The organism is Acinetobacter sp. Brlt_5, from assembly GCF_051949055.1.
GTDB classification, from domain to species: domain Bacteria; phylum Pseudomonadota; class Gammaproteobacteria; order Pseudomonadales; family Moraxellaceae; genus Acinetobacter; species Acinetobacter indicus.
On the sequence record NZ_JAYJLP010000019.1, the window covers coordinates 1 to 48,017 of the forward strand.

At 46.9% G+C, this 48,017-nt stretch carries 47 protein-coding genes; 26 read left to right on the forward strand and 21 right to left on the reverse strand.

Annotated elements, in window-relative coordinates; genetic code table 11:
- Window positions 1–322: 322 nt before the first annotated feature.
- On the reverse strand, window positions 323–895 hold the full coding sequence (locus VF685_RS12015; RefSeq protein WP_005181044.1) for a peptidylprolyl isomerase: 573 nt from the start codon (window positions 893–895) through the stop codon (window positions 323–325).
- 97 nt (window positions 896–992) lie between these two features.
- Between VF685_RS12015 and VF685_RS12020 the strand changes: the two genes are divergently transcribed.
- Complete coding sequence (locus VF685_RS12020; RefSeq protein WP_440203656.1) at window positions 993–1,703, forward strand: acetoacetate decarboxylase family protein; 711 nt, start codon at window positions 993–995, stop codon at window positions 1,701–1,703.
- A 10-nt stretch (window positions 1,704–1,713) separates the two neighbouring features.
- Here VF685_RS12020 and VF685_RS12025 read toward each other — a convergent pair whose 3' ends face one another.
- Complete coding sequence (locus VF685_RS12025) at window positions 1,714–2,790, reverse strand: di-butyl phthalate-hydrolyzing esterase (protein ID WP_168396846.1); 1,077 nt, start codon at window positions 2,788–2,790, stop codon at window positions 1,714–1,716.
- A gap of 201 nt (window positions 2,791–2,991) precedes the next feature.
- On the opposite strand from VF685_RS12025, the gene VF685_RS12030 reads away from it, so the two are divergent.
- The gene (locus tag VF685_RS12030) at window positions 2,992–3,417 is read left to right on the forward strand and encodes a hypothetical protein (protein WP_127801898.1); all 426 of its coding nucleotides are present in this window, start codon (window positions 2,992–2,994) and stop codon (window positions 3,415–3,417) included.
- A gap of 243 nt (window positions 3,418–3,660) precedes the next feature.
- On the opposite strand, the gene VF685_RS12035 is transcribed toward VF685_RS12030, so the two are convergent.
- A complete protein-coding gene (locus VF685_RS12035) occupies window positions 3,661–3,912 on the reverse strand; it encodes a hypothetical protein (RefSeq protein ID WP_168396845.1) in 252 nt (83 codons plus the stop codon).
- Between the two features lie 830 nt (window positions 3,913–4,742).
- On the opposite strand from VF685_RS12035, the gene grpE reads away from it, so the two are divergent.
- The 4 genes from grpE (at window position 4,743) to VF685_RS12055 (ending at window position 9,005) form a co-directional block, all read left to right on the forward strand.
- Window positions 4,743–5,291 (forward strand): nucleotide exchange factor GrpE, encoded by a 549-nt coding sequence (gene grpE, locus VF685_RS12040; RefSeq protein ID WP_168383835.1) that lies wholly within the window; start codon window positions 4,743–4,745, stop codon window positions 5,289–5,291.
- Window positions 5,292–5,410: 119 nt separating this feature from the next.
- Window positions 5,411–7,351, forward strand: a complete 1,941-nt coding sequence (gene dnaK / locus VF685_RS12045; RefSeq protein ID WP_005181052.1) for a molecular chaperone DnaK — start codon at window positions 5,411–5,413, stop codon at window positions 7,349–7,351.
- Between the two features lie 232 nt (window positions 7,352–7,583).
- Window positions 7,584–8,495 carry a matrixin family metalloprotease gene (locus tag VF685_RS12050; protein WP_440203660.1) on the forward strand — a complete coding sequence of 304 codons (912 nt, stop codon included), beginning with the start codon at window positions 7,584–7,586 and terminating at the stop codon, window positions 8,493–8,495.
- A 120-nt stretch (window positions 8,496–8,615) separates the two neighbouring features.
- On the forward strand, window positions 8,616–9,005 hold the full coding sequence (locus VF685_RS12055; protein WP_162182855.1) for a hypothetical protein: 390 nt from the start codon (window positions 8,616–8,618) through the stop codon (window positions 9,003–9,005).
- A 42-nt stretch (window positions 9,006–9,047) separates the two neighbouring features.
- On the opposite strand, the gene VF685_RS12060 is transcribed toward VF685_RS12055, so the two are convergent.
- The 4 genes from VF685_RS12060 to purE all read right to left on the reverse strand — a co-directional run bounded on the left by VF685_RS12060 (window position 9,048) and on the right by purE (window position 12,721).
- Complete coding sequence (locus VF685_RS12060; RefSeq protein ID WP_075168300.1) at window positions 9,048–10,331, reverse strand: lytic murein transglycosylase; 1,284 nt, start codon at window positions 10,329–10,331, stop codon at window positions 9,048–9,050.
- Window positions 10,332–10,790: 459 nt separating this feature from the next.
- Window positions 10,791–11,057: a hypothetical protein gene (locus VF685_RS12065; protein ID WP_168384701.1), complete on the reverse strand. Its 267-nt coding sequence runs from the start codon at window positions 11,055–11,057 to the stop codon at window positions 10,791–10,793.
- A 14-nt stretch (window positions 11,058–11,071) separates the two neighbouring features.
- Entirely contained in the window at window positions 11,072–12,193 is a 1,122-nt protein-coding gene (locus VF685_RS12070; RefSeq protein WP_104488335.1) for a 5-(carboxyamino)imidazole ribonucleotide synthase, read from the reverse strand.
- Window positions 12,194–12,208: 15 nt separating this feature from the next.
- The gene (gene purE / locus VF685_RS12075; protein WP_005181065.1) at window positions 12,209–12,721 is read right to left on the reverse strand and encodes a 5-(carboxyamino)imidazole ribonucleotide mutase; all 513 of its coding nucleotides are present in this window, start codon (window positions 12,719–12,721) and stop codon (window positions 12,209–12,211) included.
- 288 nt (window positions 12,722–13,009) lie between these two features.
- Here purE and VF685_RS12080 point away from each other — a divergent pair, with 288 nt between their 5' ends.
- Window positions 13,010–14,290: a DUF2254 domain-containing protein gene (locus VF685_RS12080; RefSeq protein ID WP_440203657.1), complete on the forward strand. Its 1,281-nt coding sequence runs from the start codon at window positions 13,010–13,012 to the stop codon at window positions 14,288–14,290.
- 2 nt (window positions 14,291–14,292) lie between these two features.
- On the opposite strand, the gene VF685_RS12085 is transcribed toward VF685_RS12080, so the two are convergent.
- Complete coding sequence (locus tag VF685_RS12085) at window positions 14,293–14,631, reverse strand: DMT family protein (RefSeq protein ID WP_005181069.1); 339 nt, start codon at window positions 14,629–14,631, stop codon at window positions 14,293–14,295.
- A 254-nt stretch (window positions 14,632–14,885) separates the two neighbouring features.
- Between VF685_RS12085 and mpl the strand changes: the two genes are divergently transcribed.
- The 3 genes from mpl (at window position 14,886) to VF685_RS12100 (ending at window position 17,589) form a co-directional block, all read left to right on the forward strand.
- Window positions 14,886–16,253 carry a UDP-N-acetylmuramate:L-alanyl-gamma-D-glutamyl-meso-diaminopimelate ligase gene (gene mpl, locus VF685_RS12090; protein ID WP_005181071.1) on the forward strand — a complete coding sequence of 456 codons (1,368 nt, stop codon included), beginning with the start codon at window positions 14,886–14,888 and terminating at the stop codon, window positions 16,251–16,253.
- A gap of 249 nt (window positions 16,254–16,502) precedes the next feature.
- A complete protein-coding gene (locus VF685_RS12095) occupies window positions 16,503–17,357 on the forward strand; it encodes an alcohol dehydrogenase catalytic domain-containing protein (RefSeq protein WP_286385369.1) in 855 nt (284 codons plus the stop codon).
- Window positions 17,266–17,589 carry a hypothetical protein gene (locus VF685_RS12100; RefSeq protein ID WP_286385368.1) on the forward strand — a complete coding sequence of 108 codons (324 nt, stop codon included), beginning with the start codon at window positions 17,266–17,268 and terminating at the stop codon, window positions 17,587–17,589. The genes VF685_RS12095 and VF685_RS12100 overlap by 92 nt, the downstream gene beginning before the upstream one ends.
- 95 nt (window positions 17,590–17,684) lie before the next feature.
- On the opposite strand, the gene VF685_RS12105 is transcribed toward VF685_RS12100, so the two are convergent.
- Entirely contained in the window at window positions 17,685–17,966 is a 282-nt protein-coding gene (locus VF685_RS12105; protein WP_016659776.1) for a GNAT family N-acetyltransferase, read from the reverse strand.
- 38 nt (window positions 17,967–18,004) lie between these two features.
- Entirely contained in the window at window positions 18,005–18,289 is a 285-nt protein-coding gene (locus VF685_RS12110; protein ID WP_005181078.1) for a GNAT family N-acetyltransferase, read from the reverse strand.
- 575 nt (window positions 18,290–18,864) lie between these two features.
- Here VF685_RS12110 and VF685_RS12115 point away from each other — a divergent pair.
- From VF685_RS12115 to VF685_RS12135, 5 genes are all read left to right on the forward strand, one after another.
- Window positions 18,865–19,821 carry a TerC family protein gene (locus VF685_RS12115; RefSeq protein WP_286385367.1) on the forward strand — a complete coding sequence of 319 codons (957 nt, stop codon included), beginning with the start codon at window positions 18,865–18,867 and terminating at the stop codon, window positions 19,819–19,821.
- 199 nt (window positions 19,822–20,020) lie between these two features.
- Window positions 20,021–21,337 carry a guanine deaminase gene (guaD, locus tag VF685_RS12120; RefSeq protein WP_286385366.1) on the forward strand — a complete coding sequence of 439 codons (1,317 nt, stop codon included), beginning with the start codon at window positions 20,021–20,023 and terminating at the stop codon, window positions 21,335–21,337.
- Entirely contained in the window at window positions 21,324–21,479 is a 156-nt protein-coding gene (locus VF685_RS12125; RefSeq protein ID WP_168369888.1) for a hypothetical protein, read from the forward strand. Before guaD ends, VF685_RS12125 begins: the two co-directional genes overlap by 14 nt.
- Window positions 21,480–21,549: 70 nt before the next feature.
- Complete coding sequence (gene hpt / locus VF685_RS12130) at window positions 21,550–22,077, forward strand: hypoxanthine phosphoribosyltransferase (RefSeq protein WP_286385365.1); 528 nt, start codon at window positions 21,550–21,552, stop codon at window positions 22,075–22,077.
- A 166-nt stretch (window positions 22,078–22,243) separates the two neighbouring features.
- A complete protein-coding gene (locus VF685_RS12135) occupies window positions 22,244–22,504 on the forward strand; it encodes a GlsB/YeaQ/YmgE family stress response membrane protein (RefSeq protein WP_005181091.1) in 261 nt (86 codons plus the stop codon).
- A 72-nt stretch (window positions 22,505–22,576) separates the two neighbouring features.
- Here VF685_RS12135 and VF685_RS12140 read toward each other — a convergent pair whose 3' ends face one another.
- Together VF685_RS12140 and dmeF are read right to left on the reverse strand one after the other, a co-directional pair.
- Window positions 22,577–23,278 carry a DsbC family protein gene (locus VF685_RS12140; RefSeq protein WP_286385364.1) on the reverse strand — a complete coding sequence of 234 codons (702 nt, stop codon included), beginning with the start codon at window positions 23,276–23,278 and terminating at the stop codon, window positions 22,577–22,579.
- Between the two features lie 90 nt (window positions 23,279–23,368).
- Window positions 23,369–24,376, reverse strand: coding sequence for a CDF family Co(II)/Ni(II) efflux transporter DmeF (dmeF, locus tag VF685_RS12145; protein WP_440203658.1), 1,008 nt, complete (start codon window positions 24,374–24,376; stop codon window positions 23,369–23,371).
- Window positions 24,377–24,430: 54 nt separating this feature from the next.
- Here dmeF and VF685_RS12150 point away from each other — a divergent pair, with 54 nt between their 5' ends.
- Together VF685_RS12150 and VF685_RS12155 are read left to right on the forward strand one after the other, a co-directional pair.
- Window positions 24,431–24,697 (forward strand): metal/formaldehyde-sensitive transcriptional repressor, encoded by a 267-nt coding sequence (locus tag VF685_RS12150; RefSeq protein WP_286385362.1) that lies wholly within the window; start codon window positions 24,431–24,433, stop codon window positions 24,695–24,697.
- Between the two features lie 106 nt (window positions 24,698–24,803).
- Entirely contained in the window at window positions 24,804–25,979 is a 1,176-nt protein-coding gene (locus VF685_RS12155; protein ID WP_440203659.1) for an MFS transporter, read from the forward strand.
- 117 nt (window positions 25,980–26,096) lie between these two features.
- On the opposite strand, the gene VF685_RS12160 is transcribed toward VF685_RS12155, so the two are convergent.
- From VF685_RS12160 to rpmH, 6 genes are all read right to left on the reverse strand, one after another.
- On the reverse strand, window positions 26,097–26,432 hold the full coding sequence (locus VF685_RS12160) for a DUF1622 domain-containing protein (RefSeq protein WP_005181102.1): 336 nt from the start codon (window positions 26,430–26,432) through the stop codon (window positions 26,097–26,099).
- A 275-nt stretch (window positions 26,433–26,707) separates the two neighbouring features.
- Window positions 26,708–28,063: a tRNA uridine-5-carboxymethylaminomethyl(34) synthesis GTPase MnmE gene (mnmE, locus tag VF685_RS12165; RefSeq protein WP_286385387.1), complete on the reverse strand. Its 1,356-nt coding sequence runs from the start codon at window positions 28,061–28,063 to the stop codon at window positions 26,708–26,710.
- 95 nt (window positions 28,064–28,158) lie between these two features.
- Window positions 28,159–29,928, reverse strand: coding sequence for a membrane protein insertase YidC (yidC, locus tag VF685_RS12170; RefSeq protein ID WP_075168111.1), 1,770 nt, complete (start codon window positions 29,926–29,928; stop codon window positions 28,159–28,161).
- 5 nt (window positions 29,929–29,933) lie between these two features.
- Window positions 29,934–30,254, reverse strand: a complete 321-nt coding sequence (gene yidD / locus VF685_RS12175) for a membrane protein insertion efficiency factor YidD (RefSeq protein WP_045795963.1) — start codon at window positions 30,252–30,254, stop codon at window positions 29,934–29,936.
- Window positions 30,255–30,263: 9 nt separating this feature from the next.
- Window positions 30,264–30,656 (reverse strand): ribonuclease P protein component, encoded by a 393-nt coding sequence (gene rnpA, locus VF685_RS12180; RefSeq protein ID WP_005181120.1) that lies wholly within the window; start codon window positions 30,654–30,656, stop codon window positions 30,264–30,266.
- A gap of 28 nt (window positions 30,657–30,684) precedes the next feature.
- Window positions 30,685–30,819 carry a 50S ribosomal protein L34 gene (gene rpmH, locus VF685_RS12185; protein WP_000831329.1) on the reverse strand — a complete coding sequence of 45 codons (135 nt, stop codon included), beginning with the start codon at window positions 30,817–30,819 and terminating at the stop codon, window positions 30,685–30,687.
- A 660-nt stretch (window positions 30,820–31,479) separates the two neighbouring features.
- Here rpmH and dnaA point away from each other — a divergent pair.
- The 4 genes from dnaA (at window position 31,480) to gyrB (ending at window position 37,736) form a co-directional block, all read left to right on the forward strand.
- The gene (gene dnaA, locus VF685_RS12190) at window positions 31,480–32,859 is read left to right on the forward strand and encodes a chromosomal replication initiator protein DnaA (RefSeq protein ID WP_005181121.1); all 1,380 of its coding nucleotides are present in this window, start codon (window positions 31,480–31,482) and stop codon (window positions 32,857–32,859) included.
- Window positions 32,860–32,969: 110 nt separating this feature from the next.
- The gene (dnaN, locus tag VF685_RS12195) at window positions 32,970–34,118 is read left to right on the forward strand and encodes a DNA polymerase III subunit beta (protein ID WP_016659767.1); all 1,149 of its coding nucleotides are present in this window, start codon (window positions 32,970–32,972) and stop codon (window positions 34,116–34,118) included.
- Between the two features lie 24 nt (window positions 34,119–34,142).
- Window positions 34,143–35,225 carry a DNA replication/repair protein RecF gene (gene recF / locus VF685_RS12200; protein ID WP_005181126.1) on the forward strand — a complete coding sequence of 361 codons (1,083 nt, stop codon included), beginning with the start codon at window positions 34,143–34,145 and terminating at the stop codon, window positions 35,223–35,225.
- A 42-nt stretch (window positions 35,226–35,267) separates the two neighbouring features.
- On the forward strand, window positions 35,268–37,736 hold the full coding sequence (gene gyrB, locus VF685_RS12205) for a DNA topoisomerase (ATP-hydrolyzing) subunit B (RefSeq protein WP_168405797.1): 2,469 nt from the start codon (window positions 35,268–35,270) through the stop codon (window positions 37,734–37,736).
- A 52-nt stretch (window positions 37,737–37,788) separates the two neighbouring features.
- Here gyrB and VF685_RS12210 read toward each other — a convergent pair whose 3' ends face one another.
- Together VF685_RS12210 and VF685_RS12215 are read right to left on the reverse strand one after the other, a co-directional pair.
- Window positions 37,789–38,952, reverse strand: coding sequence for a zinc-dependent alcohol dehydrogenase (locus VF685_RS12210; protein ID WP_104470784.1), 1,164 nt, complete (start codon window positions 38,950–38,952; stop codon window positions 37,789–37,791).
- A 310-nt stretch (window positions 38,953–39,262) separates the two neighbouring features.
- Window positions 39,263–41,200: an ATP-binding cassette domain-containing protein gene (locus VF685_RS12215; RefSeq protein ID WP_127800781.1), complete on the reverse strand. Its 1,938-nt coding sequence runs from the start codon at window positions 41,198–41,200 to the stop codon at window positions 39,263–39,265.
- Between the two features lie 232 nt (window positions 41,201–41,432).
- On the opposite strand from VF685_RS12215, the gene VF685_RS12220 reads away from it, so the two are divergent.
- The 4 genes from VF685_RS12220 to erpA all read left to right on the forward strand — a co-directional run bounded on the left by VF685_RS12220 (window position 41,433) and on the right by erpA (window position 45,479).
- Window positions 41,433–42,440, forward strand: coding sequence for a putative solute-binding protein (locus VF685_RS12220; protein WP_034598267.1), 1,008 nt, complete (start codon window positions 41,433–41,435; stop codon window positions 42,438–42,440).
- Between the two features lie 257 nt (window positions 42,441–42,697).
- Entirely contained in the window at window positions 42,698–43,708 is a 1,011-nt protein-coding gene (locus tag VF685_RS12225) for a putative solute-binding protein (protein WP_075175275.1), read from the forward strand.
- A gap of 344 nt (window positions 43,709–44,052) precedes the next feature.
- The gene (locus VF685_RS12230; RefSeq protein WP_346799658.1) at window positions 44,053–45,021 is read left to right on the forward strand and encodes a putative solute-binding protein; all 969 of its coding nucleotides are present in this window, start codon (window positions 44,053–44,055) and stop codon (window positions 45,019–45,021) included.
- A gap of 122 nt (window positions 45,022–45,143) precedes the next feature.
- Window positions 45,144–45,479 carry an iron-sulfur cluster insertion protein ErpA gene (erpA, locus tag VF685_RS12235; protein WP_005181144.1) on the forward strand — a complete coding sequence of 112 codons (336 nt, stop codon included), beginning with the start codon at window positions 45,144–45,146 and terminating at the stop codon, window positions 45,477–45,479.
- Window positions 45,480–45,552: 73 nt separating this feature from the next.
- Here erpA and VF685_RS12240 read toward each other — a convergent pair whose 3' ends face one another.
- The gene (locus VF685_RS12240) at window positions 45,553–46,680 is read right to left on the reverse strand and encodes an anhydro-N-acetylmuramic acid kinase (RefSeq protein ID WP_005181147.1); all 1,128 of its coding nucleotides are present in this window, start codon (window positions 46,678–46,680) and stop codon (window positions 45,553–45,555) included.
- 63 nt (window positions 46,681–46,743) lie between these two features.
- Between VF685_RS12240 and tyrS the strand changes: the two genes are divergently transcribed.
- Complete coding sequence (gene tyrS, locus VF685_RS12245; RefSeq protein ID WP_005181149.1) at window positions 46,744–47,976, forward strand: tyrosine--tRNA ligase; 1,233 nt, start codon at window positions 46,744–46,746, stop codon at window positions 47,974–47,976.
- The last annotated feature ends 41 nt before the right edge of the window (window positions 47,977–48,017 follow it).

The window sequence follows — 48,017 nt, forward strand, 5'->3', positions numbered from 1 at the left end:
TATTCGATTAATCAACCAGTAAAAATCCACACAAGTTGTTCTTCATAATCTCTTAATGATCTTTCTAACACCTCGTCAGTGCCAGAAGCTGGACTCAAAACACTCAACAACTCAGCGATCCGCCTCGTTCATCACCGTGTATCTCGTCGGTATGGGGTGCATTATAGGACAATTTCTTACACACGCAAGTGCTTTTAGCATCTTGTTTTATCGAGTGTTTCTTTTTTATGCACCAATATGGAGCATTTTTACCCGATCTTTGAAATAAACTTCTAATTTTAAAGCAGAAATATTTAATTTATATTTCTGCTTTTTATTTTCGTTAATTTTTTGCCGTTGCCGGTTTTATCTTCACACTCAGGATTTTCACCGGTTGAGCCGGAACATTCTGGTGCACACCAACATTGCGGGTCGGTACTTTGGCAATTTTATCGACCACATCCATCCCCTTGGTAACACGGCCAAACACGGCATAACCGGCATTGCGTGGACTTTTATTCAGGAAGTCGTTATCGACCAGATTAATAAAAAACTGGCTTTTGGCTGAATCAGGATGATTGGTCCGTGCCATCGCCAAAGTACCACGCTGATTGCTCAGGCCATTATAGGATTCATTTCTGACCGGTGGACGGGTATTCGGACGTTCCACCATGGCTGCATCCATACCGCCGCCCTGAATCATAAAGCCCGGAATGACGCGATGGAAAATGGTACCGGTATAAAAACTGCTGCTGACATATTTTTCAAAATTGGCTGCTGACAATGGCGCTTTGTCGTTAAAAAGTTCAATTTCAATATTGCCCATGGAAGTTTTCATTTCAATCATTGAATTGGCAGCCCATGCAGAGGCACTAAAGGCAAGGCTGGCGGCCATAAGAACGCTACGTTTTAACATTTCTTTACGAATCCGTGGTTTGATGTTTTGCTTCACTTATATTAATTGTTCAGTATGAAGAAAACATTAGCTGTTCCTTTCAAATCCTGAGAATAAGATGAATAACAATATCCAGAAGCAGATTTTTGCGCATCCGCCTTGGCGCTTACACGGCGATGCTTTTATTTTGAATTATTGGCTGAACCCTTTTTTCCTGAAAACAGCCAAGCGTTTTCGGCTGGCCCCGTCTCCTTTAGGACGCATGGTCAATGTGATGCTGATCCGTTATCAGGATTCGCCAGTGGGTCCGTATGATGAACTGTTAATTATGGATCATCCTTTATTGTATAAACATCGCTTGTCGACCATCCCCAAGATTTATGTCTCGACTCAGGCCTCTTTAGTGCATGGCCAGCAGTTATGGGGCATTCCGAAAGAGCTGGCCGAATTTGAATGGCTGGAAAAAGAAGGTCGCACCTATTGTATTGTGCGTCATCAGCAGCAAGAGATGTCAATTTGTCTGGAGCGGCCGAAAAACAGCACCTCGTTTTATATCAATAGCCACCATATTCCGGCTTCATTTTTATCCATTCAGCAGGCCTGGCAAGGCCAGCGCTACCAGTTTAGTCCGAAGTTTCGCGGCCGTTTATCTAAACTCAAAACGGTGGAATGGCAAAATACCCAGGATATTTTTCCTGATTTTTCCCAGGCCCGACTATTACAAAGTTTTTATGTACCGGAGTTTGATCTGTTATTCCCCGAAGCGCAGATTAAAACCAAAACCGCTGTTCCACGTGAAACCAGAAAAAATCTGATTCGGCCTTTTTAAGTTACCCCTTTTAAAAGAAGCGTGGTCGATCCCAAAATTTTCTGAAATTCTTGCCCAGCTCGAGCGTGAGTTTTTTAGCACGGCGCGAAACCGGGGTTAAATTAATAAAACCATGGGTCTGGTCGGTATATTCCTTATATTGGACTTTGACCCCTTGCTGACGCAGCTTGTGCGCATAAATTTCCGCTTCATCGTGCAGCACATCATGCCCGGCCGTCACAATAAAGGTCGGCGGCAGTTTTCTTAAATTGCCGTAGGTTGGTGAAATCAGGGCATCATCCAGTGCCATATTGTGCTGTAACGCATAATACTCGGTGACGAAATCAATATCCTGCTCAGTCAGCACCAGACCATCTTTATAGGCAAAGAACGACGGATGACGGCTTTTAAAATCCACCACTGGATAAATCAGTAACTGGGCATGCGGTGCATAGGCGGTATTTTTACTACGCTGTGACACCACGGTAGCAATATTGGCACCAGCACTGTCACCCGCCACGGCAATACGGTTTTTCAGAATATTAAATTGACGGCGATGCTGATACACCCAAGCCAAAGCATCTTCACAGCACTGAATCAGCTGTGTCGGTGAAACCTCGGGGGTCAGTGGATAATCGACACTGACCACCTGCGCCTGAGCGGCATGCGCCAATAGCCGGCAGACTTCATCATGGGTATCGAGATTGCCCACCACAAAGCCGCCACCATGATAAAACACAATCAGTGGCAGTTTTTTATGCGGTGCAGGATGATAATAACGGGCCGAGATGGTGCCGCTTTGCAGGCTTAAACGTAAATCTTCGACCCGTTTGACATAGGTCGGCTGTTTGCGGATGGCTTTCATCTGGGTGTCAAAGGCCTGACGCGATTGCGCCGGATTTTCGCCAATAAAGCCGATACGCCCCTGCTTGATTTGGGCCGCCATCATGCATTTAATGAGTGGGTCAAGTTGCGGATACTGATAAGGATAGCCCAAGGCGCGCGCCAGCGATTCCTGCGCCATGCACGGTAAATGATCGAGTGTTCGCACCACCGCACCCTGACTGTTATCAATGATTTTTTGCAGTTTCTGTTGATACGCACTCATCTACATCTTCCTTTTTTATTCATTCTTCACATTTTCTACATGATCAGCAGTTTAGTGACTATTTCGTTATAGAAGTCCAGTCATCGGCCTACATATTCAGAATTTATATACGCTAATCTTATTTCTATAAGGTGTCATTGACAATTTTGATGATACAGAGGGATTGATTTTGCTAATCCGGATAGAAAAAGGACGCTCACCATGTCTAGAAAACTCCTCTTGGTTTCCTGCGCGACCGTATTTTTAGCGGTCGGTTGTGTCGCGTTCCCTGAAGATGGTCACTACAATGGCCGCTATGATCATCGTTATGACCGGGATTACGACCGTAACTATGATTATCGCCGCATGACAGAACGTCAGCGTTGGGAATATGAACAACGTCAGAAACGCTTACAACAGCAACACCAACGCGAAGCGCAGTGGGATCGACAAAAACGTGAACTGGAACGTAAACGTGCCGAACAAAGCCGTCAGCAGTTACAACGGGAACGCGAACGACGCGCCGAACTGAACCGTAAACGCCAGCAAGTCGAACGCAAACAGCAAGAGCAGCGTAAAAAACGGGTCGAAGAACAGCGTAAACGGATGGAAGAATATCGCAAACGGCAACGTGACCGTCGTGATTAATCCTGTATTTGACAGTGTGCGATGTACAGTTTAAAAACCCGAAAACCTGGCTTTCGGGTTTTTATTTTTACAAGGTGCTTTGATTGAAAGCGCTGTGATAGAAAAATAACGACCTTCCATAATAATAGTGAAAATAGCATGGCCTTCCCTGGCCTATTAGTTTGATCTCCCTGTTGAGAAATTAAATTTTCCTCCCTGATTTAAATGATGGTCCTGTTTCATTTGAAATAGACAGCGTTGAATTTAGGGCTGTGGCTGTGCCTCAACCGCCGGTGCTTCCGATCCTGCTGGTGCAGCAATGGCCGGGGCAGTGACTTCTGCGGCTACGCCCACTTCAGCCCCCGCTTCTACCGGCATGGTAGTCACCTGTACCGTTTCAGGTTGCTCCGGATTTTGTGCCACTTCTGGTGCCTGTGCCGTTTCATGACTGCTACAACCTACCACCGCCAGTCCAGCAAACAAGGCCACAGCCAATACACCCATTTTTTTCATCATTCGATCCTCATTCATTGAAAAATACAAAGTCCAACTTTGCGCTGGCTATACTTTCAAAATTTCAGCACTGGCTGGGCAGATAAAAAGTTAAATTTTTATATCCACCGGTACGAGTTATGCAGTTTTTTATAAACATGAAGATGCAGCTATTTTTACAGCCAATGGAAGGAATCAGCAGGATTAATCTGCTGTTTTTGTTATAGATTACAGCAATAAAAAAGAACGAAAGTGCAGAATTATTTTAGAGGAAGAAAACAGCGTGCTCTACACAACATACGGCTAGTTTTGCGAAAAGATAACAGTGTAAATGCGGCACTTTTAAATCTTTAGGGCAAAAAAAAGGCTTATCCAGAGGGCGGATAAGCCAGAAAACACATTTCAAGAAAATATCAAAAGAAACTACAGCGATAGAATCTGGACGCAATCATACAAAGTTGACCTTGCCCTGTAAAATAGTATTTTTCACTCATTCTGATCGTTTTTATGTATAAATAATAATCAACTTAAAAATTTTGTATAGACAACTCAACAGCATCTACAGAATTTATCCGGACTTAAAATTAAAATCATTTTCCCATAAATTGGGGTTTCAGCCTCGTAGTATCTTCCTGCACCCTCCCTGCTAAAAAGATCAAAAATTAAAAGAAGGTATGTTTTTTCAGCAAATTTCTGCAGATTTAATGACTGGCACCGCTTGAATTTTTATCCCCTGCCCCGACTTCTTTAATAATTACGAAATTCATCACTCATGGCAGTTCAGAATGAACCAGTCAATACTGATGCCAGAAGGACTGTACATGTTTAAGAACCCATTTAAACGGAGTAAATCAATGGCAACCGAGCACAACCAAGACGCTCAAGATCTGCAACAAGAGCAAGTAGAACAAGATACTACCCAAACTCAAGCTGAAACCGAGCAGGCAGACGTTTCCGTTGAGTCTTTACAAGAACAGATTGCGCAGCTCGAAGGCGATTTAAAACTTGAAAAAGCGCGTACCGCCAATGCAGTGTATGAAGCGCAAAAGAGTGTCGAGCGTATTCAGCGTGAATCTGAAAAGCATAAAGAAGCAGTGCTGGAGAAATTTGCCAAAGAACTGCTCGATAGCGTAGATAACCTGGAACGTGCTATTGCCGCAGCTGGCGAAGAAAAAACCCCGCTGTCTGAAGGGGTGGAACTGACGCTGAAATCACTGCTGACAACTTTAGAGAAATTCGGCATTGTGGTGGTAGATACCGCGAACGGTTTCAATGCAGATTTACATCAGGCGGTGGGTATTGATCCAACAGCCAAAGCCAACGAAATTGGCAACGTACTGCAAAAAGGTTATAGCTTGAATGGCCGTTTATTGCGTCCTGCAATGGTTATGGTCGGCGCTTAAGCCTCATAAATTCGGGAGTTGGTGAAATTTTTTCATATTTTTAACTTGAAAAAAATTGAACGGCTCTCATATCGGATAACAAGTGTAAAGCACAATAAAATTTTTGAGGAAACATCCAAATGGCTAAAATCATTGGTATTGACTTAGGTACAACCAACTCATGTGTTGCAGTACTTGAAGGCGATAAAGTTAAAGTAATTGAAAACGCTGAAGGCGCGCGTACAACCCCATCTATTATTGCGTATAAAGATGGCGAAATCCTGGTCGGTCAGTCTGCGAAACGTCAAGCAGTAACTAACCCGAAAAACACATTGTTCGCAATCAAACGTCTGATCGGTCGTCGTTATGAAGACCAAGCGGTACAAAAAGATATCGGTCTGGTGCCATACAAAATCATCAAAGCAGACAATGGTGATGCTTGGGTTGAAGTTAACGACAAAAAATTAGCACCACAGCAAATCTCTGCAGAAGTTCTGAAAAAAATGAAGAAAACTGCGGAAGATTACCTCGGTGAAACTGTTACTGAAGCAGTTGTAACCGTTCCTGCATACTTCAACGATGCACAGCGTCAAGCGACTAAAGATGCCGGTAAAATTGCTGGTTTAGACGTTAAACGTATCATCAACGAACCTACTGCTGCGGCGTTAGCGTTCGGTATGGACAAGAAAGAAGGCGACCGTAAAGTTGCAGTCTATGACTTGGGTGGTGGTACTTTCGACGTATCCATCATTGAAATTGCGGATCTTGATGGCGACCAGCAAATCGAAGTATTGTCGACTAACGGTGATACCTTCTTAGGTGGTGAAGACTTCGATAACGCATTGATCGATTACCTGGTTGAAGAGTTCAAGAAAGAACAAAATGTCAACCTGAAAAATGATCCACTGGCGTTACAACGTTTGAAAGAAGCGGCTGAAAAAGCAAAAATCGAGCTTTCTTCTTCAAATGCAACTGAAATCAACCTGCCATACATCACGGCTGATGCGACTGGTCCTAAACACTTGGTGATCAACGTAACACGTGCGAAATTAGAAGGTTTGGTTGCAGACCTAGTTGCGCGTACCATCGAACCTTGCCGTATTGCACTGAAAGATGCGGGTCTTTCAACATCTGACATCTCTGACGTGATTTTGGTGGGTGGTCAGTCTCGTATGCCACTTGTCCAACAAAAAGTACAAGAATTCTTCGGTAAAGAGCCACGTAAAGACGTGAACCCGGATGAAGCTGTAGCAATGGGTGCGGCGATTCAAGGTGCGGTACTTTCAGGTGACAAGAACGACGTTCTTTTACTTGACGTAACACCGCTTACACTTGGTATTGAAACCATGGGCGGTGTGTTAACGCCAATCATCGAGAAAAACACCACGATTCCTGCGAAAAAATCGCAAGTGTTCTCTACCGCTGCTGACAACCAGCCTGCAGTAGACATTTCGGTTTACCAAGGTGAGCGTAAAATGGCTCAACAAAACAAATTGTTGGGTAACTTCCAGTTGGGCGACATCCCACCTGCGCCACGTGGTGTGCCACAAATTGAAGTATCGTTCGACATCAACGCCGATGGTATCTTGAAAGTGTCTGCGAAAGACAAGAGCACGGGTAAAGAGCAATCGATCCAGATTAAAGCAAACTCAGGTTTGTCTGATGCTGAAATCGAAGCGATGATCAAAGACGCTGAAGCGAATGCTGAAGAAGACCGTAAGTTTGAAGAACTGGCAAAAGCACGTAACGAAGCCGATGCCCTGGTTTCTTCTGCTCAAAAAGCAGTAAAAGATCTTGGCGAACAAGTGACTGCTGATGAGAAAACTGCGGTAGAAACAGCAGTTTCAGAACTTGAAGCAGCAACCAAAGAAAATGACGTTGACGCGATCAAGGCGAAAACTGAAGCGCTGCAAAACATCATCATGCCAATTACGCAACGTGCGTATGAAGCAGCCCAAGGCCAAGGCGGTGCGCAAGGTTTTGACCCAAATGCCTTCGGTGGTGATGCAGGTCAACAGCAAAAAGCGGACGATGGCGTTGTAGATGCTGAGTTCACTGAAGTGAAAGATGACAAAAAATAATTTGTCGCTTTAAACAAAAAGACCGCGCGTAAGCGCGGTTTTTTTTATATCTGCTTGAAAGCAAAAAAGACTTGTTTCATCTCTGCGGCTTTTTTAAGCTAGTTAGACATCCCCATCTGGCCTACTCTGCTTTTGATCCTTTTCTCCTGCTATATAAAGGAAAGAAAATCGATCACACAGATGCGGATGTGCAGTTAATTGCCCCCTCTCTACAGGAAACCCAATCTGCGTGATGCGTCCCTTAATCCTGATTGTGTTACTGCTGTTTGCCGCCATGCTGTGGTATCAGAACCAGCAACATCCGCAGCTGCAGCACAACAGCCTGCTGACCCGGATTCAGGCCCCTTTGGATACCCGGCTGCGTTACCGGATTGCCGAAGTGGACCCGCGCTTTGGTTTAAGTCATGCCGAGGTAGTGCAACTGGCCCGACAGGCCACACAAATCTGGACAGAGGGTACTGGTCAGGACTATTTTGTCTATGATCCACAAGCACGACTGGCAATCCGCCTGATTTATGATGAACGCCAATATGAATCGGAACAGCGTCGCCTACAGATGGGCCAGATTGAGCAACAGCAGCAGCATTGGGAACACCAGCAGACCCAAGTGCAGACAGTCAAACAGCAGATTCAGCAACTGAACCAGCAGCTGGCCTTTAAAAATGCCCAGTTACAGCAACAGCTGAATGCCTATAACCAGCAGGTGCAGCAGCTGAACCAGCAAGGCGGTGCATCGGCCACACAGCGCAGCTCTTTAAACCAGCAGCGCCAGCAACTCGAACAGCAAACCGCCAGTTTACAGGCTGAAATTCAACAGTTTAATGTACGTATTGCAGGCTTGAACCAACAGGTCGATGCCCTCAACCAGCTAAATCAGTCAATTGATGCTTCGGTGCAGCAATTTAACCAGCGCTTTCAGCCACGTTTATTTGATAAAGGCAGCTTTGATGGTAAAAGTATTCGCATCTATGAGTTTCAGTCAGACGCCGACCTGCGTTTAACCTTGGCACATGAATTCGGTCACGCCTTGGGCTTGGGGCATACCCATGATCCGCACGCCCTGATGCATCCTCTCATGCAAGAGCAAAATCTGGATCATTTTCAGCTAACTGCCGCCGATTTGGCGCTTTTGCAGCAGCGTTAAATACATTTGATGCTTTTCATTACAAGTTAATCTAGAAAACCGGGGCTTTATCGCCAACAGCACTGCCCTCTCTGGCTATTTCATGTTATTGTGAAAGCCGCAATTTCAACAGGAATGTTTGTGGAGATTAATGTGAGTTACTACCATATTTTGATTGAAGTAAATGACCACATCAGCACGATTGAACAAACGCGTGATATTGAACTGTTTGATATCGTCGATATTCAACCGTATCTCTACTCTATTCTATTGCCGTATTTTAATGAGCAAATGATTGAGCTCGAAGAAGAAAATGTCGAGTTTGAAGATATCCTGCATTTAGAAATCAAACAGACCCTGTTGCCGGTCAATCACCTGATTGAAGAAGAACAAAAATTGCTGCCAAGTGATACCGATGTCACCATTACAGCCTATGAAGTGTTTAACAACCGTGATTTGAGTCAGGATGTAACCACGGTGATTTTTGATATTTTAGAAGCCGTGAAGATTGATACCTCAGATATTGAATAAACATCAGGGCGCCATAAGGCGCCCTTTTTATTGCATATTTATTTATTGCAGCATCATCAGTTTGGCATTTTCATTACGAAAAGCGCGTAACACCTGCTGTCCGGCACGCCCGGTGGGACTTAAGCCCAGGCGGATCTGTTCCTGACGAATCGCCTGACGGGTTTTATCACCAATCAGGCCATCTACCGCACCAATATCATGACCGCGATTTAATAAAAACTGCTGGATTTCACGACGTTCTGCGCGTGAAGTGCCCGGATCATCGGTAGGCCATGCCGTCACAAACGGGCCTTTGCCCTGTAAACGGTCGGATAAATGCGCAATGGCCAAGGCATAACTTTCCGCGGCGTTATAACTGTAAATGGCATCAAAGTTTTTAAACACCAGGAAAGCCGGGCCATTGCCGCCTGCCGGTGTCAGCAAACCGGCCTGACTGCTGCCTGAAAGATTGCCCTGAATCAAGGCACTGCCATCGGCTCGTACTAGCCCACGATTGACCCAGCTGCTTAAGGATTTTTTATTGCGGCGCCCTTCTCCACTGACCGACATGCCTGCGGGCAATTTCACTTCAAAGCCCCACGGCTGTCCGCTTTGCCAGCCACGTTTTTTCAGGAAATTGGCGGTTGATGCCAAGGCATCGGTGGTGCTTGATACCAGATCACGGCGGCCATCACCATCAAAATCCACTGCCAGTTCTTCATAGGTCGATGGCATAAACTGGGTATGACCAAATGCCCCGGCCCATGAGCCTCTGAGCTGATCTTCACGCACATCACCGCGTTGTAAAATACGCATCGCGGCAAAGAATTCGCCGCGGAAATAACTCTGACGACGGCCTTCGCAGCTTAAAGTACCTAAGGCCTGCAATAACGGATAACGGCCAGAAATATCGCCAAAATTACTTTCCACACCCCACACCGCGACCACGGTTTCTGGCGGTACCCCATAAGCTGCTGCAACCCGGTTCAGCACTTCACGGTGCTCGGCCAGTTTTTGCTGGCCCAGTTGTACGCGTTCTTCATCGACCAGACCAGACAGATAATCCCAGATTGGCGTCGAAAATTCCGGCTGATAATTCAGGCGTTCAATCACGGAATAATCTGGCGTTAAATTTTGGGTATAGCGGTCATAAGTACTGCCACTGACGCCCTTGGCCATAGCCTGGCCGCGTAAATTGGCCAGACAGACCTGGAAATTATTTTGAGGCTGGATGGTACTTGGCACCGGCGCCGTAGTGGTGACCGGCTGACCATTAATAATCAGTTCTGCATGTAGCTGAGATGCAGCCAATGCCAAAGATCCGAAAACAAAAGCAAAGCGATGCATACTATCCCTTATGTCATTTGAATTTAAAACTGGTTTTACCATAACAGCTGGGCCATAAAATGACAGGGTAAAAACGTAAATTTAAATTTATTTTGCTTCATTTTAAATTCATATTTCAGTTTTGAATTTAAAAAATTTTATCCACAGATCTAATCTTGAGTATTTTTAAATTCAAATCTGGGTTTTCTTATTTTTTAAATTTAAATTCATTCTTTTAAATTCATTTTTTCAGACTTCAACCAGTAAAAGTTATCCACACCTGCAAAACAGCGCTGGTTTTAAATTTAAATCATCATTTTTAAATTTATTTCAGCAAAACTTATCCACAAAACCCATCCACCGGACCGTAAATCTGTACTTTTCAAATTTAAATTGCAGTTTTTGAATTTATTTCGCAGGTTTTAAATTCAAATTTTTAAATTTAAAACTACAACCTGATTTGAATTCATATTTTTGAATTTAAAGTTCAGCGGATATTTTAAATTCAAACTGCATGTTCAGATTTAAATTCAAAATAAAATCTGCGTTTGAATTCATTTTTAATTTTTCAGATGCTCTGTATTTATGTTTGTTTTTTAGCCATTTATAGTTATAAAAGATCTGGACTGAAGCAATCAAGCCTGTTGTTGAACCAGCCGACCAATGGCGGCTGGCGAAAAAAGAGCGCAATCTTGCCCGAATTTCTGGCATAAAAAAAGCGGCCCGCTGAGGGACCGCTGTTTTCATAAACGAATCTGCAGTTAAATGCTCATATCTTCACTCAAGGCCAGCGGATTTGGCAGAATTTTCGCCAGCTGACGGCACAGTGAAGTCAGTTCACGGCTGTCGTTTGGCATTAAGGTAATATGCCCAATTTTACGACCTTCGCGTTCGGTTTTATTGTACAAATGCAGATGTGCACCATTTAACGCCAACACATCTTCCGACTTTGGATGCTGACCAATAATATTCACCATCACCGTTGGGCGCACCACCTCAGTCGAACCGAGCGGCAAACCAGCCACTGCACGGACATGGTTTTCAAACTGTGAACAGACTGCGCCTTCAATCGACCAGTGCCCTGAATTATGCACGCGTGGTGCCATTTCATTGGCATACAGGCCTTTTTCAGTCACAAACAGTTCCAGTGTCAACACACCAACATAGTTCAGATGATTCAGCAAACGTGTAATATAGTCTTGCGCCACCGGTTGCAAGTCAGTGCTGTTCGGTGCCGGTACAATCGAGTGCGACAAAATCCCGTGATGGTGATGGTTTTCAGCCAATGGCCAGGTTTTCACATCGCCATTTTGGCCACGTACCGCAATAATTGATACTTCACGCGAGAAGGTGACAAAACTTTCTGCAATCAGCAAGCCGGCAGGGCCGAGTTCTGCCCAGGCCTGATCAATCTGATCAGCACTACGCAGCACAAACTGACCTTTACCATCATAACCGCCAGTTGCGGTTTTCAGTACAATCGGCAGACCTAATTCAGCTACCGCCGCCTGTAAACTGTCCAGCGAATCAACCGCCTTATACGGCGCCACCGGAATCTGCAGTGCATCAAATAAGGCTTTTTCCTGCAGACGGTTTTGCGCAATCGCCAGCGCCTGACGCGGCGGATGCAACGCTTTACTTTGGGTCAAGACATCGACATCAGCCAGCGGGGTATTTTCAAATTCCAGGCTAAATACATCTGCACTCTGGATAAAATCCTGCAAACCGTGTTCAGCTGCGTTTGAATAGACCGTACCTAAAGCCGCAGAAGGGCAATCTGCACTGGCTTCAAAGAAAGTACATTGAATATTGAGTGGTAACGCGGCTTGCGCCATCATACGACCAAGCTGCCCACCACCAAAAATACCAATGGTTTTATTCATAAGGAATGTCCCGTATTAAGCCTGACCCGGAATATTGTTGCTGGCCACTTTATCGGTTTGCGCTGCACGGAAATCAGCGACATTTTTCGCAATCTCTGGACGCGTTAAACCCAGAATCTGGGCAGCCATAATGGCAGCATTGGTGGCACCGGCCGGACCAATTGCCAAGGTACCTACCGCAATTCCGGCCGGCATTTGTACAATCGACAGCAGTGAATCGACACCATTTAAAATAGAAGATTTAACCGGCACACCCAGCACTGGAAGATCTGTCTTGGCTGCACACATGCCCGGTAAATGGGCAGCGCCACCCGCACCGGCAATAATCACCTGAATACCACGATCACGCGCAGTTTCGGCATATTCGAATAAACGGTCTGGGGTACGGTGCGCAGAAACCACTTCCGCTTCAAATGGGACACCAAGCTGCTTGAGCATATTGGCAGTGTGTTCGAGAGTTGCCCAATCAGATTGAGAACCCATAATAATTCCAACGAGAGGAGCGTCTTGTGCTGCGGCCGCATTCATTGCTAATGTTCCAGAGACTAAGTGAAAAAAGATAAATCTCGACGAGAGCCAAGCTTTAATGAATAAGCTCCGTATTATAGACTGAAAAACCGGCTGGCTAAAGTTCGGCGCAAGAATAAAGATTAAAATTATCTGTTTGTAAAACTGAAGAAAATACAATGATAGCAATAGGCCAAAAATACAAAAAGAGGACATACAGCGGTGAAAAAAACGCTATAACTATCAAGATAAAGCTTTTTGTAATGAATAACTTAAGATTAGATTAAAGATATTTTCAGGGCAGTTTCCATGTGGTTCAAACTTAAAATCTGGCTACAAAACCCTTCAGAAAACTTATGGCTGATGCCGGCGCTGGGTGCCATCTTTGCGACATTTTTTTCATTATTTGCCATCGCCAGCCAGTATTTTATTCCGGCCAGTACGGTACCGAATATCAGCATCGACACCTTGGGCAGCTTGCTGGATATTATTGCCTCCAGCATGCTGGCAGTGACAACCTTCTCATTGTCGATTATGGTGGCAGCTTTTGCTTCGGCTTCAAGCAGCGGCACACCACGTGCCTATAGCTTGATGATGAGCGATGACAACACCCGGCTGGCCATTTCCAGTTTTATTTCCGCTTTTATTTATGCAGTGATTGCCAAAACTGCCCTGGGGCTGGAGTACTACGGTCCATCCGGACGTTTTGTGCTGTTTATCAGTACCATTCTGGTGCTGATGTACCTGATTTATACCCTGATTCACTGGGTACAAACCCTGTCCAAACTCGGCAATTTAACCACCACCATCGACAAGATTGAAACTGCGGCCAAAAAGGCCTTGGGCCAGTTCCGGCATCAACCGGATTTGGGGGCAACAGGGCAGAAGCCTGCCTTTGCGCCCAGCTTTTGCGTCTATAGCAGCACAACCGGCTATTTTAACCATGTCGATCTGGCCGGACTGGAGCAGATTGCCGCGCAGCAGCAACTGCATTTACATCTGCCATCTATGCCGGGCAAATTTTTAGATCCGATGACGGCGCTGGTCGAAGTCTATAGTCCGCAGGCGCTGTCCGAAGAACAGCAACAGCAGATCCGCAATCAGATTCTGCAGCATCTGATTATTGAAACCAATCGCAGTTTTCTGCAGGACCCGCGTTTTTGTCTGCTGGTGATGAGTGAGGTCGGGCAAAAAGCCATGTCGAGTGCAATTAATGATGTCGGTTCTGGCATTAGCACGCTGAATGCGCTGACCCGGATTCTAATTGACAGTCATCCGGACCCGGAGGCAACACGCTGTGATTGTCCGCATCTCAGTATTGAGTGCTTTGATCTGCAAGACCTGATTTATGGCAGCTTTATGCCGCTGGCCCGCGATTGTGCCCAGAATCTGGAGTTAAATCAGCGCCTGCTGAAATGCCTGTCGATGATTGAGCAGAATGTACCGGAACCGGAACTCAGACAGGCGGCCACGCAGATGGCGATGCAGGTGCTACAACGCTGTTTACATCACTTTGATTTCGCACCAGAACGGGCGCTGATTCAAGCAGATTTCGCCGCACTTTTTCCACATCTGCCACAACCGGAATAACTTTAGCTACTGCGAAAAACGAAGTAAACACAACCGAGTAGGCACAGACCGGCCCAAAGATAATCCAGTTTAAACGGCTGCTTGAACAGATACAGCATAAACGGCACAAAGACCAGCAGGGTCACCACTTCCTGGGTAATTTTCATTTGCCCAAGTGACCAGCCATGCTGGGCCAGTAAGCGCGTGGCCGGAATCATAAAGGCGTATTCGAGCAGGGCAATCATCCAGCCAAACAAAATGGCCTGCCACAGCGGCGCGCCATGCAAAAATTTCAGATGTCCATACCAGGCCAAAGTCATAAAACAGTTGGAAATAATTAACAGCAGTAAAGGGAAGGACATAGGCGGCAGTATCCAGAAAATGTCAGCCTATTGTACGGTTTCAGGCCAAAAAAGCAGTGCAGCCGTGCGGATTTTTTTCACGGTCAGCATCCGCCTGGAAAATGCCTGATTTTTTCGGATTCCAGTCAACGAATCCCTACAAGAATGACTATCTTTTCCGAAACAGCCTTGCTATCGTTGCTGACAATTCAATACATCATGACCAGGCCATCAACAAGAATGGTACGGTCCTACACGCAGTGGAGTAACAGCGGATGCATCTGCATATTTTGGGTATTTGTGGCACTTTTATGGGCTCTCTGGCCTTGTTGGCGCGTGACCTGGGTCATACCGTGACCGGTTCCGACCAAAATGTTTATCCGCCGATGTCGACCCAACTGGAAAATGCAGGCATTACCTTAATGCAGGGCTATGACCGCAGCCATTTACAGCCGCATCCGGACTTGGTGATTGTCGGTAATGCCATGAAACGTGGTATTGATGCGGTGGAATATATGCTCAATGCCGGTCTGCCTTATGTTTCAGGTCCACAATTCCTGGCCGATCATGTGCTGCAAGGCAAGCATGTTCTGGGCGTGGCCGGCACCCATGGTAAAACCACCACCACCACCATGCTGGCCTGGGTGCTGGATCAGGCCGGTCTGGAACCGGGCTTTTTGATTGGCGGTGTTCCGCTTGGCTTTAAAGAAAGCGCGCGTTTAGGTGGTGGCAAATACTTCTGTGTTGAAGCCGATGAATACGATTCTGCTTTCTTCGATAAGCGCTCCAAGTTCGTGCATTACCATCCGAAAACTGCCATTTTAAATAACCTGGAATTTGACCATGCCGATATCTTTGATGATCTGGCGGCAATTCAAAAACAGTTCCATCATCTGGTACGTACCATTCCAAGTGAAGGCTGCATTATTGCACCGGTTACCGAAACCCATATTGATGAAGTGCTGGAAATGGGCTGCTGGACACCGGTGGTGCGCACCTCACTAACTGCACATGCTCAGGCCGCGCTATCTGCCGAGCAGTTACAGGCCGATGGCTCACATTTTAAAGTGCTGCAAGATGGTGTGGTTCAGGGCGAAGTCTGCTGGAACATGACCGGCCAGCATTCAGTGGCCAATGCCCTGGCAACCATTGCCGCGGCGGCGCATGTTGGTGTATCGATTGAAACGGCCTGTGCGGCCTTGTCCAATTTCGGCGGGGTAAAACGCCGTATGGAACTGCTCGATACCGTACGCGGCATTGAGGTCTATGATGACTTTGCCCATCATCCGACTGCGATTGACACCACTCTGGAAGGCGCGCGCAAACGTTTAGGTGAACGCAAACTGTGGGCGATTATTGAGCCTCGTTCCAATACCATGCGTATGGGCAGCCATAAAGATGGACTGGCACATTCAGCGCGTCTGGCCGATGAAGTAATCTGGTATCAACCGGAAGGACTGGACTGGGATTTACAACCGGTGGTGGCTGCGGCACCAAACAAGGCCAAAATTGCCCGGACGCTGGATGACATTATTCATACCGTCAGCCAGGAAGCAGGCGAGGGCGATGCGGTGGTGATCATGTCTAATGGCGGTTTTGGTGGTCTGCACCAGAAATTATTAAGCGCATTAAAATCGGCTTAAGCACGTTTATTGACCTGAAACATCATTCAACGGGGCTGTAGTTAGAATACTGCAGCCCTGTTTTATTGTCATACAATTCAATAGATTAAAATAAATATACAAATGTCTGAATAAAAAAGGTTTTTTAGAGATAAACTTGTCATCAACTCCTATTAAGTTAGAACGATCACATCCTGTGCTATAACGGTTCCTGATGAGGTGAAAAGGCGCAGGCTGTCCCACAATAAGCACAACAAGAGGATGACCACCATGTCCCAAACAATGCAAGCCATGGTTTATCATGGCGCCAATGATATCCGTTTTGAACAGCGTCCACGTCCCCAGATTCTGCAACCCACTGATGCCATCATCCGCGTGACCAAGTCAACGATTTGCGGTACCGACCTTGGTATCTGGAAAGGCAAAAACCCGGAAATTGAAAGCACCGCAATCGAAAAAACCGGCCAGTTTGATGGCCGTATTCTCGGCCATGAAGGCATCGGGATTGTTGAAGAGGTCGGTACGGCAGTCAAAAATTTCAAACCGGGCGACCGGGTGATTATTTCCTGCGTCAGCCGCTGCGGTACCTGTGAAAACTGCCAGAAACAGCTCTATGCACACTGCCGCAATGAAGGCGGCTGGATCATGGGTTATATGATTGACGGCACCCATGCCGAATATGTACGCACCCCATTTGCTGATACCTCGCTGTATCCGCTGCCAGAAGGACTGAATGAAGAGGTCGCGGTATTTTTATCAGATGTGTTGCCGACTTCGCATGAAATTGGCGTGCAATATGGCAATGTCAAACCCGGCGATACCATTGCCATTATTGGTACCGGCCCGATTGGGATGGGCTGTCTGCTGACTGCACAATTCTATTCACCGGCGCAAATTATTGCGGTAGATATGGATGATAACCGGCTGGCCATGGCCAAGGAACTTGGCGCGACCCACACCATTAACTCGGCCAAAGAAGATGCCATTCAGCGTATTCTGGAAATTACCGATGGCCGCGGGGGTCGATTGCGCCATGGAAGCCGTGGGGGTAGAAGCCACCTGGAATATTTGCCAGCATATCGTCAAAGAGGGCGGTCATCTGGCCAACGTCGGGGTACACGGTAAATCGGTGAATTTTGAGTTAAATAAACTGTGGATTAAAAACCTGACCATTACCACCGGTCTGGTCAATGCCAATACCACCGGCATGCTGCTCAAAAGCTGCTGTGCCGGCAAACTGCCAATGGAACGTCTGGCCACCCATCATTTTAAATTTGACCAGCTTGAAAAGGCTTATGAGGTATTTAAACACGCTTCAGATGAAAAAGCCCTGAAAGTGATCATTGATTACAGCTAAGGCCTTAATCGGCAATCAAAAACCACGAGTTCATGCTCGTGGTTTTTATATATTGGCTGACCCTCCAAAGTCGGTGGCGGGTTCAAGCGCCAGATTTAAGCGGCGACATCAGCCAGGCTGGGCTCGCGTCGAAACATGACTTCAACATAAGAACAGACCGGTACAATCTTGAGCTGTTTTTCCCGGGCAAACTCGACCAGTACATCCAGCAATTGGCGGGCAATGCCTTGGCCACGCAATGAATCATCTACCCAGGTATGGTCGGCGACAATTTTATGCGTGTCTTGCCATTGATAGGTAATTTCAGCAATCCGCTGTCCATCCCGTTCAATAAAAAATGCGCCGCCACGTTTTGCCTCTTGATGTTGAATATCCATTGCTGTCCTGCCTTAAAGTTTATGTGTCATCTGATGAATTAGGGTTGAAGTACATCCTGAATCGACGGGTCTTTTTCAAAAGCCGCTTTGGCATAAGGGCAGAGCGGTATAATCTTGATCTGCTGTTCGCGGGCATAATTGACCGCAGCTTCAACTAAGTGACGTCCCACACCCTGACCACGTAACTGTTCACTGACCGTGGTATGGTCAATAATGATTTTATCTTCGCCAGCACGTGAATAGGTCATCTCAGCCAGACGCTCGCCATTGGCTTCAACAAAAAAGGCCCCTTTGCTGTCATTGTTTTCGTGTTGCACCATCATTTTTATCATATCCTCCTATCTGGAATAGTCAGTATCTGCTTTATTCACAGAAAAAGACAGAAAAGAAAAGTGTGACTTACATTTTTTATGATCTGTGAAACATGACTAGGTTTTTAGCTAAAATATGGATACAATTAATTACATGATTAATACATTGCAATATTTTTAACTATGGATCTTTTTTTCATCATTATTTTGTTGTTGGTGGGTTTAGCCATTTATCTCGGAATTTCAATCTATAAGGAAAAATCTCGCGATCCATTTAAATAAGCCTAATTGCACTTTACTTAAAAATATGCAATTCTCTGTCGACTTTGGGGCATTCCCCCAACACAGAATTGTTGAACAAGGGGAGTAGCCTCCTCCAAGCGTTAAAACCCAGATGAAACTCACTGGTTTTAACCTGTCAGACTATCGTCATTACACTTTGCAAAAAGTCGGTATCTGAGCATTGAATCTGCATCAGGCAGGGCAATGTAGGCAAGACCTTGATCACGTTGTTATGGATGTTTTTATTTCATCTGGCAACGGGTCAAGGTTTTTTTATGGCCAATTGTCGGATGTGGAGAATTCACATGGAAACAATTGGTACGCTCTGGCTGTATCTTGTCTTTTTCGCAATTGTCGCCGTCATGCTGGTGATCGATTTTGTCGGCTTTAAACAGCAGGAAGTCAAAGTCCGTACTGCTGCCTACTGGAGTATCGCCTGGGTCAGCGTGGCCATGCTGTTTGGTGGTGGCCTATGGTTATATCTGAAACAGACCGCCGGACTGGATGTCGCCAATACCAAGGTGATGGAATATCTGGCCGGTTATTTACTGGAAAAATCACTGGCGATTGATAACGTCTTTGTCTGGCTGATGATTTTTGCTGCCTTTGCCATTCCACCAGCGTTACAACGTAAAATCCTGCTGTATGGCGTTTTGGGCGCTATTGTGCTGCGTACCATCTTTATTTTTATTGGCGCCTGGTTTGTGCAGGAATTCTCCTGGATTCTGTATCTGTTCGGTGCCTTCCTGGTCTATACCGGCTTTAAATTCCTGCGTGGACAGGACGATGAAGACAGCAATATCGAAGATATGGCGATCCTGAAATGGTTACGCAAACATATGCGGATTACCCCGCAGCTGGAAGGCAGCCGCTTCTTTGTACGTAAAGAGGGCTTACTCTGGGCCACGCCACTCTTTCTGGTGCTGATTCTGGTTGAAGCCTCCGATGTGATTTTTGCGGTGGATTCAATTCCTGCTATTTTTGCTGTCACCACCGACCCCTTCATTGTGCTTACTGCCAACCTGATGGCAATTTTAGGCCTGCGTGCAATGTTCTTCCTGCTCTCAGGTGCCGCCTCAAAAATGCATTATCTGCCTTATGGCCTAGGTTTGATTCTGGTCTTTATCGGCTTTAAGATGCTGATGCTGGATGTATTCCATATGCCGATCTGGATTTCACTGAGCTTTATTGTGATTGTCTTGACAGTGACTGCGATCTTGTCGATTCGTCATAGCAAGAAACATAACGAAACTACGCTGTAAGATTAAGCATCAAAAAAGCCTGCATCAGCAGGCTTTTTTATTTGTCTACAAGTTTGGCTGCACACGCACGCTCTGTTGAAATTACGCATGATTATTTGATCTCATAAAAAATACGCATGGTTAAATATGAATGTTCATATAAACATGCTAATTTTTTCAGCTACAATCAATCGAAAAAATTACAAAGTGCAGGTTTTCAATGTCTTCTCACATTGCGACGACAGCCATCCGCGGCCGCTTCCTCGATATTCAGAATACAGTTGCCCAAGCGCGTGATATTCACGACCAAGTGCGCTATGTAGAAGATGGTTTATTAATTACCCAACACGGGAAAATTCACTGGTTTGGTCCCTGGGAAGAGGGGCAGGTGCATATTCCGGCCGGTGTTTCAGTGCAGCATTATCCCGATCAGCTGATTATACCCGGCTTCATTGATACCCATATTCATTTCCCGCAAACCGAAATGGTTGGCGCCTATGGCACCCAGCTGCTGGAATGGCTAAATACCTATACCTTTCCAACCGAAATGCAGTTTGCTGATAAAAGCTATGCTGACAAGATTGCTGCATTTTTTGTGCAGGAACTGCTGAAAAATGGCACCACCACGGCACTGGTGTTCTGTACCGTGCATCCTGAATCTGTCGATGCCCTTTTTGAAGCCGCAGAACAGCACCAGATGCGCCTGATTGCTGGTAAAGTGCTGATGGACCGTCATGCACCCGAGGAACTCTGTGACACGCCAGAACGCGCCTATCAGGAATCTAAAGCACTGATTGAAAAGTGGCATGGCAAAGGCCGTAATTTATATGCAATTACCCCGCGTTTTGCACCGACCTCAACTCCGGCACAACTGGAAAAAGCGCAGCAGCTGAAAGCTGAATATCCGGATGTATATTTGCATACCCATTTAAGTGAAAACAAAAATGAAATTGCCTGGGTCAAAAGCCTGTTCCCGGAGCAAAAAGGCTATTTAGATGTCTATCATCATTATGGGTTGACCGGTTCACGTTCGGTATTTGCACATTGTGTGCATCTGGAAGAGCAGGAATGGGACTGTATGCACCAGACCGATTCCGCGATTGCCTTTTGTCCGACCTCCAACCTGTTCCTGGGCAGTGGCCTGTTCCCGATCCATCAGACCTGGCAGAAACAGGTCAAAATGGGCCTGGGTACCGACATCGGGGCAGGGACCTCGTTTAGCCAGCTGCGCACCATTAGCGAAGCCTATAAAGTCCAGCAGCTACTTGAGCAAAACCTGTCGGCCTATGAAGCACTGTATCATTCCACTTTAGGCGGTGCCAAAGCACTGGATCTGGATGACAAGCTCGGCAATTTCAATGTCGGTAAAGAAGCTGATTTTATTGTGCTGGATTTAAACGCCACCGCCTTGCAGGCCCTGCGCCAGCAGCACAGCAAAGGCCTGGAAGACAGCCTATTTGCACTAATGACCATGGGCGATGAACGTAATATTCAGGCCACCTATATTTATGGACAATGTGCCTATGTCCGCGACTAAACCTGTACGCCGGGCGCAACCGAAATGGCGGGTGGCGCTCACGCTGATTGGTCTGGCCTTGTTGCTGAAAAGAGATCACCCGGTCAAAAATGCTGATTTTTTAGACAGCAAAGAGGATGCATCTGACCGCAAGATGTATTAAAATTAAGGCATATTTTGGGGTGTTGCAGGTCAACACCTTTTTTATTTTTTGCTCTTTTAGGGATCTACCCATGACCGTTGATATGAAAGTATTGATTTCTGCTGAAGAAATTCATGCAAAAGTTCAAGAACTTGGTAAACAGATTAATGTGCACTACGCCAACAGTGACAAGGAACTGGTGTTAATCGGTTTACTGCGTGGTTCTGTGCTGTTTATGGCCGATTTATGCCGGACCATTGAAAAACCGCATGAACTGGACTTTATGACTGTTTCAAGTTATGGCGGCGGTACCCTGTCTTCGCGTGATGTAAAAATCCTGAAAGACCTCGACGGCGAAATTCGTGGCAAAGATGTGCTGGTAGTAGAAGATATTATCGACTCTGGCAATACCCTGAGCAAAGTACTGGAAATTTTACAAACCCGTGAACCAAACTCGATTGAGCTGTGCACGCTGGTCAGCAAACCGTCACGCCGTGAAATTGAACTGGAAGTTAAATTCCTGGGCTTTGAAGTGGAAGACAAATTTATTGTCGGTTATGGCCTCGACTATGACCAGAAATATCGCCATATCCCGTTTATTGGTGAAATTGGTCTGTAAGCAACCGCAAAAGAAAGTGGCGTTCAGCCACTTTTTTTATGACAAAGCGGACAAAAAAGCTACAATCTGTAGCAGGACTCTACTGTTTGTCCTCTCAAAAATCCTGAAAAATAAATCAAATAGCAACAACTCAACTTGATAAACCATAACAAGAAGGAGACAGGAGATGTGGACACTTATTGTGGCTATCGTGATTGGTTTTATTGCAGGTCTTATCGCCCGTGCCATCCATCCAGGTGATGATAAAGCAGGCTTTATTATGACCACCTTACTCGGGATCGCCGGTTCACTGTTGGCCACTTACGGCGGTCGCTTTCTCGGTCTGTATGATGAAAACTCAGCTGCCGGCTTTATTGCCTCGGTGATTGGTGCGCTGATTATTCTGTTTATCTATAACATGATTTCCAAACGCTCACATCGCGTTTAAATCAATAAAAAAGCACCGTTCATTCGCCGGTGCTTTTTTATGGTCTAAAATCTGACTTTTAACAATCTGAGCTTAGAGTCCGAATTCCTTGAAAATCTGCTCGATCTGCGCAGCAGGGTAGGCGCCCATCACCTTAAAACCATTCGAGAAAATAATGGCTGGTGTACCGTTTAGTCCCAGGCTTTGCGCCAGTTTCAGATTACGCTGAATCGGATTGGCACAGGGCTCGATCGCGCGCGGGCTAAGGCCTTTGGCAATCAGGTCTTCCCAGGCCTGTGCCGGATTGGCTTCACAATACACCTGCTGCGAAGGGCGTACCGATTGTGCCTTTAACGGTAAAATAAAGGTGTAAATGGTGACATGATTGAGTTTTTTCAGCTCTACTTCCAGCTGTTTGCAATACGGGCAATTTGGGTCAGAAAAGATGGCAAGCTGACGTTTACCCGTCCCTCGAACCGTTTTTAAAGCATCTTGTAGCGGCAGTTTTTTCCAGTCGATGCTGTTTTGTTGCACCAGCAGCGCTTTGGTCAAATTCTGCTGGTCGCTTAAACGGATCATGGAACCGGCCAGAATATGCTTGGCATCTTCATTCAGATAGACCACCTGACCCTGCATTGAACCACTATAAATCCCGCGCATTTCGGTGGCCTGAATATTCTGGATGTCCAGGTTTGGATGTTGCTGCTTTAAATTGGCTTTGACCGTGTCGACATTGGCCAGTGCCAGCGTTGAACTCATCGCGAGTGCTGCCAGCAAAAATGCATGTTTGAACATAGTGAAATCTTGTCTTTATCAATCTTTGCCCGATTCTAATCTTAAATCGGGGCAAAGATTCCACTTTTATCAGAGAAATTTACCGAATCACTACAGCATCGACAACGGCGTTTCACGTGGAACATAAACCGGATGAATCGAATTAATTTCAATTGAGACATGCACAATTTCCTCATGCACTGACAGGGCCATGCGGATTTGATCGGCATTTAGCTCATCTTCAGTTTCTACAGCCAGAATACAGGAAAACTTGTCACGGCCAACTTTCCAGACATGCAGATCGGTGATGTTGACTGTTCCCGGCAGCTCGGCAATTACCTCGCGAATTTCCTCCACCACAGGATGATCCATTTCAGCATCCAGCAAGGTCCGTCCGGTTTCCTGAATCAGGCCCCAGGCCCAGCGCGCCACCAGAATCGAACCCACAATACCCAGTACCGCATCAAGAAAATCCCAGCCCCAGAACTTGCCGGCAATTAAGGCTACAATGGCAAAAATGGAGGTCACAGCATCCGCCACCACATGCATAAACGCAGCTTTCTGGTTTAAATCATGTGCTCCCGCTGTATGCGCATGCCCATGTCCATGCCCCGACTCATGGTGATGGTGATGGTGATGGTGATGGTGATGGTGATGGTGATGGTGACCATCATCATGCAGTAACCAGGCACAAATCAAGTTGACCAATAGGCCTAAAATCGCAATCGGAATGGCTTCGTTATAATGAATATTGACCGGGAAAAATAAGCGTTCTACTGAGTGAAACGCCATAAAACCGGCCACCACCAGCAATAAAATGGCGCTGCTATAACCGGCCAGAATCTCAATTTTCCAGGTACCAAAGCTAAAACGGGCATCCTGGGCATAATGACGCGCCGCCCGATAAGCCACATAGGCCAGCCCCAAAGCCAGCATATGCGAACTCATATGCCAGCCATCGGCCAAAAGTGCCATCGAGTTAAAAATCCAGCCGCCAATAATCTCTAAAAGCATCATGATACCGGTTAATATCGCGGCATATAATATACGCTTCTGGGCCAGTGGATTGCCTTCATCAAACTGATGGTGATGAATACGGTGAGAAATATGATTTTGCATGGGGAGAATTGTTCAATATACTCCCCTATAGTATATTTGAAATTAAGGTGAAGTGTGGGACATTTACATACAGATAAAAAAGTTTTAAATCGTATCAAGCGTTTACAAGGTCAGATCAGTGCGGTGGAACAGTCCATCCATGATCCGGAAAAAGGCTGTATCGAAGTATTACAGCAGGTGGCTGCGATTAAAGGCGCAGTTAACGGGCTGATGAATGAGCTAATTGAATCGCATTTGCGCCATCATGTCATTGGTGATGAGGTCGCGGTCAATGAAGTCGAACTGGATGAATTTTTAAAATTGTTAAAACGCTATACTTGAATCCATCTTTCGATTGACCCACAAAATTCCTGCCTTTACACTGAAACGATCTTTTCTCATATCATGATACCTGAGCCAAAAAGCTGAGCTATTTTTTTATTCTCTCATGTCAAACGCTCAATCGTGGCAGCCGTTTTTAATGGTCAGCCTGGCGCTGTGTATTGGTACCGTCGGAACCGCTCTGGCCAGCCCTTTATATCCCTTGTATCAGGAGCTGTGGCAGCTGCTGCCGAGTCATATTACCTATCTGTTTGTGGCCTATATGTTCGGCTGTCTGGTCACCTTACTATTTCTGGGGCGGACCAGTAACCGCTTTGGTTTTGTCCGCAGCTTGCAGGTCGGTATTGCCCTGGTCACGGTTGGACTGATACTGTCAGCCTGGGCACCGACACCGCTATATTTGGGCCTCGGCCGCTTTATTATTGGGATTGCTTCGGGACTGATTACCACCTCTGCCATGCTGGGGCTGATGAATGTAGTGCCCGATAGCCATAAACTGCTGGCGCCGCAGCTCAGCTCGATTATTACCGCAATTGGCTTTGGTTTAGGGCCATTTCTGGGCGGTGTAATTGCCCAGTTTGCCGAGCAGCCGCTGGTCACGCCTTATCTTCCGGTGATTGTCAGTGCCATTTTCTGTGGGCTGGGCCTGTTCAAGCTAAAACAGCCTGCCTTTGAACAGCAGCCATTTTCGGTTTATCCCAAATTGCAAACCCCGGATGCGCCGTATCAGGCTGCTTTTTTTCTGGTCAGTCTGGCCGCGTTTTGTGCCTTTGCCGGCTTTAGTCTGTTTGCTTCGCTGTCGCCGTCGTTTGTGCAGGATATTTTGCCTTGGCATGGACCACTGGTCAGTGGTGTAGCAATTTCTGCGATTTTAATTATTTCAGCCATCGTCCAGTTTTTTGCCCGTAGTGTACTGCCTGCCACGGCCTTGCGCTGGGGTCTCTATGCGCTGCTCGGCAGCCTGCTTCTGCTGGGACTGTGTATGTCGCTGCAATGGAGCCCGCTGTTCTTTGTCAGTGATGTGCTGGTCGGAATTGGGCATGGCTTGAGCTTATTGGGCGCCTTTGGCCTGATTCACCAGATGAGTCAGCCGCACAACCGCGCTGCAATTATGTCCAGTTATCTGTTTATTGCCTATCTGGGCACCATTGTACCGATTATTGCGGTGGGCTATTTATCAGACCATTTTGGCTTAAGTGTGGGTATTATCAGCTTCTGCATGCTGATTGGGCTGCTTTGCCTCAGCCTGATCTGGCAGCAGCGTAAAGTGCTAACCTTTTAAATTAATGCTGTTGAGTCGGGGATGATCAGGCACCCTCGGCCTGATCCTGGGTGCGGACAGACTGCGCTGCCAATCAGATGCTGACCATATCAACATCCACCAGATGATTGAATAGTTTTATTTCTCTGTACCGGGTTGATGTTCCAGCTCTTTCATTAAAAAGTAGTTTAAAAAGGTCCGAATGACCGCAATAATCGCCAGTTTGATCAGGCTGTCCATATCCGGATCGACCGTGGTGGCCAGAATATCCGCGGCCAGCTGAAACTCCAGCGCAGTGGCCAGCCAATTGCCAAAACAATAGCGCGCACTGCGGCCGGATTTTAGCTGAACCAGCACCATTAAGGTTTTGACCAGACCAATCACCACACAGACCACCGAGATAAACTCGAGCAACAGCTGCAGCACACTCACTAAAGCAACCAGTGACTCACGTAAATCAACCACCTCCAGCATGCCACACCTCCGGCAGTGTTTTTGTTGAACTGCATTCAGGATTTTATTGGAACAACTTGTAGGTTATTCACTCATCATAGCCTGAATATCGGGCAATAGAAGGGCGGATGGTGGGATATAGGCTAGCCCATACAATGTGACAGGCTGTTCCCTTAGAACATACAAAACTATTTAGGCTGAAATGACGAGATTGCCTGATAAAAAGCAATAAAAAAGCACCAGGTGGCTAACACCTGATGCTTTTAAATGCATAGCAAGCTCAGAGCGTGCTGCGCTTATTTTCCAATACAGAAAGAACCGAAAATTTTACCCAACAGATCATCGGCACTAAAATCTCCGGTAATTTCACCTAGGGCATTTTGCGCCAGACGCAGGGATTCAGCCACCAACTCACCGGCATGATAATCTACCAGCTGCTCGCGCGCTTCGGCCAGATAGTACTGGGTGCGTTTCATTGCGTCTAAATGACGAGTTCGGGCAATGAAGGTATCTTCTTCCGGCTGGAAGCCTGCATGCGCTGTAATCGCATCTATGAGCGATTGAACACCGGTTTCCTGCTTGGCCGACACGGTAATATGACGAAAGCCCTGATAATCACCAATAACGGCTTCAGCACCAGTCAAATCTGCTTTATTAGCAATCAGCATCAGACGTTTGGGTTCCAGATGATCGGCAAAATATTCCTGGGCCAATTGCAGTGGATCTTCACCCTGACTTAAGTCATACACCAGCAGCAATAAATCGGCCTGTTCAATTTCTTTAATCGCGCGGCGGATGCCTTCTTTTTCCACCACATCACCGGTTTCCCGTAAACCGGCGGTATCGGTTAGGGTAATCGGCAAGCCATTTAAGGTGATTTTTTCATGCAGCACATCACGGGTGGTACCAGCAATATCGGTCACAATCGCCCGTTCAATCCCGGCTAAAGCATTCAGTAAAGATGATTTTCCGGCATTGGGTTTACCGGCAATCACCACCTGCAAGCCTTCACGTAATAATTGTCCCTGACGTGCCGATTGCTGTACCGCGGTGACTGAGCTGGCAACATCATCCAGTAGGGCCAGAATTTTGCCATCGGCCAGAAAATCAATTTCTTCTTCCGGAAAATCAATCGCTGCTTCCACATGCAAACGCAGATGAATCAGTTTTTCTAAAACCGTATTGACCTTGGTTGAAAATGCGCCTTGCAGGGAGCGTACCGCTGAACGTGCTGCAGCCTGCGAGGTCGCGTCAATCAGGTCGGCAATCGCTTCGGCCTGTACCAGATCAAGCTTACCATTTTCAAAGGCGCGCATGGAAAATTCACCGGCTTTGGCCGCGGTCGCGCCGAGTTCCAGTAAACGTGCCAGCAGGGCATTTTGAATGACAGGGCCACCATGACCTTGCAGTTCCACCACATCTTCACCGGTAAAGGAGTTCGGATTGGGGAAACAAATCACCAAACCTCCATCCATCACCTCACCGCTAGCCTCATAAAACTGACGGAAGCCGGCAAAACGGGCTTTCGGCAGCTGCTTTTGGGTTAAGGCTTCAGCAATAGCATAGGATTTGGGACCAGACAGGCGAATTACCCCCACACCGCCACGCCCGGGTGGAGTGGCAATCGCAGCAATTGTTGTGGTTTGGGTCAGCATAAATTCACCTGTCGCAATGCTTAAAGTCGGGCCAAAAAAAATCCGCCTAAGAGTATCATCTTAAGCGGATTTATTCAGCTCGTCAGTACAACTTAGTTGACTGGGGTCGCTTCATCACGTTTGGCACGGTCTTTCTCAACAGATTTGTTGATCAGGCCTTGCTGCAAGATGGTGATCAGGTTGTTGACAATCCAGTACAACACCAGACCCGCCGGGAAGAACAGCAGGAATACGGTAAAGATGACCGGCATAATGCGGAAGACTTTAGCCTGCATAGGATCGGTCGGCTGCGGGTTCAGCATTTGCTGAATATACATGGTCGCACCCATGATCAGCGGCAAGATAAACCAAGGGTCCATTGCCGATAAATCCTGAATCCAGAGTAACCATGGCGCATGACGCAGCTCTACAGATTCCATCAGTACCCAGTACAGGGCCAGGAAGATTGGCATTTGCAGTAACAGCGGTAAACAGCCGGCCAACGGATTAACCTGTTCACGTTTGTACAGCGCCATCATCTCTTGCGAGAAGCGCATCCGGTCTTCACCGAACTCTTCTTTCATGCGCTGCATTTCAGGTGCAATCACACGCATTTTCGCCATAGAACGGTAGCTCTTCGACGATAATGGCCACAGAATCAGCTTCACCAGAATGGTCAACAGAATAATTGCCCAGCCCCAGTTCCCCACTAAGCCGTGGAAGAATTCCAAGCCTACAAACAGCAGTTTGGCAATTGGCCATAACCAGCCATAATCCACAGTCTGATTCAGACCAGTGGCCAGATCTTTCAGCTCTGACTGGATTTTTGGACCGCTATAGAAGGTCGCATCGACTTCTGCCACTGTACCTGCCGGTACATTAATGGTTGGCGAAGTAAAGCCGATAATATTCATATTATCGCCTGATTTACGCGATTCCAGCTTGGCGCTATACGGTTGGCCATCGGCCTGGGTCAGTTTCAGGTTACCCGGCACCCATGCACTCACGAAGTAGTGCTGTACCACCGCAACCCAGCCGCCAGTCGCTTCAACATTCAGTTTTTCTTCAGTGAAGTTGTCGAATTTCAGCTTGTTGTAGTGTTCATCCGGTGTCCCCCAGGCGCCGCCCAGGAAGGTACCCAAAGTGAAAATGCCCTGGTCCGATTTACCCGGATCATCCGAGTTATCACGTTTGATCTGACCAAACATTTGACCTTGCCAGTTCTGGCCACTGCGGTTTACCACTTTGTGGTTGACCACAATCGGATATTCGCCTTGCTTGAAGCTGAAGGTCTTGATAATTTCTACACCGTCAGCAGTTTTGTACACCATTGGTACATTTAACACTTTCACCGCTTCACCGTCCTGATTCTGAACGGCTTTGGCATCTTCCAGGCTATAGCTTAATTTTTCAACTTCATAGTTTGGACGACCATTACGGCTGCTGTCTGGTCCATTCAGACCAATCAGGCCTGACTGAGCGACATAGGTACGTTTGTCATCGCTTTCAAGCATTACAAACGGTGCATCACTGTCTTTATTTTTGTCATGATTGAGTAATTCAACACGAACAATATCACCACCTTTTGGATTGATCCAAAGATGATAAAGGTCAGTTTGTACTGAAATAAGCTGCTGACTTACAGGTGCAGTGGCATCTGTGGTTTGAGTCTGCTGCGCTGAAATATTTGCCTGCGGTACATCAGAAGCTGCTGTAGCGGTTTGGCCATTTGGCAAATCTGCAGACACTTCATGTGAAACCACCGCAGCCTGTTGCTGTGGTTGGGTTTCAGCATTTCCATAATCTTTTTGCCAAGCCAAAATGAGCAAATAAGCGACAACAAACATGGCCCCGAGAATTGCAATCCTGGCCCATTGTTGCATATCTATTACCCCAAGTGGTTAGAGTGATTTTGGTTCAATAAACGTTCACGAAAGGGTACAGCAATGTGACCCGTTTGAGAATCTATTTGCTGAAATGAAATAAAACGAATTGCTTTGGCCGGTACAGGGTCATAGCCCGAACCACCCCACGGATGACAACGACAGATACGTCTGGTCGCCAGCCACACACCACGTCCGGCCCCATGGATCTGAACTGCTTCCAGGGCATATTGAGAACAGGTTGGAATATAGCGACAACGTGGTCCAAGAAGCGGACTAATCGCAATCTGATAGAAACGAATCAACCAATGCAGTAAACGTACCATTGGTCATCTCTACTGATGTGGGGAGGGAGCTATTTTAGAATGCTTTTTGGCAAGGCGGTGCAATTTCTGCCAAGCAAATTGTAATTGCTGATGTAACTCTGCATTTGGCACTGTTTCAATCCCCATTTTGGGCATCACCACAATATCCAGTACAGCCAATTGCTGTTGATGCAGGCGAAAACTTTCGCGAGCAAGTCGTTTTACTCGATTTCTTTCGTGTGCACGACGCACTTTTTTCTTGGCAACAACAATCCCCAAACGGCTGTTCAGCAGTTCGGACGGTTTTGCCAGAAATAAGAAATGGGGTTGATGCACTTTAAAAAGCGCACCATCAAACACATCTTTATAATCGGCAGCACAGCGTATACGAAGCTCTGTGCTGAAGCCATAAAGTGATGTCATAACACCCAAGTCGATACAGCGTGACTGATTAAACAGTTAAGCTGTGACGACCTTTTGCACGACGGCGAGCTAATACTTGACGACCAGCTTTAGTAGCCATACGAGCACGGAAACCATGAACGCGTTTACGCTTTAATTCAGATGGTTGGAATGTACGTTTCATGTCGAAACTCCAAAAATGATCTTTCTATAAAGGTCCGCGATTTTAGTGCTCATTGCTTGAGCTGTCAATCAAAAACACGGTTTTCCTTTAAATAAGCCTAATTTTTATAAAAGGCCTTAAGTTTATCCAGGAATAGGCAATTGTACATATTCTGGCTTATTCACAAGCTATCCTATTGTTAAAAAATACAAAATAAGTTATAAACAATATTATTCACATAATTATCCACAAGACCATGTGAATAAATTTATTCTCTGCAGGTTTAAATTCGAATTTAAATTTATTTTCAGTTTATCCACATCCGAGCACACTCTAATATATAAATTCAAATTTATAAATTTAAATTTATTCTTATTAGGGTGGCTTTTTTATGTGGAAAAGCAATTTTTAAATTTAAAAAACATAGGCTTTGCATGTGGATAACTGTGTTTTTATATTTTTAATACATTGTGGATAACTTTATGCTATATTTTATCCACAGCTTGCGGATAAACTTATCCACACCAGCTTTTAAATTTAAATTTAGATCTTGATGTTTGTTTTTTGGCTAAATTCGCTCAATTTCTCATGACAGATGTGGATAACTTGGTTAGAATGGCGACCCGCTTGCAGCGGACGAATGCGTTTTAAATTTAAAATGGAATAAATAGGGGTTTTCACATGCTTTGGACGGACTGCTTAAATCGCTTGCGACAAGAGCTCTCTGGGAATGTCTTTACGATGTGGATTCGCCCATTAGTTGCAGAAGAATCAGAAGATACTTTACGTTTATATGCACCGAACCCGTATTGGACCCGCTATATTCAGGAACATCATCTTGAGCTGATCACGATTCTGGCCGAACAACTGTCTGAAGGACGGGTACGTAAAGTTGAAATCCTGGTCGATTCCCGTCCGGGCGCCATTTTATCGGCCAGTGAACAGCCAGCGACCACCACCGCTGCTTTAGAGTCAGCACCGGCACCGGTCAGCCGTCCAAAAAAGGACAAAGAAGAGAGTGGCAGCAAAAACAGCCGCAAGCGTCAGTTAAACCCTTTATTTACCTTTTCTTTATTTGTAGAAGGCCGTTCTAACCAGATGGCGGCAGAAACCTGCCGTAAAGTATTGACCCATCTGGGCGCTTCACAACATAACCCGCTATTTTTATATGGCCCGACCGGTCTGGGTAAAACCCACTTGATGCAGGCAGTGGGGAATGCCTTGTTGCAGGCCAAGCCGAATGCCCGGGTCATGTATATGACTGCTGAAAGCTTTGTACATGACTTTGTCAGCTCGCTACAGCAGGGCAAGGTTGAAGAATTCAAGAAAAATTGCCGTTCACTTGATCTGCTCTTGGTGGATGACATTCATTTGCTGGCCGGTAAAGAAGCCAGTCTGGTGGAGTTTTTCTATACCTTTAATGCCTTATTGGATGAATCCAAGCAGATTATTCTGACGTCGGACCGTTATCCAAAAGAACTGACCGAACTGGACCCACGTCTGGTGTCACGTTTTTCCTGGGGCCTGTCGGTGGGGGTAGAACCGCCCGATATTGAAACCCGGATTGAAATTCTATTAAAGAAAGCCGAAAGCAGTGGCGTCGATTTACCGCGCAACTGTGCCTTGTTTATTGCCCAGCAGGTGGTCGCCAACGTGCGTGAACTGGAAGGCGCCTTAAACAAGGTGGTCGCAATTTCCCGTTTTAAAGGCACCGCGATTGATCTGGATGTGGTGCGTGAATCTCTAAAAGATGTGCTGGCGATTCGTGCGCGTACCATCAGTACCGAAAATATTCAGCGTGTGGTCAGTGAATATTTCCGTATTCCACTCAAAGAGCTGGTCGGGCCAAAACGTACCCGGATTTATGCCCGTCCGCGGCAGCTGGCAATGGGGCTGGCCCGTGAACTGACCGGTGACAGTTTCCCTGAAATTGGCATGGCTTTTGGTGGTCGTGACCACAGTACCGTGATGCATGCCTGCGAGAAAGTACAAAGCCTGCGCGAAGAAGATCCAATCTTCAACGAGGACTATAAAAACCTGCAACGCCTGTTGCAAAGTTAGGCCGGTTTGGTCAAATTCTGTTCTTGCAATGCGGCATATTCTGCCGCATAGTACACTGCTAAAAAATTAATTTTTATCTTCATCATCTTCAGTTGTTAGAGGAATGTACCGTGCGTTTAAAAATCGCCAAAGAAAGCTTACTCAATGTTCTATCACATGTTGTAGGAGCGGTTGAACGTCGCCATACGTTAAACATTTTATCTAACGTGAAAGTTCAGGTGACCGAACAGGCACTGACCATTACCGGTTCCGATCTGGAAGTTGAGCTGGTGGCCAGTACGGTTCTGGCTGAAGGTGCATGTTTACAGGCGGGTGAGACCACAGTGCCGGCACGTAAACTGATGGATATCTGTAAATCTTTGCCGACTGCGGCTTTAATTGACCTGCAGATTACTGAAGATCAGCGCTGTATTTTAAAATCAGGCAACAGCCGTTTCGTGTTGGGCACTTTACCAGCCGAAGATTATCCGTTATTGGCCACTGAAAATACTCAAGGCACACAGGTAGCGGTGACTCAGCGTGAATTAAAACGTTTATTTGAAAAAACCGCCTTTGCCATGGCGGTGCAGGATGTACGTTTCTATTTGACCGGCACCTTGCTGGAAATTGATGAAAACCAGCTGCGCGCTGTGACTACCGATGGCCACCGTTTGGCATTATGTGAAACCGGTGCCTCTTCAAATGCGACGCAGCCAATTCAGGCGATTGTGCCACGTAAAGCCGTGGGTGAATTACAGCGTTTGCTCAGTATTGAAGATGAGCAACTATCCCTGTTAATTGGTCGTGAACTGTTAAATGTAACCATTTCCGTGCCAAGCCGTGACAAAGAGCAGGGTGATATTACCGTGCGTTTCACCACCAAGTTAATTGACGGTAAATTCCCGGATTACCGCCGTGTGATTCCACGTGGTGGTGATAAGGTGGTGATGATTGCACATGATGTCTTCAAGCAGTCGTTACAGCGTGTGGCGATTTTAAGTAATGAAAAATTGCGCGGTGTGTTCCTGAACTTTAATGCAGATTCACTGCAATTACGTGCCAACAACCCGGAGCAGGATGAAGCGATTGAAGACCTGGCCGTGCAATACAACAATGCACCGCTGGAAATGTCGTTCAATGCTCAATATCTGCTGGATGTATTAGGTGCACTGGATGGTGATGATGTGGCGATGACCATGACCGAAGCCAACCAGTCGGTACTGGTGCAAGACCCAGCGCAGCAAGATCAAACCTATGTTGTGATGCCGATGCGTGTCTAAGCTTGTATGTGATCTGACACGATTATGCATATTACGCGTTTAAATATAGAACGTGTTCGAAACTTAAAAGCGGTTGCACTCGTCGGGTTGCAGCCGTTTAATGTCTTTTATGGTGCCAATGGCTCCGGTAAAACCTCGATTCTGGAGGCCATTCATTTACTGGCCACCGGTCGTTCCTTCCGTACCCATATCCCCAAAAACTATATTCAGCATGATGCCCAAGATGCGATTGTATTTGCCCAGTCGCCCACCGAAAAAATCGGCATGCAAAAACTGCTGTCTGGGGAACAACTGATTAAGGTCAATGGTGATCATATTGCCACCCAGGGGCAGCTGGCCAAACTGCTGCCGCTACAACTGATTGATCCGCAAAGTACCGATATTATCGACCACGGCGCTAAACCACGACGACAGCTGCTGGACTGGATGATGTTCCACGTGGAACCAGAGTTTTATCATGCCTGGCAATACTATTCGCGGGCCTTAAAACAGCGTAACAGCTTACTAAAAACCCGGCGTCATTTAAGCCTGGCAGAACTAGAACCGTGGAACCAGATGCTGAGCCAGTATGGTGAAATGCTGCATCTGCAACGCTACAGTATTATCGAGCAGTGGCAGCATTATTTTCAGCAGGATTTACAGCAGCTGTTGCCTGATTTAAATATCCGGCTGGAATACCATCCCGGATTTCATCCGGAACCGGGCTTGATGAGCGATTTGGTCAATCATCATCAGAAAGATGTGGAACGCCGCTATACCGAATATGGACCGCATCGCGCAGATTTACGTTTAAAAACAGCGACGGGCGATGCCGATGTGGTGCTGTCACGCGGACAAAAAAAGTTATTGATCATGGCTTTAAAACTGTCACAGATTGCAATGCTGCATGCGTGCAATAAGGAAACTGTGGTATTATTAGATGATCTGACAGCAGAATTAGATTTAACCGCACAACGACGTTTAATTGAGCGATTGAGCCAACTTGGTAGTCAAGTTTTTATTACCACCTTAGACCATGAATCAGTGCAGAATCACTTACATGATTTGTCTATTTCCTATCAATTATTCAATGTTGAAAACGGTACTGTTCAAGTTGTTGTGCAATAGTTTTTTATCTTTGGATAGACCAGTTTTTACTAGGGAGAAACCATGAGTTCAGAAGATCAATCTGCCACTCAAACAGAACAAACCAATGAAAAGGCTTATGATTCCTCTAGTATCAAAGTATTACGTGGCCTAGATGCTGTTCGTAAACGCCCGGGCATGTATATCGGTGATACAGATGATGGTACCGGTTTGCACCACATGGTGTTCGAGGTGGTCGATAACGCGATTGACGAAGCGCTTGCCGGCCATTGTGACGAGATTCTAGTCACTATTCATGAAGATGAATCGGTATCTGTGGCCGATAACGGTCGCGGCATTCCAACCGACATTCACCCGGAAGAAGGCGTATCGGCTGCCGAGGTGATTCTGACCATCCTGCACGCCGGCGGTAAGTTCGACGACAACAGTTATAAAGTGTCGGGCGGTCTGCACGGGGTCGGGGTATCGGTGGTAAACGCCCTGTCGAGCAAACTGGAACTGACCATTAAACGTGCCGGTCAGATTCATCAGCAGGAATACCGTCATGGTGATCCGCAATATCCATTAACCGTGGTTGGTGAAACAGAAGAGACCGGAACCATGGTTCGTTTCTGGCCAAGTGCTGAAACCTTTAGCCAGACCATTTATAATGTTGATATTCTGGCGCGCCGTTTACGTGAGCTGTCGTTCCTGAATGCCGGTGTACGTATTGTCCTGAAAGATGAGCGTATTAACCTGGAACATATCTATGACTATGAAGGTGGTCTGTCTGAGTTCGTGAAATATATTAACGAAGGCAAAAACCATCTGAATGATATTTTCCATTTTACCGTGCAGGCAGAAAATGGCATTGGAGTTGAAGTTGCGTTGCAATGGAATGATTCTTATCAGGAAAATGTACGCTGCTTTACCAACAATATTCCGCAAAAAGATGGCGGTACCCATTTAGCCGGTTTCCGTGCCGCGTTGACCCGTGGTTTAAACAGCTACATGGAAAACGAAAACCTGCTCAAAAAAGAGAAAGTGGTGGTTTCCGGGGATGACGCACGTGAAGGTTTGACCGCAATTATTTCGGTGAAAGTGCCTGATCCAAAATTCTCTTCACAGACCAAAGAAAAACTGGTGTCGAGTGAGGTAAAACCTGCGGTCGAGCAGGCCATGAATAAATCCTTCTCGGAATATTTACTGGAAAACCCGCAAGCGGCCAAATCGATTGCCGGCAAGATTATTGATGCAGCGCGTGCCCGTGATGCAGCGCGTAAAGCACGTGAAATGACCCGTCGTAAGAGCGCGTTGGATATTGCCGGTTTACCGGGTAAACTGGCCGATTGTCAGGAAAAAGATCCAGCTTTATCTGAACTGTATCTGGTCGAGGGTGACTCTGCGGGTGGTTCAGCCAAGCAAGGCCGTAACCGTAAAATGCAGGCGATTTTACCGCTAAAAGGTAAAATCCTGAACGTGGAACGTGCCCGTTTTGACAAGATGATTTCATCGGCAGAAGTCGGCACCTTGATTACTGCACTGGGCTGCGGAATTGGCCGTGAAGAATATAACCCGGACAAGCTGCGTTATCACAAAATCATTATCATGACCGATGCCGACGTCGATGGTTCGCACATCCGTACCTTGCTGCTGACGTTCTTCTTTCGTCAAATGCCGGAGCTGGTGGAACGTGGTCATATCTATATTGCCCAGCCACCGCTGTACAAGCTGAAAAAAGGTAAGCAGGAACAGTACATTAAAGACAATGAAGCACTGGAAACCTATCTGATTTCCAATGCCATTGATGAACTGGCCCTGCATGTCAGCGCAGATGCACCGGCGATTCGTGGTGAAGCACTGGCTTCGGTGATTGCCGATTATCAGACCTCGCAAAAGAGCCTGAGCCGTTTAACCTTGCGTTATCCAGCCAGCCTGTTAGATGGTTTGCTGGCGCAAGAGGCGTTCAAGCTGGATCAGGCGCATGATCTGGATTATGTACAGGCTTGGGGTGAGCAGCTGTGTGCCTATATCGCGGCCACTCAAAGCAGTTTACGTCCTGAACTCAGCATCGAAACCTTTGACAAAGAAGATGCGGAAGGACAGAAGTCTGCGATTTACTGGCCACGTATTACCATTTATGTGCATAACCTGCCACATGCCTATTTGCTGGATGCCGGTTTACTCGGTTCGGGTGAGTACGCACGTTTGCTGAAGAACTCGAAGAGCTGGTTTAGCCTGATTGAAGAAGGCGCGTACTTGCAAAAAGGCGAGCGCAAGATTCAGGTCAACAGCTTCCATCAGGTCTGGCAGCATATTCTGCAGGACTCACGCCGCGGCATGATGATCCAGCGTTATAAAGGTCTGGGTGAAATGAATGCCGAGCAGCTTTGGGAAACCACCATGGACCCGGAAAACCGTCATATGCTGCAGGTGACCATTGAAGATGCGATTGAAGCAGATCGGATGTTCTCATGTTTAATGGGCGATGATGTGGAACCACGTCGTGCTTTTATTGAAGAGAACGCCCTGAATGCCGATATTGATGCCTAAGGGCATGATTTAAAAAAAGCGCCTGCGGGCGCTTTTTTGTTGGCGCGATGGATTAGGGCGTGAGAATAATTTTGCGGCAATCCTGTTCGCGTTGATCAAAAATACGATAGCCCTCGGCAGCATCGGCCAGTTTCATACGGTGGGTAATAATCACTTCGGGGGACAGGTCGCCATTTTCAATCCGTTCCAGTAATTCGGGCAGGTACCGATGCACATGGGTCTGGCCCATCTTGAAGGTCAGGCCTTTATCAAAGGCATCACCGAACAGGAAACCGTGAATTGGACCGGCATAGACGCCCGGCACACTGACCACGCCGCCACGGCGCACTGCGGCAATACACTGGCGCAGGGCAAAGCCGCTGGAGCCTTCCAGTTTCAGGTTGGTCATCACGGTTTCAATCATGCTGCCTTTGGCTTCAAAACCAATTGCATCAATGACCGCATCGACACCCCGATGGCCGGGAGTATTGTCAATAATAAACTCGGCCGCATCCATTTCATCAAAATTGACTGGAATCGCGCCATAGGTTTCATGGGCAAACTGCAGCCGGTAATGGTGATGATCGACCATAAAAATCTGTTCAGCGCCAAGCATCCGTGCACAGGCCGCTGACAGTAATCCCACGGGTCCGGCACCATAAATGGCTACACTGGAGCCTTTGCCAATTTGTGCATTGGTCACCGCCTGCCATGCGGTTGGCAGAATATCGGTCAGGAATAGCACTTTTTCATCTGGCAGTGAACCGGGAACTTTAAAAGGACCGATATTGCCTTTGGGGATTCGCACATAATCGGCCTGTCCACCCGGCACGCCGCCATAAAGATGACTGTAGCCAAACAGCGCTGCACCCGGTGGAATCTGTTTTTTATTCAGAATGGCGCCGCGGCCCGTATTGGTATTTTCACAGGAGGCAGTCAGCTCATGTTCACAGAAAAAGCAGTGACCACAAGCAATCACAAAGGGAATAATCACCCGGTCGCCTTTTTTTACCGCTGTGACCTCGGGGCCGACTTCTTCGACCACGCCCATAAATTCATGTCCAAAAATATCGCCGTGTTCTGTGGCCGGAATTTTACCGCGATATAAATGCAGGTCTGAGCCACAAATGGCGGTGGCAGTGACGCGAAGGATAACATCATCCGGTTCCTGAATAATCGGGTCAGGCACCGATTCAACTCTTACATCTCGGGCTCCATGATAGGTTAAGGCACGCATAGAATTTCCTCTCTTGGCTAGCAGAAGGCCAGACCCGTGCATTGAGCCGGCCACATTCCTCCATAATGAAAGGCGCGGCTGTAAATTTATGTATAAATAAACCGGCCAAGCTGTGTGCAAGAGAGCTTTATATTGCAGTTCAGTAAGTGCAATCAGAAGTAAAACGGAGAGGAAAACAGCTATTGGTGAGCATCCTCCTTGATCTTTTTAAAGAAAACAGACGGGCTAAAAAGAGGAGTGATCATAAAGTGGAAATAAAAAAGATAGCCACTGGGGCTATCTTGAGGGGAAGGTTTCGGAAGAAACGGGATTAACTGTTCTGGAATGATTGTTCCAGGGTTTCCAGTTCCATCATCAGTTCCAGCATGGTTTCTTCGGCCTGTTCCAGCGTGGCTTTTAAGCTGGTCTGTTCATTCATCAGCTTGAGCAGATCTTCTTTACGCGAAGCTTCATACAGGCTGCTGTCAGCCAGCTGTTCTTCAATACTGGCCAGACGGGGCTGGATTTTTTCAATCTGGCTTTCACATTGTTCAATTTTTTTCCGCAGCGGACGGGTTTCTTCACGGCGCTGCGCCGCCAGTTTGCGCTGTGCTTCTTTATCAACTTTGGCCGGTGCGGCAGTCTTGTTGGTACTTGCGCTGGCCTGTGCCAATGCGGTTTGGGCATTGATCTGCTGCTGACGGGCCTCACGTAACCATTTGGCATAATCCTGCAAATCACCGGAAAATTCAGTACAGCGTCCGGCATGCACCAACAGCAGGTCATCACAGACACTGGCGATTAGCTGACGTTCGTGCGATACCAGTACCACTGCGCCTTCAAAGTCCTGTAAGGCCATGCTCAGGGCATGACGCATGTCTAAATCCAGATGGTTGGTCGGTTCATCCAGAATCAGTACATTCGGGCGCTGCCAGACAATCAGGGCCAAGGCCAGACGGGCGCGTTCACCGCCGGAGAAGCTTTCGCACGGCGTATCCATACGTTCGCCGCTAAAACCAAAACTGCCGAGGAACGAACGTAGGGTGGCTTCACTGATCTGTTTGTCGGCCAGACGTGACAATTGCAGCATCGGGCTGGCCTGCGCATCCAGTGCATCCATCTGATGCTGGGCAAAGTAACCAATATTCAGCAGTTCAGAGGCTTTGCGCTGGCCATTTAAAAGCGCTAAATCACCAACCAGTGATTTAATTAGAGTAGATTTACCGGCGCCGTTCATGCCCAGCAGGCCAATACGCGAGCTTGGGGTAATCTGCAGACTGATTTTGCTGGCAATACTTTTGCCCGGATAGCCAATTTCGGCCTGATCCAGAGTCAGTAAGGGTGAACTCATTTTGGTGGGTTCACGGAAACTGAAGGTAAACGGGGTATCGACATGCGCCGGTGCCAGCAACTGCATTTTTTCCAGCTGTTTAATCCGGCTTTGCGCCTGACGCGCCTTGGTAGCTTTGGCTTTAAAACGGTCAATAAATTTTTGCAGATGTGCGCGGGCTTCAACCTGCTTTTCAAAGGCCTGTTGCTGCTGGGCCAGACGTTCGCTGCGGGTCACTTCAAAGGTCGAGTAATTGCCGGTATATAAGGTCAGTTCCTGATTTTCGATATGCAGGATATGATCGGTCACTGCATCGAGAAAATCGCGGTCATGTGAAATCAGGATTAAAGTGCCTTCATAGGCATTGAGCCAGTCTTCAAGCCATAAAATGGCATCCAGATCCAAGTGGTTGGTTGGCTCATCCAGAAGCAGTAAGTCGGAGCGGCTCATCAGGGTGCGCGCCAGATTTAAACGCATCCGCCATCCACCAGAAAAACTGGAAACATCCAGACGTAGCTGATGTTCCATAAAACCTAAACCAGCCATCAGCTGGGCGGCTTTGGATGGAGCAGAATAGCCATGAATTTCATCAAAACGGCCATGTAATTGTGCCAGTTCGCTGTTACTGAGCTGTTCAGGTTGTGCCAGCTGTTTCTGAATCTGCCAGTATTCTTCATCCCCCGATAACACAAAATCCAGCGCCGGCATATCTAGGGCTTTGACTTCCTGGGCCATGTGCGCAACGGTCCAGCCCGATGGACGGGTCAGGCTGCCTTCATCTGCCCCCAGTTCTCCCAATAAGGCGGCAAATAAGGTCGATTTGCCGGCGCCATTGACTCCGGTGAGGCCAACTTTCCAACCCGGATGGATCTGCATGGACGCTTTTTGAAATAAGACACGACCACCACGGCGTAAAGAGACTTGGTCAAATTGAATCATTGGACTCACTAAACTCAGGAACAGAATGCGCCTATTCTAAAGGATGCGCTCTGGAAAACAAAAAGCTGGCGCAGTTTATTTCAGGTGCTACAGCAACACATCGAAAAAAATAATGAAAAAGCGGGCACCGTGTCATCTATCGGAAAGCGGCTATGCAGGGTTTTTTTATAAAACCAAGCCCGATATATTAAAATTTCTGATAAAAAACAAAAACAAATGTACGGTGACAAAAATGAAAAACGGAGTTTTGTTGTTGTCGACACTGGCCTTGTGTGGCGTCAGTGGCCTGGCTCAGGCCAATCCGCAGGTCTGTGTTTTTGATCTGTTGGGACGGGCCGGAGAATCCTATAAATTGCTGGAAGAATGGGCCTTGGCCAGCAAGCGCTGGGGCAGCAATGTCAGTCTGAAAGCCTATCAGGATGAAGCCCAGGTCGAGCGCGATTTTAAGGCGGGCAAGTGTGATGGTGCCTATATGACCTCAATGCGGGCGCGGCAATACAATAAATTTGCCGGTTCGATTGATGCACTGGGCGGTGTGCCAAGTAATAGCATTGCCCAGAAAGCCATTAGTTATGTGCTGGACCGGCGCAATAACCGCCGTCTGGTGACCCGGATTGGCCAGGAAACCTTTGAAGTGGCTGGCATCGGCCAGATTGGCTCGGCCTATATTTTTGTTAAAGATCGGGCCATGAACTCGGTTGAGCACATTAAAAACCGGAAATTTGCGATTCTGCATTATGATCCGGCACAAAAAATGATGGTGGAGCGGGTCGGTGGTATTGCAGTCGATTCCGATATTTCCAATTTTGTACGCAAGTTTAATCAGGGCGAGGTTGATATTGTGGCCGCACCGGCCTATGCCTTTAAACCGCTGGAAATTGAAAAAGGTTTGGGCACACGCGGCGCCATGATTGATTTTCCGGTGGTCAATGTCACGGCGGACCTGATTATCCGGCCAGAAAAATTCGCAGATGGTTTTGCAGTGCAGTCCCGGCGCTGGTTTGTCCAGCAGATTCCGAAAAACTTTGCCATGGTGAAACGTCTGGAAGCGGAAATTCCAAATAAATACCGCACCCGACTCAGCAAGGAAGATCAGGACAAATACCAGAAACTGCTACGTGATGGCCGCATCGAACTGACCGAAAAAGGCATTTATGATGGCTCAATGATGCGGGTACTGAAACGGGCACGTTGTACCGTAGAACGCACCAATTTTGAATGTTCACTTGGCGGTGAATAGAGAAAATGGTTATAAGTTTGTAAAAAAGTGGCCACGATGTGTAAATTTTCGCCGCGCTACCTGAAATTTTTAAGCCATTGAAAATGCTGCTGATCTCTGCAATTTGTGGGTTTGAGATCAGCAGCTGTATAAATTGAATTGGTCACGATTTAAAAATATTTGGAGTAAAAGCTCTATTTTTTTAAAAACAAGTTGCTTAATATTCAGCAAGTGTATGGACACTCTTGATGAAAGACGATTCTGTAAGGACAAATACAATGAAAAAAACAATTCTCGCGCTTTCTGCGCTGGCTACTTTGGGTATGGCCAGCAATGCTCAGGCAGCCAAGGTCGATGTATGTATCTTCGATTTACTCGGCAAATCTGGTGAATCTTATCAAATGGCCCAGGAATGGGCGCTGGCCGCGAAAGGCTGGGGCGCAGACATCAACCTGATTCCCCGTCAGGATGAAGCCGTGGCCGATAATGACTTTAAAGCTGGCAAATGTGATGCGGTTTTCCTGACTGCGATGCGTGCCCGTCAGTACAATAAATTTGCCGGTTCAATTGATGCGCTGGGCGGTGTGCCAAGCAATGCCATTGCCCAACGTGCAATTACCTTTGCACTGGACAAACGTAATGCCGGCAAAATGGTCACCAATCTGGGGGGAAAAAAATATGAGGTGGCGGGAATTGCACCTTTAGGTTCGGCCTTTATTTTTGTCCGTGACAAGAATATTGATTCAATTGAAAAAGCTGCCGGCAAGAAATTTGCGGTACTGGGCTATGACGATGCACAAAAAATTATGGTGCAACGTGTCGGTGCTCAGGCGGTAATCTCCGATGTCTCTAACTTTGTGGCGAAATTTAATAATGGCCAGGTCGATATGGTTGGTGCGCCAGCCTATGCTTATAAGCCGCTGGAAATCTATAAAGGCTTGGGAACCAAAGGCGCCATGTTTAATTTCCCTGTACTGCATGTGACGGCGGATTTAGTAATTAGTCCGGAGAAATTCCCGGCTGGTTTTGGCCAGAAATCGCGTGACTGGTTCTCGAAAAATCTGCCAAAAAGTTTGGGCATGATTAAACGTCTGGAAGCAGGCATTCCAGCCAAATACAAAATGAACCTGAGTGCGGAAGAGAAAACCAAATACCAGAAACTGTTACGTGAAGGGCGGATGGATATGACCAAGCGCGGTATTTATGATGCGTCGATGATGAGCGTACTCAAACGTGCCCGCTGTTCTGTCGATAAAGCCAACTTCGAGTGTTCACTGGGCGGTGAATAAGCTTCATTTTTAAGGAAAAACAACCCGGCATCTGTGCCGGGTTGTTGCATCTGGAACCTTGTCACTTGGGCCATTGCAGTTCAGGTCAAATCACGTAAGCTAATCAAAAATAATAGTTTCATCTTTGCCCAAGCCTAAAAAATAGAGATGAGTTGTTTCATCCAAGGCATACAGACAGGAGGAGCAGGAGAGGGTGATCTCCAAAGGTAAAAAGAACAAGGATGGATAGGCAAAAACAGCTTTTTAAAATATTAAACACTTCAGTACAACTGAAAACAACAAGAACAGCGATAAAGGAAAGATCAATGAAATATTATGCTCAAGGCATCGCACTGGCTGCAGTGATGGGACTCGGTGCGACTGCAGCACAGGCCAAGCAGACAGTGTGTGTCTTTGATTTGGTGGGAAAAAGTGGTGATGTGTATGCGCTGATGCTGGACTATCAGCTGGTGGCCAAAGCCTGGGGCGCCGATATTGAACTGCGCGTCGGGCAGAATGAAGCGGTAATTGCCGAAGATTTTAAAGCCGGTAAATGTGACGGGATTAGTGTCACCGGTATGCGCGGGCGTCAATTTAACAGCTTTACCGGTTCTCTGGATGCGATTGGTGCAATTCCCGATTTAAATCTGGCGGTCAAAGTCATGCAGGGACTGGCCAGTCCGAAATTTTCCCGCTTTATGACTCAAGGCCAGTATGAAGTGGCTGGTGTAGTGCCTGTTGGTGATGCCTTTTTAATGGTCAATGACCGCAGTATTAATACCGTGGCCAAAGCTGCCGGTAAAAAAATTGCGGTCCTGGATTATGACCAGGCACAAAAAATTATGGTGCAGCAGATTGGCGCGCAGGCAGTCAGTTCAGATGTCACCAACTTCGGCAGCAAGTTTAATAATGGTCAGGTCGATATTATTGGTGCGCCGGCCGCCGTGTTTAAGCCGCTGGAGCTGCATAAGGGCCTAGGCAGTAAAGGCGCAATTGTGAATTATCCGATTTTACAGGTGACTGGCAATATTATTATTCGCCCGAACAAGTTCCCGGCCGGTTTTGGCCAGAAATCACGGGAATGGGTTAAAGGTCAATTGCCACGTGCCTTTAACATCTTGGGTAAAATGAAAGCCGATATTCCACAAAAATACTGGATGAATATTCCGGCAGCCGACAAACCGGGCTATCAGAAGATGATGCGTGAGGCGCGGATTGACCTGACCAAACGTGGCATTTATGACAAACGCATGATGAAGCTGCTGTGGCAATTCCGCTGTAAGCAGGACCCGAAAAACTTCGAATGCGGCCTACAGGATGAGAATTACAAATAATCTTGATAAAATTAGTCTGAATTGACTTTGAATTGAACATGACTGACCATATATTGGGTATGTTATACTTGATATGTGGTCTTTTCTGTTAAAAGACATTTGAATCGAACGAGGAATCCGACATGAATGCCCAAGCCCTTGTGCTGACTGACAATGCTGCGAACAAAGTACGCCAATTGCGTGACAGTGAAGGCAACCAAGATTTAATGTTACGCGTTTATGTGACCGGTGGTGGTTGTTCGGGCTTCTCTTACGGCTTTAACTTTGCTGAAAGCATGAATGAAGATGATGCTGAATTCGTGAATGGTGACGTAAAAATGCTGGTCGATTCACTTAGCTATCAATATCTGGTCGGTTCAGTGGTGGACTATTTAGAAGGTCTGGAAGGTTCACGTTTTGTGGTTCAAAATCCGAATGCCACGACTACGTGTGGCTGTGGTTCTTCTTTCTCGATTTAAGCAGAATTTTAAAATACTCAGCCCTCTATTTTGAGGGCTTTTTTAATATCTTTTTTAATATAAAGAGATTGGCCTAGACTGCGGTCAATGTTCCTAAAATCCGGTAGCCTTTGGCCCCAGTCACAGCCGGGAAATTGCCACTTTGCTGGTTCAGAAAACGCATCGCCAACCAGGCAAAAGCAGTGGCTTCCACCCAGGTCGGGTTAATACCTAAATCCGCCGTGGTCTGTACACTCCACTCATGTTTGCGTAAGCGCCAGCGCAGCTGTTCCAGTAAATAGGAATTATAGGCACCGCCCCCACAAACATAGACTTCACCGGTGTCCATGCCGGAGCGGTAAATGGCTTTTTTAATCGCCCGAGTAGTCAGCTTTAACAAGGTGGCCTGCACATTTTCCGGGGTATCTTCCAGTTCCTGATAGGCTAGGTCATTGCGCCAGTCGGCAATCTGTTCATCCAGCCATTCCAGGTTAAAATCTTCACGGCCAGTACTTTTTGGCGGCTCTTTGGAAAAATATTCATGTGCCTGCAGACGGTCCAGCAGGCTGCGAATTGGCTGGCCATAAGCCGCCCAGTTGCCGTTTTCATCATAAGGCTGGCCGGTGTAGCGTTCACACCAGGCATCCATCAGGATATTGGCCGGGCCGGTATCAAAACCATAGACTTTTTCCGGCTGTCCGGCAGGCAACATGCTGACATTGGCAATCCCGCCCAAATTCAGAATCACCCGGTGGATGCTGTCATGCTGGAACACATCCTGATGAAAAGCTGGTACCAATGGGGCGCCTTGTCCACCAGCAGCCATATCACGCCGGCGGAAATCCGAGACCACCGGCAGCTGGGTTATTTCGGTAATAATATTCGGGTCACCAATTTGCAGGGTAAAGCCATGTTCAGGGCGATGGCGGATGGTCTGGCCATGTGAACCAATGGCACGAATCTGGCTGCGATCAAGCTGGTGTTCTTCAATCAGGCGGTTAATGCCATGTCCGATCATTTGCGCCAGCGCGACATCGGCCTTGCCCATCCGGTCAATTTCATTGTCATCCGGCAGGGTTAGGGCCATCAGTTCATCGCGTAAATCGGGATCGAAGCTCAGGGTCAGGGTGGCATGAAGCTGTAAAGGATCAAAAGAAGCAGCAACAATATCGACACCATCCATACTTGTGCCGGTCATTACCCCAATATAGATCGCTGTCATGGTTATTCTTAAGCCTGCAATGTGCTGAAAAAGTGTTAGTATATCGCACAAATTGAATAACTGATGTGTTTGGGTTTTGTGATGTCAAATTTCTTGCCAGCTGAAGAACAACTTGCCCTCATCCAACGAGGTACGCATGAAATTATTTCTGAAGAAGATCTTCTAAAGAAATTAAAAGAGAACCGTCCTTTAAAAATTAAAGCGGGCTTTGACCCGACTGCACCTGACCTGCATTTGGGTCATACGGTTTTAATTAACAAGCTGAAAGTGTTCCAGGATTTGGGTCACGAGGTTTTCTTCCTGATTGGTGACTATACTGCCATGATTGGTGATCCGACCGGTAAGAGCGCAACCCGTCCGCCGTTGTCACGCGAGCAGGTACTGGAAAACGCCAAAACCTATCAGGAACAGGTGTTCAAGATTCTTGATCCAAACAAAACCAAAGTGGTGTTTAACTCGGAATGGTTTGCCAGCAAAACTGCGGCCGATTTAATTCAATTGGCCTCACAGCAAACCGTGGCGCGTATGCTGGAGCGTGATGACTTCACCAAGCGTTATAACAACCAGCAACCAATTGCGATTCACGAATTCCTGTATCCATTGGTACAAGGCTATGACTCAGTGGCTTTAGAAGCCGACGTAGAGTTGGGCGGTACTGACCAGACCTTTAACCTGCTGATGGGCCGTACCTTACAGGGCCGTTATAACCAGGAAGCACAGGTGTGTATTACCGTGCCAATTCTGGAAGGTTTAGATGGCGTCAACAAGATGTCGAAATCATTGGGCAACTATATTGGTGTATTTGATGCCCCAGGCGCGATGTACCAGAAAGTACTGTCTATGCCGGACTCACTGATTGAGCGTTATTTTGACCTGCTCAGCTTCAAGTCTGTGGCAGAAATCCAGCAGTTACTGAAAGAAGTGGCGGAAGGCCGTAACCCGCAGGATGTGAAAAAGATTCTGGCACTGGAACTGGTCGAGCGTTTTCACGGTGCGGAAGCTGCAGCCAATGCGCATAAAGGTGCCGGTAACCTGATTACCGAAGGTGAATTGCCAGAAGGTACACCAGAAGTGACCATTTCACGTGGCGAATATGGCGGCGAGATTTTCATTGCTTCTATTTTACGTGCAGCAGGTTTAACCAAAAACGCGGCACAAGCCAAAGATGCTGTCGGTCGTGGTGCAGTGAAAGTTGATTGGCAACCAGTCGATGCCTCATTCTCGGTAAAAGAAAACGTGACCTTGATTGTGCAGGCCAGTAAAAAGGCCATTGCCAAAGTCACTTTTACCGACTAAAAATGCAGTTAAGTAGTTGAATTAAAAAGCAGGCTTCGGTC

Bases quoted from the DNA above. Each gene is read 5' to 3' on its own strand.
- VF685_RS12015 (WP_005181044.1), bottom strand. From the start codon at position 895: ATGTTAAAACGTAGCGTTCTTATGGCCGCCAGCCTTGCCTTTAGTGCC.
- VF685_RS12020 (WP_440203656.1), top strand. From the start codon at position 993: ATGAATAACAATATCCAGAAGCAGATTTTTGCGCATCCGCCTTGGCGC.
- VF685_RS12025 (WP_168396846.1), bottom strand. From the start codon at position 2,790: ATGAGTGCGTATCAACAGAAACTGCAAAAAATCATTGATAACAGTCAG.
- VF685_RS12030 (WP_127801898.1), top strand. From the start codon at position 2,992: ATGTCTAGAAAACTCCTCTTGGTTTCCTGCGCGACCGTATTTTTAGCG.
- VF685_RS12035 (WP_168396845.1), bottom strand. From the start codon at position 3,912: ATGATGAAAAAAATGGGTGTATTGGCTGTGGCCTTGTTTGCTGGACTG.
- grpE (WP_168383835.1), top strand. From the start codon at position 4,743: ATGGCAACCGAGCACAACCAAGACGCTCAAGATCTGCAACAAGAGCAA.
- dnaK (WP_005181052.1), top strand. From the start codon at position 5,411: ATGGCTAAAATCATTGGTATTGACTTAGGTACAACCAACTCATGTGTT.
- VF685_RS12050 (WP_440203660.1), top strand. From the start codon at position 7,584: ATGCGTCCCTTAATCCTGATTGTGTTACTGCTGTTTGCCGCCATGCTG.
- VF685_RS12060 (WP_075168300.1), bottom strand. From the start codon at position 10,331: ATGCATCGCTTTGCTTTTGTTTTCGGATCTTTGGCATTGGCTGCATCT.
- VF685_RS12065 (WP_168384701.1), bottom strand. From the start codon at position 11,057: ATGAAAACAGCGGTCCCTCAGCGGGCCGCTTTTTTTATGCCAGAAATT.
- VF685_RS12070 (WP_104488335.1), bottom strand. From the start codon at position 12,193: ATGAATAAAACCATTGGTATTTTTGGTGGTGGGCAGCTTGGTCGTATG.
- purE (WP_005181065.1), bottom strand. From the start codon at position 12,721: ATGAATGCGGCCGCAGCACAAGACGCTCCTCTCGTTGGAATTATTATG.
- VF685_RS12080 (WP_440203657.1), top strand. From the start codon at position 13,010: ATGTGGTTCAAACTTAAAATCTGGCTACAAAACCCTTCAGAAAACTTA.
- VF685_RS12085 (WP_005181069.1), bottom strand. From the start codon at position 14,631: ATGTCCTTCCCTTTACTGCTGTTAATTATTTCCAACTGTTTTATGACT.
- mpl (WP_005181071.1), top strand. From the start codon at position 14,886: ATGCATCTGCATATTTTGGGTATTTGTGGCACTTTTATGGGCTCTCTG.
- VF685_RS12095 (WP_286385369.1), top strand. From the start codon at position 16,503: ATGTCCCAAACAATGCAAGCCATGGTTTATCATGGCGCCAATGATATC.
- VF685_RS12100 (WP_286385368.1), top strand. From the start codon at position 17,266: ATGGAAGCCGTGGGGGTAGAAGCCACCTGGAATATTTGCCAGCATATC.
- VF685_RS12105 (WP_016659776.1), bottom strand. From the start codon at position 17,966: ATGGATATTCAACATCAAGAGGCAAAACGTGGCGGCGCATTTTTTATT.
- VF685_RS12110 (WP_005181078.1), bottom strand. From the start codon at position 18,289: ATGATGGTGCAACACGAAAACAATGACAGCAAAGGGGCCTTTTTTGTT.
- VF685_RS12115 (WP_286385367.1), top strand. From the start codon at position 18,865: ATGGAAACAATTGGTACGCTCTGGCTGTATCTTGTCTTTTTCGCAATT.
- guaD (WP_286385366.1), top strand. From the start codon at position 20,021: ATGTCTTCTCACATTGCGACGACAGCCATCCGCGGCCGCTTCCTCGAT.
- VF685_RS12125 (WP_168369888.1), top strand. From the start codon at position 21,324: ATGTCCGCGACTAAACCTGTACGCCGGGCGCAACCGAAATGGCGGGTG.
- hpt (WP_286385365.1), top strand. From the start codon at position 21,550: ATGACCGTTGATATGAAAGTATTGATTTCTGCTGAAGAAATTCATGCA.
- VF685_RS12135 (WP_005181091.1), top strand. From the start codon at position 22,244: ATGTGGACACTTATTGTGGCTATCGTGATTGGTTTTATTGCAGGTCTT.
- VF685_RS12140 (WP_286385364.1), bottom strand. From the start codon at position 23,278: ATGTTCAAACATGCATTTTTGCTGGCAGCACTCGCGATGAGTTCAACG.
- dmeF (WP_440203658.1), bottom strand. From the start codon at position 24,376: ATGCAAAATCATATTTCTCACCGTATTCATCACCATCAGTTTGATGAA.
- VF685_RS12155 (WP_440203659.1), top strand. From the start codon at position 24,804: ATGTCAAACGCTCAATCGTGGCAGCCGTTTTTAATGGTCAGCCTGGCG.
- VF685_RS12160 (WP_005181102.1), bottom strand. From the start codon at position 26,432: ATGCTGGAGGTGGTTGATTTACGTGAGTCACTGGTTGCTTTAGTGAGT.
- yidC (WP_075168111.1), bottom strand. From the start codon at position 29,928: ATGCAACAATGGGCCAGGATTGCAATTCTCGGGGCCATGTTTGTTGTC.
- yidD (WP_045795963.1), bottom strand. From the start codon at position 30,254: ATGGTACGTTTACTGCATTGGTTGATTCGTTTCTATCAGATTGCGATT.
- rnpA (WP_005181120.1), bottom strand. From the start codon at position 30,656: ATGACATCACTTTATGGCTTCAGCACAGAGCTTCGTATACGCTGTGCT.
- rpmH (WP_000831329.1), bottom strand. From the start codon at position 30,819: ATGAAACGTACATTCCAACCATCTGAATTAAAGCGTAAACGCGTTCAT.
- dnaA (WP_005181121.1), top strand. From the start codon at position 31,480: ATGCTTTGGACGGACTGCTTAAATCGCTTGCGACAAGAGCTCTCTGGG.
- recF (WP_005181126.1), top strand. From the start codon at position 34,143: ATGCATATTACGCGTTTAAATATAGAACGTGTTCGAAACTTAAAAGCG.
- gyrB (WP_168405797.1), top strand. From the start codon at position 35,268: ATGAGTTCAGAAGATCAATCTGCCACTCAAACAGAACAAACCAATGAA.
- VF685_RS12210 (WP_104470784.1), bottom strand. From the start codon at position 38,952: ATGCGTGCCTTAACCTATCATGGAGCCCGAGATGTAAGAGTTGAATCG.
- VF685_RS12215 (WP_127800781.1), bottom strand. From the start codon at position 41,200: ATGATTCAATTTGACCAAGTCTCTTTACGCCGTGGTGGTCGTGTCTTA.
- VF685_RS12220 (WP_034598267.1), top strand. From the start codon at position 41,433: ATGAAAAACGGAGTTTTGTTGTTGTCGACACTGGCCTTGTGTGGCGTC.
- VF685_RS12225 (WP_075175275.1), top strand. From the start codon at position 42,698: ATGAAAAAAACAATTCTCGCGCTTTCTGCGCTGGCTACTTTGGGTATG.
- VF685_RS12230 (WP_346799658.1), top strand. From the start codon at position 44,053: ATGGGACTCGGTGCGACTGCAGCACAGGCCAAGCAGACAGTGTGTGTC.
- erpA (WP_005181144.1), top strand. From the start codon at position 45,144: ATGAATGCCCAAGCCCTTGTGCTGACTGACAATGCTGCGAACAAAGTA.
- VF685_RS12240 (WP_005181147.1), bottom strand. From the start codon at position 46,680: ATGACAGCGATCTATATTGGGGTAATGACCGGCACAAGTATGGATGGT.
- tyrS (WP_005181149.1), top strand. From the start codon at position 46,744: ATGTGTTTGGGTTTTGTGATGTCAAATTTCTTGCCAGCTGAAGAACAA.